Raw genomic sequence first — 57,671 nt, forward strand, 5'->3', positions numbered from 1 at the left:
GAAATAGTCCATGTGCGGCTTTGCAGGATTCGTAAACAGGGATGTGGGTAGAACCCCGGAGGCCACCCTGGAGTGTATGGGGGCTGCCATAGCTCACCGGGGGCCGGACGATTCAGGTATCTGGCTCAAGGCAGACCTTGGCTTGGGTCTGGTGCATCGCAGGTTGGCCATACAGGATCTGTCACCGGCGGGTGCGCAGCCGATGGCGTCAGCGAGCGGGCGCTTTGTTATTGCCTTCAATGGGGAAATCTATAACTTTCGGCAGCTGCGAGCAGAGCTTGAAAAGGAGGAATGCACCTTTCGGGGCCACTCAGACACGGAAGTGATGCTCCACGCAATTGAGCGTTGGGGGTTGGAAGAGAGCCTACCGAAGTTTTCGGGAATGTTTGCTTTTGCCCTGGTGGATCTGAAAAGCCGGGATCTGATTCTGGCCCGAGACCGAATGGGCGAAAAGCCACTGTATTATGGATGGCAAGGCAACACTCTGTTGTTTGGTTCGGAGCTCAAGGCGCTTCGGGTGCATCCTGCATGGCAAGGCGGTGTAGAGCCCGGGGCGCTGGCGCTGTTGCTCCGGCACAACGTGATACCAGCACCGATAAGTATTCACAAAGGAATTTTAAAACTACCGCCTGCCTCACTGGTTCGTTTTCCTCTTGATGGATCCTCACCGGCTACGTTACCGGAACCGCAACGCTACTGGTGCCTTGAGGATTGCTTTACAGAGAGCCGGGCGCCGGAAAGCTTTGAGGCTGCCAGTGAGCAGTTGGAGGCTTTACTCGGGAACGTGATCGAAGACCAGATGGTATCGGACGTTCCTTTAGGTGCTTTTCTCTCCGGCGGTATCGACTCTTCCACCGTGGTTGCACTTATGCAAGCCCGTGCAAGCCAGAACGTGAGAACGTTCAGTATTGGCTTTGATGAGCCGGGCTTCAATGAGGCAGAGCATGCTGCAGAGGTTGCCCGTCATCTGGGAACCGAACACACGGAGTTGTACGTAACTCCCGAGGATGCGCTTAACCTCGTGCCGCGGTTGCCAGATCTATACGACGAGCCTTTCGCGGATTCCTCGCAGTTGCCTACTTTTCTTGTCAGCCAGACGACACGGAAGCATGTCACGGTTGCATTGTCAGGTGATGGCGGAGATGAGTTGTTCTGTGGCTACACTCGGTATCCCTCGGTTTATAACCGTTGGCGGAGCCGAAGCAAGCCGGCTGGTGTCGCCCGGCGCTTGTTATCCCGCTTACCAGAGGCGGCGACGGCTCAGGCGATCCGGGCTCTGGTGCCTTCCCAGCGAGGTCGGTCGACGCTGGCAATTCGTCATCGCCTCAAAGCGGAGCGTGCGCTGGCCTCGGCCGTGGATCTGTCAGATTTCTATCGGCAGTCTGTCTCTTTCTGGAATGAGCCCGAGTGTTTTCGGAGGGACGTTCAGGAACCCACATATGGTCTGACCCAGGCAATCCCGCGCGGTGTTCCCCCCGACGGCTTGAAAGCGTTGATGTGGCGAGATCTGAATTGGTATCTGCCCGATGACATTCTGGTGAAGGTCGACCGGGCAGCGATGGCGTGTAGCCTTGAAACCAGAATACCGATGTTAGACCCGAAGGTGGTTTCCTTCGCGCTGTCGTTACCGTTGAGCTATAACCTTAATGGCGGCGTTGGCAAGCAGGTACTGCGTAGCGTTTTGTATCGCCACGTGCCAAAGGCCTTGGTGGACAGGCCCAAGCAGGGGTTTGCGGTGCCCGTGGGGCAATGGTTACGGGGCCCACTGCGCCCCTGGGCAGAGGCGCTGCTGCAACCGTCTGTGTTTGACAAGCAGGACTATCTGGACCGCTCAGTTGTGAATGCCTATTGGCAGGAGCACCTCAAAGGGCGGGAGGATTACTCTGCAGAGCTATGGGGCATTCTGATGTTTCTGGCATGGCTGGAGCGCACGGGTGGCTGAAATCAAACCCTATGATGATCAACGCCATCGGGAGCAGGTGCTGAACCTGTTTGCTGATGTGGAGTTCAAACGTGATATCTGGAGTTATCAGTTCCAGGAGAATCCTGGTGCGCGCGATCGTGGCTTTGCCCCGGTGGTGGCCGAGGAGAACGGTTCGATTGTCGGCTTCAACGGGGTGGTACCGGTAAGTATTCTATGGAATGGCCGGCCAACACAGGCCATGTGGAGCTGCGACTTCAAGGTGTCTGAGCGCCAGCGAGGAAAGGGCGTAGGTCGGCTGATCAAAGCGGAATTGGCACAACGATCTCCCATTCTTATGTCGTTTGGCATCAGCCCGGTCGCCGCCATCGTATTGCAGCGGATGGGTTGGCGCGCCAGCGACCAGGTGCATTTCCTTCGTAAAATCCGTCAGCCTCGTAGCGCTCGTGACTGGGCTTTGATGCTTCTGCAATTCTGCACTCGAGTGGTTAATCGCTCAGTGCAGAGCCGACACATGCGGGCGTCTCTCCTGCAGCAACTGCCACCCAGAGAACAGATTGATGAGTTGTGGGCGGCAGTTGCGCAAAGCTACGACAAGGTTGTTGTGAGAGACTGGGCTTACCTTGACTGGCGCTATCAGCGGCATCCGTTTGCACAGTACTCATTTCTGGAAGTACGGGACGAGAATGATTCCCTGAAAGCTCTGGGGGTTGTCCGTGCGGATGACCGACAGGTTCGGCTGGTCGATTACATCGGGCCAGCAGCATCAGCAGCGCTGAAATCGGCGGTTGTAGCGGCAATGCTGAGGGAATGGCCGAATGCAGCCTCTTATTCTGCCATGACGTCCGATTTGGAGCTGAAGCAGGTCATGAAAGCGCACGGGTTCTATCAAGGCCGTGAACAACCCCGATTCTTTGTGTGGGAATCACCACAGCGAGTTTCGTCAAGCGGAGATTGCACCAGCGGCTGGTTCATTATGGGGGGGGATTCTGATGGCGAACTGCTGCAGTCTGCCCGGGAAGCGTGGAATGAAGAACGTATCAACAAGGACGATAACGGATGTCGGCTAAAGACCCTTTGATCACTATTATCACTCCTACCTATAACCGTGCAGACTTTATTCTGCAGGCGGTTGAGAGTGTGATGGGGCAGACGTACGGAAACTTTGAATTTCTGATCGTCGATGACGGTTCAACAGATAATACGGTGGAACTGCTTGAACCTTACCTGAAGGATGAACGCGTTCGTCTGTTCCAGCAGGAAAACCAGGGGCAGAGTGTGGCTCGGAATCGCGGAATTGCCGAGGCGCGTGGCCAGTTCATCTGCTTTCTCGACTCCGATAATGCCTGGGTCAGAACGAAGCTGGAAATCAGTCTGAAGGCCTTTGAGGAGCATCCCGAGGTGGATATCGTCTATGGTGATTTCATAACCATAGACGGGGAAGGGCATGAACATGGTGTGAATCGTATGGCCCGTTATTCCGGCCGTATCACGCCGCAGTTGCTCCGGGATAATTTCGTGAGCATGAACACAACTATGACCCGCAAGCGCTGCTTTGACGAAATGGGGGGCTTTGACAGCGCCGATCGGTTGGCGGAGGACTACGGGCTCTGGTTGCGTTTTTCTACCCGCTATCAGTTTCTATATGTTCCAGTGGTGCTTGGGTATTACCGGGTTATGGAAAACCAGATTTCCTCTGACAAAGAGAGCCGGTTTCGAGCGAACGAACAGCTGGTCCAGAGTTTTCTGAAAGCCTTTCCTTCAGCAGTTACCCGGGGTGAGGCCCGCCGGGGGTTAAGTTATTTTTTTATTCGGAAAGGGCGATATGAGTACTCGTCTGGTCAGCGTCGCCAGGCCATTCGTTCTTTGCTTCGGTCATTGTCGAAGGACCCGTTCTGGATGGGCCCCTGGCGGTTCGCTGTAAAAATGGTGCTAACTTTCAGCCGAGGGAGGCGAATGTGACTTATACCGTTCGTCGCTTGTCTGAGAAAGAGTTTTTCGGGCTGCAGGAAAGCTGGGACCATCTGCTGGAGCAGAGTAATGCCGACCCGCTGTTCATGAGCTGGGCCTGGCAGGCGTCTTGGTGGGAAACCTGGGGCGATAGACTGAATCTCGATCTGTTGCTGCTGGGCGTATACGCCCCGGGTGATACGCTGGTTGGCCTGGCTCCGCTTTACCTGAGTGCCGTCAGTACGCCGCTGGGCTGGAAAGTTCGAAGGCTGCATGTGGTAGGTAATGCCTGGAAGTTGGGGCCTACGGTGCGTACGGAATACGTGGGTGTCATTGTGGATCGGCGTGAGCAACAGGCCATCCTGCAGGTGCTCGGGGGTTATCTCGCTGAGGTCCGGTGGGATGAGATGATCATTGCGGATGCCTCCGCGAGATCAATGCGTATGATCGAATCTGGCCTGAGCCACACGCTGGCTCTCTCCCGGGTAGTTCGGAGCGAGTCGGAAGGTGTGGTGATTCCAACTCAGGGGCAGTTTACGGACTGGTTATCAAGGCTTGGAAAGAATACTCGTCTGAAAGCCTATAATCGGCGAGAGTTGTTTGAAGGTACTTTGAATGGTTCCTTCGAGGAATGGCAAACCCCGGAGACGTTTCTGGCATTACTCAATCGTTTTCATTGCGAGCGCTGGGGAAAGCCCTGCTTTGACGACAATGCCGTTCGCTTCCATGAGGCACTTCTGAACCGGCTCTCTGGAAGCCAATCCGCGAGAATGTCGGTACTGAGAGCCGATAATCAGATTGTGTCTGTACTTTATGATGTCCGCGCCGGCAATCGGGTATACAACGTGCAAGCGGGGTTCATGCAGGATTTCCACAACAAATTGTCCTTGGGCACGCTCCATCTGGGTTATGCCATTGAGCGATCCTTTCAGGATTCGAGCATTGTCAGTTATGACTTGCTGGCCGGGTCCGGGAAAAATACGTTCTACAAACAGCACTTCAGAGGGGAGCAGGTGTTGTTTACCACCGTTGAGTATGTTCGTTCTCCCATTCTTAAAATGGCTTATGGGGCAAGGGGTTGTATGTCGCCCCGTTTAGTGTCCTCAATTAATCGTTTCTTTCGTCTCTGAGCGGGTGTTGTCATGAATAGGGAAAGGATGCCGTCTATCAGCCTGATGAGTCGCTTGTGGCCGTTCCTGCTTGTCTTATGTGTGCTGGCATTCGTTACTTTCCCTACTTTGGAGGGAATCGTGACGCGATGGTTAAAGTGGGACGAATCATACTCCCATGGTCTTTTGTTAGCCGGCGTGGCGCTGTATCTGATCTGGCGAAAGGCGAAGACCAATCCGGTGGCCCCGGGCTTCGCCCCGGTTTGGGTTCTTCCTTTGATAGCCTGTCTGCTTGCCTATTGGGTCGGCGGGTTGATTCGTCTTCAGGCGCTTCAGCAATTGGCGTTGGTGCCTCTTTTGTTTGCTGCCTGCGCGACGCTGATGGGGTGGCGCCAGGCTCGCTGGTTCATTGTGCCGCTGGGTTTGCTGTTTCTGACCATTCCTGTGTGGGATTTCCTGGCCTGGACGCTACAGGTAATTACCGTTGCCGTTAATAAGGTCCTGTTAGGTTTTTTCGATATTGATTTTGAGGTGGAGGGCGTTTTCGTTTACCTCATCGGTGTCGGAACCTTTGAAGTTGCTCATGGATGCTCTGGACTCCGGTATCTGCTGGTGGGACAGGCGCTGGTTCTGATTTATGGCGAGTTATACCTGTCGAGGTTGCGATCCCGCATCACGTTATTCTGTTTTGGGGTGGCATTCGCTCTACTTGCCAACTGGATCCGGGTGTTCGTCATCATCTACATGGGGTATGAAACGAACATGCAGTCCGGCCTGATCGAGGATCATGAAAACTTTGGCTGGTGGGTGTTTGCGGGGACGCTTGTTCCCCTCTATTTTCTGGCGCGTCAGCTTGAAAAACGAGACGACCAGGTTGTTGCCAGTCAGGATAGTGACGAGGAGCAATACCGCGCCAAACCCGCAGGGAAAACTGCCGTTGCTGTTGCGGTTGTCGCAATGTTGGGGCTAGTTACTTGGATCGCTCTGCCGGACAAACGCGGCAACATTGCTTCTGAACCTGAAGGTTACGTCATTGATTTGAGTGAAAGGTATGCCCCGGTGTTCGGTTCGGGACTTGATGGCTGGCGCCCCGACATTCTTAATCCGGACCGGGTGTATGTTCAGACGATGTTTGACCGCCTGCAGGCGCGTGCAGGGCAAGGTGTGGGCGTGACATTTTATCTCGGCACATTCACATACGAGTATCAAAGAAACCGCGCCGAACTTATCCAGTACAGTAATAGACTTTACGATCGTGATTTCTGGATTCCGGAAGGCTTCTTTGATGTTGAAAATAGCCTGAACATCCCTGTGCAGGGGGTTACCCTGAAACATCGTGTTTCCGGGCAACGTGTGCACCTGGGGTATAGCTACTTTGTTCAGGGGCAGTGGGAAACCGATCAGTGGCGCGCGAAGCTTGCTCAGGTGGGCGGATTCTTCAGTGGCCGGGATGATGCCTCGTTACTCATCTCCGCAGTGGCGTGTGATGGCTGTGAGGTGGCTGCAACGCTCGCTGAGTTTATCGAGTCCACCTTTCCGGTAATTCTTGAGCAGATTGATCAAGAGGTGGTGCAACCAGGCCGTTGAGTTGGTGCTCCAATCGAGACAGGAATTGTTCGTGATTGGTTAAATACCATTCGATTGCGAGCCCAGACATGTTCTCTAGGGAGTCAGGTTGCTGGTCTATGGCAGTTTGGATGCTCCTTTCAAGAGCTTGCTCTGAGACAAAGTAACGGGTACCGAGGCGGAACGTCAGTTTTCTTTCCACTTCTGCCAGAAAGCCTCTATCTTCCTCAACCAGCTCGTTCATCGGCGCTGCATCGGTTGTAATCGTGATGCAACCATTGCCCATTGATTCGGCAAGTGTCTGGCCATAACCCTCTACTTCTGACGGCAATATCGCAAAACCAGCCTGTGCCCACAGAGCAATCAGTTCATTACTGGTGAGAGTTGGCTTTATCTCAATATTGGACGCAGAGCAGGAAGTTGGTTCCAGGTGCTGGGAAACGAGGATTAGTTTTGGCCACTCGGGGTGCCTCTGCCAGCATGAGAGAACGCTTTGTGTGCCTTTGAACTGGCTGTTGCCGGCTACATGCAAAGCCAGACGGTAGTCTTTCTTTTTTGAGCCGTTCTGGGTGTTGATCTCACCGCCGGTAAACCCCAGGTATTGGGTGTCTGGATGTAAGGCGGAAAAAATCGATACCGCATGATGTGTTTTACAGAGTATGCGGTTGATAAAGTTGAGGTAGGGAAGCCTGGATTCAATGAACCATTCCTGGTTCGGGATTAGCCAGTGGTGCCGGCCAACCGCCAATTGGGTTACTCGAACATTCTCCAGGTGAATAACAAGATCCGCTCGTTTGCCCGGCTTGAGTATCCTGAGCAAAGCAACTTGGCTGCGATAAACGAGTTTCGTGATCGCACCGGGACAATATCTTTTCAGTACTTTGAATCGATAAATTGAAAGGTGGGATCGCCATAAGGGGGTAGGGGGGAGTTGAACCTGTCGGCATTGATGTCCTAGCCCCCGTAAAACTGCCTCCAGAATCTGGGCATCTTTCTGCAGCCCTCTGCCGCTATTTGAATAAACAATCAGTACATCCATGAACCTGACCTAGAATGAAAAAGCCCTGCAAATGCAGGGCTTCTAAAGCGTAACACAGAAGTCCATGTCAGGCTTTTTTACGGCCTTTCATGCGCACTGCAATACCTGCGAGGCCAAGGCCCAATAGCGCCAGGGTGCCGGGCTCAGGTACTTTGGTGGCGCGAACAGCGATGACCATGTCGTCGTGGTTGTCGTCGCCAGTCCAGCCGTCATCAAAGCTGATCAGGAAGTAATCCTGCTCATTGGGGACTTGGAAAAGGTTGAAGTTGACTGATGATTTGGGTTCGCCCGAAATATTTAATTGGCTACCGTTGGTTCCGTCGTTAAGCACTTCAACATTGTTTCCGTTTTTGAAACTGAATGTCAGCAGTTTGTCCAGGCCACCGTAGAAAACGGTACTGAAGGTGTCGTCTGGACTGTTAGTTTGGTCAAAAACCAAGGTGTTACCCCAGTAAAACTGGTTGTTGTCGCTCGCTTCCTTACCCAGGTAGGTGAAGGTCAGCTTGAACGGATCGGAGCTGGTGGATTTCAGGTTGTGGCCGAACAATACGGTATCACCCACGTTGTACAGAGGTGCATCCGCAGTCCAGGTACCACCTACGCGAGTGGCGTAATCGTTGTCTCCCGGAACACTTTGCTCAGCTACAGCGCCAGGTGCGTTTGCATTGGCAACAGCATCGATATAGGCAGCCTGAGCTACTCCAGCAAAACCGACGGCTGCAGCCATTGCCAAGCCTTGAGTCAATTTTTTCATTTGAGTCACTCCTCCAGTGAGTGGTCTTTGCGTTACGTCATCCTTTAATAAGCAGGCTTTGTGCCAGATTTTAAGTCATTGAATATTAATGAACTTTTCTGGTTGCTGCTGTTTGGTTGTAAAATAACTCGACAACTAAAATGCTCACTTAGTTAACCTGATGCTCTACCGGATCAGACGGTTCACTACTCAATCCATTGGTATCAATTACCTGAATCGTAAAGTACCAGGTGCCGGGCGCCAGGCCGGTAACCGTGGTTGAGGTTGTGCCTGCCGGCACCTCCAGAGTTTGAGTCAGGTTTGCAGCATCCTGTCCGTAGTTGATCCGGTAACGGTCAATTTCGCTCAGCGAAATGCTGCTGCCGTCTACCCTGGTGCCGGGAGGCGTCCACGACAGTGTCACACTGCCGCTGGCATCGCCGGTACCACCGGGCTGGCTGGTGACCGGTGATTCTGGCTCCGATACGGTTTCGAGCGTGTACGGGTGCAGACCCGATTGATAAGCCTCAAGAACCGTCACGCCGCTATCGTTAAGCACCCGGCTCGCTGATGGTTGCATCAGGGGGAGTCCGTAGCGAAGTTTGTAAAGATCGTCGATACTGTCGTTCAAGGTGCTTTCGGCGAACTCGCTGTCCAATGCCAGATGCTGGACGGTGTTGGTCGTGGATATGGCATCTCCAGTGGCGGCGTCGGTAATCGCCAGTTGTGCAGTGGCGCCCCAGCCGAACTCAAAGTACTCCATGGTGATGGCAACGGGGGTCCCCGCTTCGAGACTCGCGGTGGCGTTGTAGCTGGTGGGGGATTGGTTTTTCCACTGATCAATGACGGTAGAGCCGTTTAGGAAAAGCCGAACACCATCATCCGTAGTGGTGGTGAAGGTGTAGTCCCGGGTTCCTTCATTGTGAGGTGGTGTAAACCATCCCTGCCAACGCACGCTGAACCGGTCTCTTGGAAGCTCCGCTGACGGGCTTCCACTATTCCAGTTGAAGTTGACGGTCGCATCCCGCTGACTGTAAACGAAGCTGTCAAACTCGGTGCCTGTGAAGTACTGGCCGACGAATCCGGTTGCATACACTTCCTGGGGGGCAGGGAAGTCGCTGGCATCGGTAGGATTGGTGCCGGCCTGGTACTCTTGCAGGATGGTGTAGCCATCACCGTCAAGATCTACATTGGCATCGCCCGGGTTGGTGGGGTCCGTGCCATAGGCGTATTCGTATCCATCCGGAATGCCGTCGTTGTCGGTATCTTCGGTTCCGGGATTGGTCCTGGCCCAGAACTCATCCATGGCGGTAAGCAGGTCATTGTCGGTATCGGATTTGGCGTCGGCCGCATTGGATGGATCCAGCCCGTACACAATCTCCCAGTTGTCGTACAGATCATCACTGTCCGCATCAAGTGGTGGGTACTGGCTGTTGAATGAGAGGCCCTGTTCAGCGTCAAAGTAGCCGATTCGGTAGCCCAGATGGTAGGCATCTTCGGTTGTCATCTCGGGGGCCGAGTCAGGGGCTTTCTGGGCGTAGCTATGTAGCGCGCTGCCGCTGATCACTTGCTGAGAGATGCCGGGGCCGGACCAGGCGACGGTAAAGTGGTCGTCCCATCCACCTTCCTTGTGTCTGAATTCAAAGTAATATTTTTTGCCGGCCTCCAGATATTGTACGCCGGAGGTTTGTGAGGCGTAGCGGGTGAAATTATCGAGGGGCGTGGACATGGTGGAGGCGATCTGAACCGCACCGTCCGGGTTCTGGGAATCAGATAACCACAGTTGTGTCTGATCGTCGCCGCTGATGTAAAAGGTGTATTCGCCCGTTGCGGGGGGCTCGATAAAGCCCCGGATCAGTGTGCCGTAATTATTGGCTCGGCTGGTGGCTTGGCGCAGCTGGGTGAGTTCAGTGATTTCATCGGGCGAATCCGGATATTTCTCTGCATCCAGCATGCCCTGAACGTAGTTCCCGGAGATACCGTCAAAATACCAGACATCGACCTTTCCCGGTTCGCTCGCCTCTGGTATCGCGGCTGTCGGTGGCAAATCCTCAATATCCCTGAACTGCCAGTTCTGACAGCCGCTGAGCAGAACCACCACGGTGCCTACGCTCAACACTTTGATAGCAGCCATAACCCACCTTCCTTGCTATTGGAAACAATATGTAAAGTATTGTTGCAGTGTGTCAGGGCTGCCACCGGCGGCTAGGAACGTTTCGTTATGTCCTCTCTTTGGTTATAGCGTGAGTAATGATTAGCCGTTGTTGCCTGCGCTGAACTTGTCCATGATCTGCTGGGCGGCATCCGTGCGGCCGGTGGCTCGATAAGCTTCGGCCAGATGCATGGCAATTTCCTGGGAATCCGGTGCCAGGGAATGGGCTCTTTCCAGTACCGCCAGGCTTTGCTCGTGTTCACCAGCCTCGAACAGGATCCAGCCGTAGGTATCTGCAATCGCAGCATTTTCGGGCACCAGTTCGTAGGCGCGTTTGGCCAGTGATGCCGCTTCGCTGTTGCCGGCCTCGTAATACAGCCAGGCGAGATTATTCAGCGCCAGGGCGTTGTCCGGGGTCAGTTGCAGAACCTGCTGGTAGTGCTCAATGGCCGCATCCGTCTGGCCTGCTTGCTGGGTTTGAAGCGCCAGTGTAAGCAGAATTGACGAATTGTTCGGGAATTGTTTGTTGGCTTCCTGCAGTGCTTCTATCGAATTCTGAGATCGGCCGGCGTTAGAGAGTGCGCGAGCATGGGCGATGGCCAGTTCCGCCGTTTGTCGCTTGGCCAGCGCCAGTTGATAAAGCTCAGCAGCTTGCTGATGTTCGCCCTGGTTCTCGTAATAGCTGGCTTCTACCTGGTAGGGCGCGGGGGAGTCCGGGTGATGCTGCTTGGCATCCTGCAGCGCGCTGCGCGCGGCGGTTGCGTTGCCATTGCTGAATTCGATGGCAGCCACTTTTAGGGCGATGGCCTCGTTCTCAGGGAAGAGCGCTCGTCCGCGGCTCAGGATCTCCAGAGCGCGCTCGCTGTTGTCGCGCTGTGCCATTTGAGTGGCAATGCCTTCATATACCGCAGCGACCAGCGGTTCAGCCGGTGAGGGCTGGTCTTCCCGCTCTCTTTCCATCAACCGGGCGGTCAGTTCATCGGCTCGCAACGTATCGTTGTTGATCAGCGCGGATTCCAGAAGGATCAGCCGCGGTCCGTTTGCCTCAGGATGTTTCTTACTGATTTCCTGCATCAGCCCGGTCAGTTGATCGCGCTTCATCACACCGGCAAGGGCCTGAATGGCGGGCAGGTTGTTCGGGTTGGTTTCGACCGCCTGGCGGTACCAGGTAATCGCCTGCTCCGTGTTCTGCTGTTCGCGGGCAAGGTTGCCCAGAGCTACCAGAGGGGCTGCTTCTTCCGGGTGTTGCTTATGCGCCCGCTCAAAGTAGCTGGCCGCCTGTTGGGTGTTGTTCAGGCTGCTGGCCAGGTTTCCGCGGGCGATCAAAGCCGCCATGCTGTCCGGATTGGCTTTAAGCCAGGTGTCCAGGGTGTCTGTTGCCGCCTGCGAATTGCCAGACAAAGCCTGGGCCTGGGATGTCAGGATTGTCGCCTGCAGGGCCTCCGTGGCATCCGACGGAATCTGTCTGGCCTGTTTGATGGCATTGGCGAAATCTCGGGTTTGAGTGAGGTAAGCCGCATAGCGCAAACGCAGGTTGTGGTTGTCTGGTGCCAGTTCCAGCGACTTTTCCAGGAGCTGGCGGCCACTCTGGTCATCGCCAGAAGCCAGGCTTGCAATGCCTACCAGTGCCAGTGTTTGTGGATCGGCGTCGCTGCCCTCCAGGTCTTCCAGCAGTGATTTTGCGCCAGCCGGGTCGCGCATGGATATGCGGGTGGCGGCCAGGAGTTTGCGTACTTCATCGGCGTTTTCCATATCGGCCAGCGGTGCAAGCAGTTTCTCCGCCTCCTCGGGGCGGCCTTGCCGATAACGTATTACGCCCAGCATCAATGCGCTTTGTTGATGGTTGGGAACCTGGTTAAGGACTTCCTGCAGATACCTGGCGGCGGTATTCAGGTCGCCATCATTATAGGCTGAGGCCGCGGCTTCCAGGTTGCTTTTGATCGTACCCGGGCCGGACTTGGCAAGGATTTCCTCGTAGACAAATGCCTCCGCCGATTTGCCCTGCTCACGCAAAACGGTGATCAAGGCCGAAATGGTCTGGTATTTCCGGAAGGTCATAACGTCGAACTGGCCGATGGTCTCCAGTGCGCGTATGTACGCCTGTTCTGCTTCGGCCCATTGTTGTTGGGCATGGGCGAATTGCGCTCTCCAGAGCCAGACGTCCTCGTGTTCAGCGTCAATTTCTATGGCTTTCTCAAGGCGTTCCTTTGCAGTGTCGAAGTCGCCCTTGGCCGTGGCAACCCGGGACAGGCCGACCATGGCAACAACGTTATTGCTGTGTTTGTCGAACGCGCTCTGGTAGGCCTCTTCGGCTTTGTCAAAGTCGCCGCTGGTCAACCAGGCGCGACCTTTCAGGTTGTCTGCCTGCAACTGTTGATCCGGAGAGGGCGATGAAATCTGGTCCAGAGATTCCAGGGCTTCCTGGTGTTTACCCTGGAGAATACGGGCTTCAGCCCGGATCAACGCAGCCTGGTTGCGTTCCGATTGGCCCAGCTCCTCGATGTTGGTGTTTTCAAGGAGTTTGTCCAGTTGCCGTTCAGCGTTCGCCGCATCACCGGCAGTAAGCAGGTTGTGGATGATGACAAAGTAGGGGGCGGTGCGATTCGGCTGGAGATCGATGGCGCTTCTGGCCTCGATGGTGCTTGCTTTCAGCTCACCCTGGCGCTGGAAAAACCGTGCCTGGTCTACATGGCTGATGTACTGAATGTCTTCCTGAGACATGTCCGGTTCGCTGTTGCACCCCGTCACGGCCAAAGCGATGGCAGCGGATAGCAGTGATGCACGCGCAATAGTTCTTATCTTCATGCCCTGGTCCTTCCTTCGTCGGGTCTTGTTCTGTTCCAGCATTGGGTGTCTCAGGCCTCGTTCGGGGCGGTGTTGGTCTCAATCCGGTACTTGTCGGTCAGGTTGTATAGCGTCGGGCGGGTAACGCCCAGAAGGCGCGATGCCTGAGCCATGTTGAAATTACTGGTGGTGAGGGCCTGAATAATCGCCTTTCGTTCTGCCGCTTCACGTACCTGGCGCAGGTTGAGCTGAAAGTCGGTGTCGCAGCCTTCGAGCGGCAGAACCAGGTCCTCGGCGGTGATGCGCTTGCCATCGGCCATGATGATCGCCCGCTTCACCTTGTTGATCATTTCACGCACATTGCCTGGCCAGCTGTAGGCATTGATGGCCTGAACCGCATCGTCCGAGAACGTGAGGTTAGGGCGGTCCATTTGTTTCCCCAGGGTTTTCAGGAGGGATTGTGCGATCACCAGTGGGTCGCCATCCCGTTCACGCAGGGCAGGCACATCCAGTGTGATTTCACTGATCCGGTAATACAGGTCTTCCCGGAAATCGCCCTGGGCAATCAGGTCCTGAACATTCCGGTGGGTGGCGCACACCACCCGGACATCAACGGGAATCGGTTTTACCGAACCTACCCGGTCGACCACTCGTTCCTGCAGGAAGCGAAGCAGTTTGGCCTGCAGTGCCATCGGCATATCGCCAATCTCGTCGAGAAACAGGGTGCCGCCGTTGGCGCTCTCAATCTTGCCTTTCTTGGACTGGGTCGCGCCGGTAAAGGAGCCTTTCTCGAACCCGAACAGTTCGCTCTCCAGCAGGTTTTCCGGAATGGCGGCGCAGTTGATGGCCGCAAAGGGTTTGTCGGCGCGATGGCTCAGGTCGTGCAGGGCCCGGGCCAGGAGTTCCTTGCCGGTACCGGTTTCGCCGGTAATCAGGGTGGTGACATCGGTAGGCGCAACCTTTTCAACCGTGCGGCAAATCACCAGCATTTCGGGGCTGGCGGCAACAATGCCTTTGATGTTGGTGCCATTGCCTTGCGAGGACAGTTCGCGGTTTTCTTTTTCCAGTTCCGCGAGGCGGAATGCCCGATTTACCACAAAGGTGAGGATGTCGGCATCCAGCGGCTTCTGGTAGAAGTCGCAGGCTCCCATGCCTATGGCCTTGACGGCGTTTTCCTTGTCTTCCCGCCCAGTCACCACGATCACTTTGGTCATGGGCGCCAGGCGAAGGATATCTTCCAGCAGGGCGAAACCCTCAGTGGCGCCGCCGGGGTCGGGTGGCAAGCCAAGATCCAGCGTCACCACTTCAGGCTCGAGACGCCGAAGTGCCGTTAGCGCTGCCTCCCGGTCAGCGGCCACCGAGACTTCAATGTCTTCACTGAAGCACCATCGCATCTGGCTCTGGAGGCCAGGATCATCCTCGACTATCAATAACTGCTTCACAACAACAACCAGTCCTTTGTTCCGTGTTCATATCGGATAGACGCCCATGAGGCGAACGCGATTCCATGACTCTGATTCTTAACTGAACATTGACACTTTGCAATGCTCGCTTAATAAAATAGTCTTCTCCGTCGGTTAATTGACGGCTTGCCTGCCTTCCTGCAAGCCGGAATCTGTCGGTTCCGGCTTGTTCCCGGCTGATTCGCCGGTTGCTGCATTGGCCAGCGGAATACGTACCGAAAAGCAGGAGCCCAGGCCGGGCTCGCTGGTTACGTCAATCGAACCGCCCAGTTCCTGTATGTATTCCCGGGCCTGATAGGCTCCAATCCCCATACCGGTAAGCCCTTTGGTGCTTTCGAAGGGTTTGAAAAGCCGGGTGCGGATAAACTCTTCCGTCATGCCGCTGCCGGTATCCTGGATAAACAGCACCACGCTGCCTTTGGCCGTTTTCAGGTTCAGTGTGATTTCCCCGGTTGGAGCCGTGGCGTCCTGGGCGTTGCTAATCAGGTGGCCCAGCACGCTGCGCAGCTGTTCTTTGTCGGCGCATACCTGGATGGCGGGTGGAGCACCCAGTAGCATCGGTGCCGGGCTGCGGCGGCTGTTGTCTTCAATCAGCTCGCGGACCAGTTGGGTCAGGTCTATGGGAGCACGTTGCTCGTCCGCCCCGGAGGATGGTTTGCGGATATGATCCACGAGGTTCGACATTTTACGGACCGCATGATCGGTGGTGGCAATCATGTCGTCGATAAAGGCTGGGTTGTTGCGATGTTTGGGCGCATTCTTGACCAGTAGAGACAATTGGGCGATCAGTGTTTTCAGATCATGCACCATGAACGCGCTGGCCTTGCTGACGGCTTCAAACTGCATGGCCCGTGAGAGCCGGTTCTGGGCATCGTTCTGGGCGATGAGGTTGCAGGTCTGGCGGGCTACCACCTTGATCAGGTCGAAGTTCTCCCAGTTAAGCTCCACCCTGGCGTAGGGAGCGCCGACCATGGCAATGCCGTAGAGTTCGTTATCGAGATACAGAGGGATGACCAGCCAGGCTTCCGGGGTCTTGGTGATGGAGTCCGGTATTTCCAGCAGGTTGTAGCTCACCGGGTCTTCCCGGTATTCACTCAGATCAATGATCCACTCACGATCTTTAAAGAACTTCACCATATCCGAGTCTTCGTCAATGATGGTGTACTTCGGAGTCGCGATATTGACGCTTGCTTTCAGGTGGAAATCTTTCTGCTCGCCCTTTATCCAGAGCGCGCCGGCATTGCTTTCCACCAGTCCGGCCAGAATGCGCACTACTCGTTCGGGCAGGGGTGGTTCGTTGCTCAGGTTGGCAAGTTCCTTGGTGAGCTTGAGCCATTCATCGCGATAATCGTACTTGTAGTCGAAGAAGTTCTGGCTGATGAAGACCATCAGGCGGCCGCGAATACGCCGCGACAGCAGAAGTGTGACCAGAAACGCCAGGGAAACGGTGATGAACAGAACCTGCAGGGCTTCGCCCCACTCACCACCCAGGGCGCGTACGTAGTAACCGCCGATGGCCAGCAGTAACAGGTATCCGCCCGCGAAGATGAGTGTGCCAGCGTGAAATACGGCCGAACGGGACAACTGGAAGTCCACAGGTTGTTTGCGTGTGTTCACCACATTGATGGCAAAAAGGGGCATGAGTGCGGCGTTCACAAAACCGCGCGCATTCCAGAACGAATCCGCGACTTGCCCGAACAGCAGCGCATCGGCATACATGAAGAAATCAAAGGCGAAGATGGTGGCAACGCCAATGCACAGGTATTTCATGCTGGAGCGGCCGAAGACAGTAGAGTTTCGCCAGATTTGTTCGACCAGCGACAGGCCCAGGAGTGACAGGGCGATCTGGCCGATCACCTTGGTTTTACCGCTGACAAGATCGATGTGGAGGGCGAACTCAAGTGTACCAAGGGCCAGCAAGGTGATGATCAGTATCGCCGTCGCGGCACCCAATACCTTCTTTATTTGACTGGTGAACCGGCCTTGGCGAAAGCCGTCGCGAAGCATGGCGAACAGCAGGAGTAACCAGGCTGTGTCTCTGAGCAGTTCCAGGAGGTAGCGGGTGAAGAATCCGGGCGATCCCCAGAGGCTTTGGGTAACCAGGACGGAGGCCCACAGGGCGGTAACAATGGCGGCAAGGAACAGAGCACGATCAATGTCGCGGCGAAGATAACGGGTTGCCACAAGAACGGCCAGAACCGCAAAGACAGCGGCTGCCGCACCGTGACTGATCACGCTGAGATCCCTGAACATTAGCTCTTTCCTTGAACACCGGGAATCCCGGGCCTGCCGGTGCCCGGGTACTGTATTTAATATGTACAGGGTAGCGCCGAAAAGGGCCGTTCGTCTATTTGAATGCTCAAATTACCGATGAGTTTCACACCGGTTTTTTGTTATCGCGATAATACCGGAAAATCTCTTTCAATGGCCGTTTGGGCTCAAAACCGAATTCCCGGGCGAAGGCGCGACCATCAATCACCACCGGATATTTGAAGAATGCCATAAGGTAGGGAGGGAAGCTGCGCAGGTTCAGAACCCGGGCAATGGCCTTCGGCACGCTCGGTGGAATGGAGGGAATGGGTATGGTTTTGCAACCGCAGAGCTTCAGGGCGTGCTGGTAGGCGACCCAGTCTTGCGGCGCGACATTGAACACGCCTTTTACGGGCTTTGCCCAGGCGGCGACAATGGCGTCTGCCATATCGTCGATATGGATGAACTGCATCATCGGCGAAAAGCCAGCCAATACGGGTGCCCGCTCACTGCTGAGCAGGGTGCTCATGGTATTGCGAACACCGGGGCCCACGATGTTGCAGGGCCGAAGAATAGTTATGTTGAGTTCCGGGTAGCGCCAAAGATAGATGTTGGCGAGGTTCTCAAGCTCCACTGAATCCACCAGGTCCGCGCTCAGGCCCGCGCTTTTGAGGGGGGCGGACTCGTCAATCAGCGCCGGGTTATAGGCCACGGCACCATAGACGTGGTAGGTGGAGAGCACAATCACCCGGCGTATGCCGTATTTGTGGGACAGGTCCAGTAGCTTCTGGGTGCCCAGTACATTGGCGTTATAGCGGCGCATGCGGGTCAGTTGGCTGGAGAGGATGCGGCCGAGATGTATCACGCCATCAAACTCATAGCGTCGGAACAGGTCTTCGAAGACCCGCTTGTTGAAGTCAATGCAGTAGCTGGGGATGTCGTCGCCCAGGTAAACCTGTTCCCGGAAATCGACGGCCACCAGGTCGCAGCTTTCTCGCAGGCGGCGGATCACTTGCTGGGCCAGCGCACCGGCAGCACCGGTGATCAGAATGCGGGGTCTTTGGTACTTGCTCATCAGAACAGCCTTTTCCTTTCGCTCAGTCCCTTGTCAATCAGTCGGCTGATCTCGGCTTTCACAGCCTCTACCCGTTCGGTGACCTGCTCTTCAGGGATTTCGGTATCATCAAAATACATGGGTTCCCCGAAATTCAGGTGTACCTTGGCGGGGAGCACCACGGGCAGGGCGACAGGAACGTAGGGTACGCCCAGGGCATTGGCCAGTGGCTTGATGTTGGCAATGGCCGGGATGGTCTCTTCGCAGCCCACTACGCCCACAGGCACAATGGGCCCCTTGTACTTCATGGCCAGATGCATAAAACCGTTGCCGAAACGTTTCAGTTGATACCTGTCCCGGTAGAGCTTGCCGGAGCCTCTTACGCCCTCCGGAAACACAATCACTGCTTCATTGTTGGCGAGCATCTTCGCGCAGTTGACCGGGTCTCCGAGCACGGCGCCGATTTCGTTCAGGAGATTGCCAAGCCACGGCACCGTCGGAAAGAAGCGCTCGATCATGGCGCGGGGAATTCGAGGATTTTTTTCCCGTGAGGCGAGGGCATAACCAATGAGCAGGCCGTCGATGGGTAACTGGCCGGAGTGGTTGGCAATAATCAGCACCGGGCCCTCTGCCGGCACATTGTCAACGCCGGAGGCGCTGACCCGAAAGTATTTCTCGTAGATTTGTCGGGCAACGGAAAAACCGTACTTCACCGCTTCGTTGTTATAACCCCATGGATCGTAGCCCAGTGTGCCGATGGGTTTGCGAATGCGGTTTACCTGTTCGTCCAGTTCCGCTGGTATCAGTTTCGATCTCAGATACGATGCCAGGCCCATGCCCGCTCCCTGTGTCAAAGAAGTTGCCGCTCAGGCGCGGCCGATGAATACGCCCAGTGTGTGGCTCTGGCCTTCATTTAATACCCGATAATCCGATGCTGCATTGGCTGTTTCGACGCACAGCATTTTCTGCCAGGCAGAGTCTGGAAAATCAGAAAGACGCTGCGCTTTTCCCGGGCCCGGGTTCCAGACCACGGTTGAATCGCTACCCACAGACGTAAGCTTTCGCTTGCCGGAAGGTGTTACTACGGTCAGTGCTTCGCCGGTTTCGTATATCCGGTCCACTTCACCTTCGAAATACACTGGCCCTTCCTGTGAGACGTAGTCCCAGTCTTTCAGCGTGTCGATGTACTGGCTGTTTCCCAGGCCCAGCACGCGGGTTCGCTGAATGTCGTCAGTGGGCAGGTAAGTGTGAAGGGCCTGGCTGAACGCCAGCGGCGCTTTCGAAAGATTGGTGGTTGTCAGTGCGATCTGGCAACCGCGAATGGAAAAACTGAAGGTGATCAGGGCCAGGGCGTGGCCGTCCCAGTGTTCCTGGAAATCGTCGTTGGCGCTGAGGGACAGGCTGACTTCTACCTCGTGGGCGCTTTCCCGAACATCTTCCAGCCGCCATAAAGCGGTGCGGGCAAAGCCATGGGCTGAGGATGACGCTATGCGCTTGCGGATTTCCGGCGGGTTCCGGAGTGGGTCTCCAAACCAGGGCCAGCACACGGGAATGCCACCGCGAATTGCTCGGCCAGGTTGAAAACGGGCGAGTTCACTGAGCCAGAGCCAGTTGCGTTCATCCTTTGGCGCGAAATGGGTGAGGTGTGCCCCCTGTAGAAACAACGTGGCCTGGAACAATGGGTGATGAACTTCAAGTGCCTCCAGTTGCCCGATGGTACTCCAGCGGGTAAATGACCAGTTGCCCGGGCCTCCGGTTGCTGGCGGCTTGCTACTGCTGTCCGACATATTCAGAAACGGCTTCCTTTAGGTAAAACTCCGTAGCTTCAGAGTAATTTAAAACCGTGCGCGCGGCGAGTTTCTGAATACAATACGTCAAAATTGTGAGGGTCTGAACATGGAATCAGAAAATCCGGTAGCGTCGGTCTTGCCGATGCCGGAGCCGCTTCTCGAGCAGTCCGCGGGCCAGTTGGACAAGGTGGCTGGAGACATTATCGGGGCAGCTGGCCGCTGTGATTCTTTGTTGGTCTCCGATGGCTGGTTGGATGAACTCGCCGATAGCCTGAGCGAGAAAGCCTGGATTGAGCTGGATCTGCTCGGTCATTTGCCCGTTGGCCTGATCGCTGCGCTTCGTAACGAGGTAGAGATACTGGACCGTACCGAAGCCATGGGGCGAGCAGGGATTGGGCGCGGTGCCGATCTGACCCGTGATCGCAGCGTCCGCCGGGATAAAATCGCCTGGCTTGATGGCTATACCGCCGCCCAGTCGGAGCTGTTCCGGTTCTTTGATGCCCTGCGGGTTGGTCTGAACCAGCGCCTGTTTCTTGGGCTGAAGCGCTATGAAGCGCATTATGCCACCTACCAGCCTGGCGATTTCTACAAGCGCCACCTGGACAGTTTCCGGGGCAGGGCATCCCGAGTGGTCAGCCTGGTGCTGTATCTGAATGAAGGATGGCAGCTGCAAGACGGGGGAGAGTTGCGGGTGTTCAGCCCCGACAACGAAGATCAGATGGTTGGTCTGGTGCGGCCGGAAGCAGGGCGTGCGGCACTGTTTCTGAGTGAGGATGTGCCCCACGAGGTATTACCCGCCAATCGCACCCGGTACAGCATTGCCTGTTGGTTCCGGCAGGACGAAGTCCCTTTGCCGTTGTAGTCCTTATACCCTTCTGTTAATATGCGCGCCGCTTTCGAGGGAAATGCCCCGAAACGCCGTTATGGTGGCCCCATTGGTGCCTCCGCAACATGAAACCGTGAACCCGGTCAGGCCCGGAAGGGAGCAGCCGAAGCGGTGGATGTGTGTGCCGGGGGATCGCTGGTGGGGTCACCCCCATATCCTGCCTCTTGTTTTGCCTGTTTCCTCTCCCGTTTATTGCGCAAGCGCATGCTTCTTCTCATTGCCTGTCCATGCTAGAGTTGTTCCCATTTTTCAGAGCAGTTGATGGATCATGAGCTATCAGGTTTTAGCCCGGAAATGGCGCCCCCGTACCTTTGAAGACATGGTGGGGCAGGAACATGTGTTACAGGCGCTTATTCACGCCCTGGAACACCAGCGCCTGCACCATGCCTATCTGTTTACCGGCACCCGGGGCGTGGGCAAAACCACCATTGGCCGCCTGCTGGCCCGCTGTCTGAACTGTGAGACCGGCATAACGCCGAATCCCTGCGGTGAATGCGACAGCTGCAAGGAGATCCTGGAGAACCGTTTTGTTGATCTGATCGAAATCGATGCTGCCTCCCGCACCGGTGTAGATGACATGCGGGAACTGACCGACAACGTGCAGTACGCTCCCACGCGCGGCCGCTACAAGGTGTACCTCATCGATGAGGTGCACATGCTCACCAACCAGTCCTTCAACGCCTTTCTGAAAACCCTGGAAGAGCCTCCTGAACACGTCAAGTTCCTGTTGGCCACCACCGATCCCCAGAAGCTGCCGGTGACGGTGCTTTCCCGGTGTCTGCAGTTCAATCTCAAGCGGATGACGCCGGAGCACATTGTTGGCCACCTGAAGCACGTTCTGACCGAAGAACAGATCCCGTTTGAAGACCCGGCTCTGTGGCTGTTGGCGAGGGCGGCCGATGGCAGTATGAGGGATGCCCTCAGCCTGACCGACCAGGCGATTGCATTCGGCAACGAGAACCTGGCTGCCAGTGATGTCAGCAATATGCTGGGCACCATCGATCAGCGCGATATCCAGCGCATTGTTAACGCATTGGTTGAGCGTGATGGCCCCGGCCTGCTGTCTGAAATTAACCGGATCTCGGATTTTGCCCCGGATTATGGAGTCATCCTGTCCGATATGCTGTCCCTGTTTCATCGCGTCACCATGGAGCAGGTGGTGCCGGGCAGTGCCGACAACGCCATGGGCGATGCTGCCCAGGTGCAGGAACTGGCCCGTCGTCTGAGTGCCGAAGATGCTCAGTTGTTTTACCAGACCGCGTTGATTGGCCGGAAAGATCTGTCGGTGACACCGGATGCCCGTATGGGCTTTGAAATGACCTTGCTGCGCATGCTGGCGTTTCGACCGGGTACCGATCGCCGGGAACCGCCGGCGCTGGCCTCTGGCAACAGCAACAATGGCCCGGCGGATTCAGAACCTGAGCCTGGCCCGGTTTCGCAAACCGCGCCCACCCAGGCTGTCGCCGCGGCACCGCAACCCGAGCCCGCGCCTCAGCCGGCTCCCAGTCCGGAGCCGGTAGCTGAACTTGAACCGCAGCCACCCATGGTGGATGACCCGCCACCCTGTGAGCCAGAAGACTACGGCGTTCAGGCTGAATCACCCGAGTGGCAAGAGCCGGTGCCGCAATCGGATTCCAGTATTGAGCCTGACGCAAGCGCGATACCCGAGCCAGAGTCAGCGCCGGAACCAGTTTCGGCCCCTGATCCGGTGCAGTCAGAGCAAAATACCGACCTGGCTCTGGTGAACGAGCCTGAGCTTGCACCTGCCGAGCCCGAGCAACCGGTCACCGCCGACGGGTTTGTCTGGGAACGTGATTTCCGCTCGCTGGGTATTACCGGCATGCCTGGAAACCTGGCCAGCTATTCGTCCATGAGAATGGAAGGGCAGGCGGTTGTACTGACCCTGGATGAGGGGCATGCGCGGCTGCTCAATGCTCGCCACGAAGAAAAAATACTGGCGGCCTTGAGATCACACTTCGGCGACGCCACACAGTTGAAGATAGAGCAGGGTGTGCCGGGGTTGCATACGCCCGCCGCCTTTGAGGAGCGCCAGCGAGCTGCGCGCCAGAAAGCCGCGGAAGAGTCCATCCGGCAGGATCCTCTGGTCAAGAGTATTGTGGAACGATTTGAAGGGCGGGTCGTCGAAGAAAGTATCCGCCCCGCAGAAACAGCCAGGAGATAAGCAGATGATGAATAATATGGGCGACCTGATGAAAAAGGCCCAGCAGATGCAGGAGCAGATGCAGAAGGCTCAGGAAGAGATCGCCAAAGCTGAAGTCACGGGTGAATCCGGCGCAGGGTTGGTGAAAGTCACCATGAACGGCCGGCACGATGTCCGCAAGGTGGATATCGATCCGTCCCTGCTGTCAGAAGACAAGGAAATTCTGGAAGACCTGCTGGCTGCTGCCGTGAACGATGCGGTTCGCCGGGTAGAAGCAAACCAGAAAGACAAAATGTCCGGCATGATGTCTGGCATGGGGATGCCGCCCGGTTTCAAGATGCCGTTCTGAGCCGGCCTGCCATCGATTTTTTGAGGAGTAGTCATGGCCTTCAGCCCTCTGGTTGATGAATTGGTGGAATCCCTGAGATGCCTGCCCGGTGTTGGCCAGAAAACGGCCCAGCGCATGGCCTTTCATCTGCTGGAGCGGGGGCGCTCTGGTGGAACCCGGCTGGCAGCGGCGTTGGATCATGCGATGGACGGCGTGCGCCGTTGCGACAGCTGCCAGAATTTTTCGGATACTGAAATCTGCCAGATCTGCGAAAAACCCGAGCGCCGCAATGGCACACTGTGTGTCGTTGAAAGCCCTTCAGACCTGCTTGCCATTGAGCAGGCCGGTGATTACAAAGGCAGTTACTTCGTGTTGATGGGGCACCTGTCGCCCATCGATGGCGTGGGCCCGGAGGAGATCGGGATCGAGCGTCTGCTTGATAGAGTGCGCCGTGAAGGCGTAACCGAATTGATCCTGGCCACCAACCCCACGGTGGAAGGTGAGGCTACCGCCCACTACATTGCTGACCGCCTTGATGGCCAGAATATCCTGATCACACGCCTGGCCCATGGCATTCCCGTTGGCGGTGAGCTGGGCTATGTCGACGGCTTTACACTCACCCATGCATTCCGGGGTCGCAAACCCCTGTCTGAATAAGTCCTCAGGTTCTGTCTATGACCCACACCGACCCGGCCGTAACCATTCCAGCGGCCCCGGATACCGTTCGCTGGCTGGAGACACCCGAGCAACTGGATCAGTGGCTCGGCTGTCTTGAACCCGGCATTCCGGTTGCACTTGATACCGAGTTTGAACGGGTTTCCACCTTCTACCCGATTCCAGGCCTGGTGCAGTTAGGCGCTGACGGACATTTCTGGCTGGTGGATCCGGAGGTAGCCGAGGCCGCTGGGTCGTTCCGGGCCATGCTGGCCGATGAAAGCCGACCAAAACTGCTGTATGCCATGAGCGAGGATCTGGAGTTATTTCGCCATTGGCTGAATGTGGAGCCAGCGGGTGTGCTGGATTTGCAGATCGGTGCCGCACTGGCCGGTGCCGGATTTTCCGTTGGTTATGCCCGCCTGGTTGAGACCCTGTTCGGAGAGGCGCTCGATAAATCAGCCACCCGTTCGGACTGGGTGTCACGGCCACTGACGCCGGCCCAGGAACGCTACGCTCTGGACGACATCCGTTTTCTTGAGCCACTTTACGGATGGGTGTTGGCCAACCTCAGGCAGCGTAACCTGGAACATGCCCTGGCGGATGAGTCCCGGCGATTTGCCAACGAGGCCGCTACCCAGGAAGACCCGGAGCAGCATTATCTGAAACTCCGGGGCGGCTGGACCCTGAACCGGGAACAGCAAGCGGTTCTCCGGGCACTGGTCGCCTGGCGCGAGCAGGAGTGTCGACGCCAGGACCGGCCACGCAACAGGGTCCTGAACGATGGCTTGCTGATTGCCATTGCTGAGCGTTTGCCGTCATCTGCTGCGGTGATCAGGGATGTTCAGGGCGTACCCGGGGGGGTAGTTAAACGTTATGGCGAGCAGTTGGTTGAACTTGTGCAGGCCGCCCGTGCTACCGATAATTCCGGGCTCGAGCTCATCCCCAGACCGCTGAGCCGGGATCAGCAAGCGCTTTACAAGAAGGTTAAGCGTTACTTTAGCAATGCAGCCGAACGCTTTGATATTCCAATGGAAATATTGGCGCCACGTAAACGTATTGAGAAACTGATCCAGGATGGCACCCTGGCGGGCCAGACGTTTTTTGAGGGATGGCGCGAGGATATTATTGCGCCGGTAAAGCAAGATATTGAGGAACTGCTCAACCAATGACTGAACGCGAATTTGTATCGGTGTTTCGCAGTAGCAAGAAAGGCGACACCTATCTCTTTGTCCGCCGAGGGCAAAAGTGGGACGATTTACCGGAGGCGCTGAGAGGTATCTTTGGTTCGCCCATCCACTCGATGGATCTGCTGCTGACGCCAGACAAGAAGCTCGCGCGCACAACCGGAAAGGAGGTGTTGGCGGCAATTGAGGAAAAGGACTTTTTCCTGCAGATGCCGGAAGAGCAGGACACCTACATAGTCGACTTCAAGCGCAAGATTGAGCAACACCGGAAATGATTGCGCAGATTCCTTTCTGGCAGCGCAAACGACTGGCGGATATGACGCAGCCGGAATGGGAGTCCCTGTGTGATGGCTGCGGTAAGTGCTGCTTACAAAAGCTGGAGGATGAGGATACGGGGGAGGTGTATCACACCGATCTTGTATGCCGTTACATGGACCTGGATACCTGTGGCTGTACGGTCTATGAGCAACGATTGAAAAAGGTACCGGGGTGTACGGTACTGACCGCCGATACGGTTCTCAGCTACCACTGGTTACCATACACCTGTGCGTACCGGACCCTCGCCGAGGGAAGGCCTCTGCCGGACTGGCACCCGCTTCGCAGCGGAGATCCTGATACCGTTCATCAAGCCCGTGTTTCGGTGCGGGGAAACGTGGTGTCGGAAGATTCTGTGCCGGAAGAGGATTGGGAAGAACACATTATTCACTGGATTCTGTAATGATGGATACAGATGCTTCACTCGCTTATGGAGTTTTCTGGGCGGCCTATGCAGTCGCTTTCGTTGTGTTTTTCTACATGATGAAATCACTGTTCCGGGTATTGCCCTTTTACGGTCTGCGGACACTGCTTTTGTCTGCGCTTGTGGTGCTGGTGCTGACCCCCGTGGAATCGCCAGACGTGGCCGGCTGGTGGATACCGGCCTGGCTGTTTGCGGGCTATGAGCTGATTCTTGGCGACACCGATGCCGCCGGTCGCGCGCTGTTCAATTTCAGCATCGCCGCGATTGTTATGCTACTGGTATGGATACTTGATCTGGTTCGGTACCGACTGGTTCGCAAATAGACGATTTCTGAGAACTACAAAAGATAAGGGCGCAGTTCAATGAACGGGTTCAAACGCATTTGGGTGGCTGCAGCTTTGCTGCTGATTTCTTGGCAAGTATGTGCGCAGGACCCGGCACTGTCTCTGCCCGGCAATGCAGATGTGCGCATTGTGGTGGATATTTCCGGCTCCATGAAGGAAACCGATCCACAGAATCTCCGCCGCCCAGCGGTTCGTCTGCTGGCCCGGACATTGCCGGAAGGTGCCAGTGCCGGTCTCTGGACTTTCGGGCAGTACGTTAACATGCTGGTGCCCTACGGTGTGGTTGACCAGTCTTGGCGCGACACTGCTATTGAGCGTTCCGAGCAGATCAATTCGGTAGCTCTGCATACGAACCTCGGTTTGGCGATGGAGAAAGCCGCCAACGACTGGTTGTCTGGCGGTACCCTCGAGAACACCCATCTTATTGTCCTCAGCGATGGCAAGGTCGACGTGCCAGGCGGTGACGACGCAAGTCAGGCTGAGGAAAAACGCATAGTCGATTCCTTGTTGCCAGCGCTGAAAGACAAGGGCGCCACGATTCATACGGTTGGTCTGTCTGAGAAAGCGGACATCCGGTTTCTTCGTAACCTGGCCCGGGAAACCGGTGGCAGTTTCCAGCTGGCGCAATCTGCCGAGGCGTTGAATCTGGCGTTTGCCAATGCGCTGAATACCGCAGTGCCGCAGGAACAGGTTCCCATTGAGGGCGATGGCTTTGCCGTTGATGATGGCATCAGCGAGTTTACGGCACTGATCTTCTCAGGACAGGATGCTTCTGGCGAAGAGCCGTTGGCACTTGCACAGCCTGGTGGTGAGCCGTTCACCCGGGAGAGCGCTCCGGATAATGTCCGTTGGGCATCTGAGCCGGGCTATGATCTGATCACCGTTACTGAGCCGGTCTCGGGCCGCTGGCGTATCGTTGGCGATCTTGGCCAGGGGAGCCGCGTGACGGTGGTCAGTGATCTGCGCATGGCCGTGAATCCGATTCCCGCTGAGTTTACCGAAGAGCAGCCTCTGGCCATTGAAGTGGCTTTTTTTGAGGAAGCCGAAAAGATTACCGGGTCAGACTTTCTCTCGGTCATGGACGTTAGCCTGTCGATAACCGCGAGTGATGGTCGGCAAGGTACCAAGGTTTTGTCTCCCGATACCCCGCCGGAAGACGGCGTATATCGGGACACCGTACCCAGATTGCCTGCACCTGGCCGTTATCAGGTTGATGTGGTGGCGGATGGCGGAACTTTCTCCCGCAAATTCAGCGCCATGACGACGTTTACCGTGCCAGGGGAAGAGCCACCTCTGGAGGTGGTGACCGAACCCATGGTGCCAGACCTGTCTGAACAGGCGGAGCCGCTGCCGGATTTTGATGGCGGAGCCAACTCTTCAGAACCGGAGCCGCCAGTGGAAGCTGAGCCTCTGGTCGAAGCCCCGGTTCAGGAATCTGAGCCGGAACCAGAGCCAGAGCCAAAGCCAGCATCGGTCGTTGAGCCGGAGCCCGAAGCGCCGGTCGAACAGCCGATCGCTGACACGGAGCCGGAGAAGGGTACCCTTCTGGGTATCCCGGTTTGGGCCTGGGGTGCTGGCGCAGCCTTGCTGGTTGCTATCGTGGGCCTTGGTTTGTTTGCATGGCGTCAGAAAAAAGCGAGGGCAGAACAGGAGCAGGCGGCAGCGGCTGAGCGTGAAACCCTGGAAGACCTGGCTGAAGAGTCTGAGGAGCCACCAGTGGTTGAGCCGGAGCCTCCGGCAGCGGCGGCGTCAGAGTCGGTGGAAGCGGAGGCTGAACCTGAACCTGAACCTGCCCCGGAAAAAGAGCCAGAGCTGGCGTCTGCCGAAGAGCCGGAACCGGAACCTGAAGACATTCCGGAACTCTCGCAAGCTGACAGCGAACCGGACGAGATTCCGGATGAGGCCGTACCCGAAGTAACGGAAGAGCTGCCATCGGCTGAACTGGAACCGGAAGAGGATGACATCCCCTTGGCAGACGATACGGTTGGCGCCGAGGCGGAGCCAGATCCTTCTGAAGCTGATGAGATCAGCGAGTCGGAGTTCGACATTGATGAGGACGAGTTTGGTCTGGAAGACTTCGACCTCTCCGAATTCGACGATTTGCCCGATTATGATGAAGAGTCTCCGGAGGACGAAAAATCCAAACCGGCGGACAAGAAAGAGAATCCGAAAAAGTAACCAACAGGAATCAGACACATGAAGTTTACCGGCACCGATAAATACGTAGCCACCGATGACCTGCAAATGGCAGTCAATGCAGCGATCGCGCTGCAGCGTCCGTTGTTGATCAAGGGTGAACCCGGCACCGGTAAAACCCTGCTGGCGGAGGAAATGGCCGCGGCGCTGGGAATGACTCTGATTCCCTGGCACATCAAGTCGACCACCAAGGCCCAGCAAGGCCTGTACGAATATGATGCGGTGTCCCGCCTTCGGGATTCCCAACTCGGGGACGAGAAGGTCAAAGACATTCGCAACTACATTGTGAAGGGCAAGCTCTGGGAAGCCTTTGAGGCGGACGAGCAGGTGGTGCTGCTGATCGACGAAATTGACAAGGCGGATATCGAGTTCCCGAACGACCTGTTGCTGGAACTGGATCGAATGGAGTTTTTCGTTTACGAAACCCAGGAGTTTGTGAAAGCGAAGAAACGCCCGATTGTGGTCATCACCAGTAACAACGAGAAAGAGCTGCCAGATGCCTTCCTGCGCCGCTGCTTCTTCCACTACATCAGCTTCCCGGATCACGACACCATGAAGAACATCGTGGATGTTCACTTCCCGGGAATTCAGCAGCAGGTGGTGCGGGATGCGCTGGAAGTGTTTTTTGACGTTCGCAAGGTGCCGGGGCTCAAGAAGAAGCCGTCGACATCCGAGCTGATCGACTGGCTCAAGTTGCTGATGGCGGATGAGCTCTCTGCTAAAGCCCTGCAGGAGAAAGACTCCAGCTCGGCTCTGCCACCGCTCTATGGTGCCCTGGTGAAGAATGAGCAGGACGTTCATTTGCTGCAGAAGCTGGCTTTCATGGCGCGTCGCCGAAACTGATCACCGACAAGAGCCTTGCTTTATGTTGATTGATTTTTTCCTCGAAGTACGGCGGGCCAAGGTGCCGGCCAGTCTGCGGGAATTCCTGGACCTGCTGGAGGCCATTCAGCAGCGCCTGGCATTCGCAGACATGGAGGAGTTCTATTACCTGGCCAGGGTGTGCCTGGTTAAGGATGAGCGGCACTTTGACAAGTTTGATCGCGCCTTCCAGGCCTATTTTGAAGGCATCGAGAATCTCGATGATCTGCTCGAGGCGCTGATTCCGGACGATTGGCTGCGCGCCGAATTCGAGAAACACCTGACCGATGAAGAGAAAGCCAAGATCGAGTCTCTCGGCGGGCTGGAAGAGTTGATCGAAACCTTCAAAAAGCGCATGGAAGAGCAGAAGGAGCGTCACGCCGGCGGTAACAAATGGATTGGTACCGGCGGAACCTCACCGTTTGGTGCCAACGGTTACAACCCGGAAGGTTTCCGCATCGGCCAGAACAAGGGTCGCCACGGCCGGGCGGTTAAAGTCTGGGAAAAGCGTGAGTTCCGTGATCTGGACGACAGCATCACCCTCGGCATCCGCAACATCAAGGTCGCCTTGCGCCGGCTGCGTAAATTTGCCCGACAGGGCGCGGCAGACCAGCTCGACATGGATGACACCATCCGCTCAACGGCCCGCAATGCAGGATACCTGGACCTGAAAATGGTTCCGGAGCGGCACAACGCCGTGAAGGTTCTGATCTTTTTTGATGTGGGCGGTTCAATGGATCCTCACGTTCGCGTGTGTGAAGAGCTGTTCTCCGCGGCACGTCTTGAGTTCAAGCACATGGAGTATTTCTACTTCCACAATTTCATTTATGAAAGCGTGTGGAAGAATAACATCCGGCGCATGAACGAGACGCTCAGCACCTGGGACATCCTGCATAAATATACGCCGGACTATAAGGTGATTTTTGTCGGGGATGCCACCATGGCGCCTTATGAGATCACGCATCCCGGTGGCTCGATCGAACACTGGAATGAGGAAGCAGGCGCCACCTGGTTCCAGCGTGTGACCGAGCATTTCCGAAAGGTGGTGTGGCTCAACCCGTTACCGGAAAGCTACTGGGGATCGGGTGGTTCACTGGGCATTACCCAGCAATTGGTCAATAATCATATGTACCCTTTGACCATTGAGGGGCTCGAATCGGCCATGAGGCAGTTGAGTAAATAAAAAAAAGCCGATGCGGTTGAGGGCATCGGCAAAGCTCGGCATATTCAAGCGGGGGTTGCCCGAAAGGCGCTCCCGCCATCTCTGGTAGAGCAATTCCGGGGCCATGCCCCTGTATCTGCTTTTAGTATCAATAAGTTGCCTCGTCATAGGGCTGTCCAGTCCTCTGTGATCCGCCTCCCTTTTCTTTGTTTCTGTCAAATTAGTCGACGCTTTTCGTTGCCAATACCCGGCCAAATGCTCATTTGGTGAAATGGATACCGTTCTTGGTTGTTAGCGGGTGTTACTCTTTATTTCGAAATGTTACCTGAGCCGCGCACCAGCGCGGCCCGGCAAGGCAGGAAAGTGATGTTCGGCAGACAAAAACCACAAAAGTGCCGGATTGCCCCAGGGATCAGGGGGTTTTGTATATCCGGAATGATCATTGCCGCGATGGCGGCAACCTCCCACGCATCGTCGCTCGATGAGCAGATCGAGCGTCTGAACGCTGACATTACCCGGCATACCGCAAGTGTGCATGCCCTCGAGCAGAAACTGCTGCACCCGGTGAATACCCGGGTGGCGGTCTTTCTGTCGTTGGCGAACAGGCAAGCCCTTGAGCTGGATTCGGTAGAACTGTTCGTCAATGAGCAGCCGGTTACCGCTCATCTGTACACAGAAAACGAACGGAGCTCACTGGGCCAGGGCGGTGTACATCAACTGTTTATCGGCAACCTCGCGGACGGAAGACATACTCTCAAGGCAGTGATCAACGCCCGGGCGGCCAACAATCGTTTCGTGCGCCGGGAGATTGTCCACGATTTCCGGAAACAGCCCGGCACTTTGCGCCTGCAGATGACGCTGAACGCCAAGGCACCGGACTATGAACCGGAAGTCTCATTTGTTGAGTGGAAATAACCGGCCATGAATGGGCGCATGTCTCTGTTCCTCCGAAACAGTATTGGTGTCATGGCAGCGATGCTGGCAGGTGTGGCAACGCCGGTAGCAAATGCCATGGATAACTCGTTGGCATCTGGTGTGGTTCGCTTTGCGCTGGATACCGGTGAGGCTTCCTCGGTTGTCGGGTTGGCAATGAAGCTTGAAGGCGAATCGGCCGATTACCTTCAGGCCCGGCTTATGCTGGCCTCGGGGCAGCATGACGAGGCCAGGGCTGGGTTTGAGGGTGTATTTAACGGTGCGTCTCACCGTGGCGAAGCGGCATTGGCTCTGGCTGAAATGGCACAGGAAGATGGCGATCTCACCGGTGCGGAAAACTGGTACCAACAGGCGCGCCGAACCGGCTATGGCGAAGTGGCTCAAAAAGCGCTTCTTGGTCTGGCGGAGCTGGCCAGAATACAAGGGAAGACCGACGCGGCCGGTCAATACCTTGCGCGTATGGAAGATGGCTACTGGGCGGCCGTGGGCTATATGAACCTGGCGGCGGATTTCGCCCGCGATGATCTCGATTCGTCACGGGCCCTGGTTTCGCTCCGGGTTGCCATGGCCATGGCTGCCAAGGATACCGACACCAGCCGGAGCCGGGCACTGCTAGATCAGCTCAATCTCCGGGCCGGCTATCTTGCATTGGGTAGCGAAGATTACGACAAAGCGATTGATTTCCTGGAGAAGGTCTCTCTGGAAAGCTATCACACACCTCAGGCTCTCTACCTTCATGGACTGGCGCTGTCGCGCAAAGGTAACCACCGTGCCGCCATGCAGAGCTGGCACCGTGCCAAGAAATTTCCGCTGGCGTTTCCCGGTGTTTCAGATGCGTGGATTGGTATGGGCCGTGGTTACGATCTTTCCGGGTACCCGGGCCAGGCGGGAGAATCCTGGTTGGCAGCCAACGCGGCCTATGAGGGAGAACGGGTTACCCTTGGCAAGTTGTCCGAAAGGATCACGGCTGAAGGAGCCTACAAAGCTCTGGTTCAGGATGCCCGTAGTGACGACATTCAATGGTTTTTGGCCGATAACCGAACGTTAACCCAGCCACGAATGGCGTATCTTCTGCGCTTCATGGAAGAACCCGGGGCCCAGGTGGCGGTGCGGAGGGTGGCGCGCCTTGATGAGATGGAAGCAACATTGGATGCGAGCAAGTATAACCTGGAGGTTTTCATCCAGGCCCTTGAAGGCTATATGGCCTCGGTCGGTTCAGGGGGGGCGGCGTCACAAACCCTGGTACTTGAGCAACAGCAGAGTGATCTGGAATCCAGATTGAATGGGTTGGTGGAGCAGGCGGCTACGCCTGCCCAGGTCGCAGAGTTGCGTCAGCTAAAACAGTCCCTGGCAGGTGCGGGCCGCCGAATGGGCGCGTTGAATCAGCAGATCCTCCAAAGGCCTGAGCGCCTGGAGACGGTTCTGGACGAAGCTCGTGCATTGAGCGACGCCACCAAGGATTTACGTTACAAGACCCTCAGTCTCCGGGAGCAGGCTGCGCGAGAACTGGATGCACTGGCACTGGCGTTTGTTAAAACGCAGACCCAGCGCATGACTCACGCGCTGGACAAAACCGAGCAGCAAATCGCCCATCTCTACGAGTATCTGGCTCTGGAAAATCTCGGGGAGGGTGCACAGTGAATCTGCCTTTTGCTCCGAAGTCCTTTGCGGCATCCCTTGTCATGATTGTGGCGTTGGCCCAAGCGCCGGTTTCTGCGCAGGAATCGTTCCGCGTGGAGTTGGGGCGGGATGGTGAAACCCTGGGGGATATGCGCCCGGTGTTTCTGAAATTTGAGAGCCGGCCGCTGCCGGCGATTTCGCCTCTTGAAGTGGCTCGCCGTTATCAGAAGCTGTTTGAGTCCTCGGATGAGCCTGAAGTGCGGATAGACGCCCTGAACCGGCTCAACAACATCCGTGATAGGTCGGGAGAGGACGTCGGGTTCTCCGAAGAGCGGGAAGCGGCCATCTATGAGGAAGTGCTCGAGAGCTACGAAAGCATTCTGGCTAAAGGGTCCTTTTCCGGGCGTCTCGACGAGTTGCTGTACCAGATGGCCAAGGCCCACGCGCTGACCGGGCAACCGGAGCAGTCCATCGCAAGACTGAAACAGCTTGTTGGACTTTACCCGAACTCGGAACTGGTACCTGAGGCCCGTTTCCGCATTGCGGAAGCGGCTTTCTCGGCCGGGCGCTACGCGGAGGCAGAGGCCGGTTACCGACAGTTGCTGGAGCATGACAGCCACCAGGAACTCGCCGCCAAAGCTCGCTACATGCTCGGCTGGAGTCAGTTCAAACAGGGTAATCCCGCTTGGGCCCGTGCGTCAGCCAGCTTCACGGCGGTACTGGACCAGCAGTTACCAGACCACTCCGCCCTGGCCAACCCGTCGGCGCACTCCATGGATATGCTGGCGGACACCTTCCGGGTGCTGGCCTTGATGGCGTCCCGCCAGAGTGATGCCCGGACCCTTGCCGACTGGCTGGATGGTCGTGAGTCATCAGCATGGCAGCATCTGTTATACGACCGGCTTGCGGATCTGCATGCGGTGGAACGCCGTTATGAACGGGCGGTGTCAGTCAACAACGCTTTTGTGTCCGAGTTTCCGGGCCACACAGCGAGCCCGGATTTCCTGGCCCAGAGTGTTTCCTACTGGCAACTGGCCGGTAATACCTCAAAAGCTCTGGCGGCGCGGGATGATTACGTCCAGCGTTTGGGGGTAGAGGCCCGATTCCAGACGATGACTCCTGAGCAGAAGTGGCTTTGGGCGCAATACACCCGCTTCCTCGCTGATCACTACTACGCCACCGGTACAGACCTCAGTAGCCGGAACCAAACGGCTGCCGCCAGTGAAGCCTGGGCCAAAGCCGCCCATTATTACGAGCGGCTTGCACCTCGCTCGGATCAAGCCGGGGAACTGCTCCATCTCGCAGGCGATGCCCGGTTACTGGCTGGCGATCGGGCTGAAGCCGTCAGGAATTTCCGGGCCGCAGCCTACGACCATCGCCACGGGGATTCCCGGGATTCGGCCTGGGCCGCGATCCGAATTGTTCGTGAGGATCTTGAGCTGGCCTCAGGAGAGAGCAGAACTGCGACGCTGCTCGTCCTGAGCAACGAAGAGCAGCAATATGCAGAGGCGTTTGGCCCGGATGAACGTCTGTCGGGGCTCCGTGCCGACCTTGCCAACCGTTGGTACGACCTGGGCGAATTCGAGCGTGCCCTGCAATACGCCAGTTCTACACTGACCTGGGAGCGGGCGGGGGTTACCGAGCGTTACGCCGCGTGGTTGGTGACCGCGCGTATTCGACAGAAAAACAACGAATTTGGGCTAGCTGAACGTGCGTGGCGCCAGGCTTTGCTATTGGCTGACGAAGCCAGCCCGGATGCAGAAAGCCAAAGGCGCAGTCTTCTGGAACAACTCGCGTCCGCTATCTATCAGCAGGGTGAAAAGGCTGCTCGTGCCGGCGACGCAACTTTGGCCGTGGCGCATTTCCAGAGGGTTGAGGGCGTTATGCCGGGCTCTGAAATTGCGATCAAGGCTCGCTATGATGCCGCGAATACCCTGCTTCGGGCATCCGACTGGCTGGCTGCCATCAATGAACTCCAACGCTTCCGGATGGATTATCCGAGTCATGAGCTTACGCCTGAAACCAGTGAGAAGCTGGTTCTTGCCTATCAGGAATCTGGCCAGGGATTAAAAGCCGCGGAGGAGCTGCTGAGTCGCTCAGAAACGCTTGCGGACCCGTGGCCCACCAGGCTGCGTGCTGCGGCCATTTTCCACGCAGAGGGTGACAGCGCTTCCAGAAACCAGCTTTACAAAAACTGGCTGGCGGTTGCACCCACGCCCGATTCCGCCGAGGAGCATGTTCAACAGCAGACCATGCGCCAGCGCCTGATCGAATCGGGAGACTCGGTGATTGCCGTACGTGAACAACTGCTGGCTCGGGAACGAGCCAGCCATTGGCATTCCGAGGATACCCTGAAATGGGCTGCCGATGCTGCACTGTTCTTTGGTGCCCAGACGGCAGAGCGTTTTGCCGGCATTGCACTGGTTCACCCGCTGGAGCAGTCACTTGCACGAAAGCAGGCGGCCATGCAGCAGGCTCAGGAGTATCTCCTGGAGGCAGAGTCCTTTGCCGGCGTTGGAGTACGTTCGGAGGTTTTATATCGCCGTGCTGAACTCTATCGAACACTGGCGTCTGACCTCATGTCCTCTGAAGTACCTGCGGAACTGAACGAAATGGAAGCCATGCAGTATCAGATGCTCCTGGAAGAGGAAGCGTTTCCACTTGAGGAAGAGGCCATGGCGCTGCACGCCCGCAACCACGAACGTATCCCCGCGGAGGGGTTCGATGAGTGGATTCAGCGCAGCCTGGAGGCCCTGGCCGCAATGCATCCCGGGCGCTACGACCGACAGCTTCGCTGGATGAGTTGGACGACGGACACCAATCAGGGAGGCTCATGATGAGGTTGAGAGGGATACCCCAGGTTTTCCGGTTTTTACTTCTTCTGGTTCTTGCGGGGTTGGCTGGCTGCGCTTCCAAAGCGCCGGCACCTGAAAAAGTGGCGCCGGTGTATCAGCCGGAACAGTCAAAAGAGTGGGAGCGGCAGGGCCGGCAGGCCTACGAAGCTGGTGACCGGAAGATGGCGCTGGAGGCCTGGCACCAGGCGGTTGCGGCGGATCCTGCCAACGTGAGGGTCCGCAACAATCTGGCACTGCTTCTTAAAGGGCAGGAGCGCTTCGAGGAAGCCGCCGAGATGTTGGAAGCGGGGTTGAAGGTGACGCCGAAGGTGGCGGAACTGCATTACAACCTGGCGGTGATATCGGAACTCTACCTGCTGGACCTCGACAAGGCGCTGGAACATTACCAGCAATATCAGTCCCTGGTGGGGGCGGAAGGCTCGCAGGTTGCCGGCTGGATCGCAGATCTTGAACGGAGGCTGGAATGATGCTGTCCAGGTTAACGCGCTGCGGTTTCCCCCTGTCTGTTCTGTTGCTTTGGCCGGCCATCGGCTATTCCGCAGAAGGCAACAGTGAGGCGGAGCAGAGCCAACAGAACGTTCTGCAGGTACGGGGGCTCTCTGCTGGCACCGGCGAAGACGATCCGAGAATTCTGTACATATTGCCCTGGCAAACGCCGAGCCTGCCCCGGCGCCCGAGAACCGAACTCAATCAACAGGCACCGGAACTTTTGCATCCGGTACCTCAACCGGTTCTGGAGAACCACCGCCAGTTCCGCGAAAATCTGAACCCCCTTGTGCTGACACCAACGCTTTCTGCAGGGCAGGGCGCCGCACCAGTTGAGTCGCAACCGTAACGTCGCAGTAGATGGAGAACTACACCATGCTTGATACCGTTATCCGCTTTTTCCAGGAGGGTGGTCCCTTCATGTACCCGATTGCCATTGTGCTTGCACTGGGGCTGGCGATCACTCTGGAACGTTTCCTGTATCTCGGAGCGGTTCGCCGTCGAAACCGGGTGGCATTTGAGCGCGGCATTCTGCCCGCCCTGCAAAAACGTGATTACCAGCGCGCCATGAAGGCGGCGTCCAGCTCAGACAGCGCAATTGCCTCAGTGCTTGGCGCTGGCATTGCCCGGTTGATCAATAACTGCCGGCGTGAAGACATCGAATACGCGATGGAAGAGGGGCTGATGGAAGTGCTGCCCCGATTGGAAAAGCGCACGCAGTATCTCGCCACCCTGGCCAACATTGCGACGCTGCTGGGCTTGCTTGGCACCATCATTGGCTTGATTGCGGCATTCACCGCGGTTGCTGCCGCAGACCCCGCGCAGAAGGCATCGCTGTTATCGGAAAGTATTTCCGTGGCCATGAATACCACTGCTTTTGGCCTGATGTCGGCCATTCCGCTGCTCCTGTTCCATGCGGTACTGCAGACCCGCACCAACGAGATTGTCGACAGTTTTGAAATGGCGGGGGTCAAGCTCCTTAACATGGTGTCTGAGTCCGCAAACCGGCCGGCGGCGGCCGCCTGATGGTGCCGGCAATCCAGGATCTGATCAGGAGTAGCCGAAAATGAGACGTCGACATCGCAGACTGACGGCCTCGGCAGACCTCGACATTACCGCCTTTCTCAATCTGATGATTGTGCTGGTGCCGGTGTTGCTTCTGGGCATGGTGTTCAGCCAGATCCGGATGATCGAGCTTAACTTTCCGGGCATGGAAGCGGGGCAGGCGCCGGATGCCGAATCGTTCCGGCTGGTGGTGACGGTGCTCCCGGAGGGTATTGAGGTGGCGGACAGCGACCGCGGCCTCATTGATGTGTTGCCTGTTACCGGGCAGGGCCAGGCCTATTCACGGCTGAGTGAACTGTTGCAGCAGATTAAATCCCGGATGCCCGACAAGACGGACGTGATCCTGGAAGTCGGACCAGACGTTGACTACCAGACTCTGGTGTCGGTTATGGATACGGTGCGCTCTTACCAGGCGGTGGTGGCAGCGAGCGTTGTGGAAGCAGAGCTCTTTCCGGATGTGTCTTTGATGGATGCTGGTGAGGATCGCAATCTGGCCGCGCGACCGATGGAAGGCAAAGGAGAAGGCGCGTGAAGTTGTCGAGACGAGCCCGACTGCGCCAGCGACACTATGGCCGGATGCACAAGGCGGGTGGCCTGAACCTGGTGTCACTGATGGATATCTTTACCATCCTGGTGTTCTTCCTGATGGTGAATTCCTCGGATGTTAAGGTCATGCAGAACACTGCGGATGTTCCCCTGCCCAGTTCGACCGCCCAACAGGAAGCCGTGGAAAATCTGACGGTACAGGTGGTCGGCCAGTCCATTCTGGTCCAGGGCCGGGAAGTGGCGCGCCTGGACGGCATAGAAGCCACGGATACTCGCATTGCCGGCTTGTCCGAAGAGTTGGCGTACCGAAGGAACCGTTGGGCTGAGGTACCGGAAAACGGTCTTGAAGTTACGATTATGGCAGCGAAAGATACCGATTACCGGTTGCTGAGAAAGATCATGCAGACCTGTGTCGATGAGCAGTTCCGGCAGGTACGACTGGCGGTGGAGTCGGAGGTTCGTAATGGTTGATCACAGGGAGCTGTCGCAACCTTCCCGGCTGCCCTGGTCCAGGGACAGAGCAGAGTCAGGCCGCTTCGGCCTGATAACCGGGCTGATGCTGGCGCTGTTTCTGATTCCTGCCCTCATTATTCCGGGCCTGCAGGTACCGGAACCTGAGCGTGAACAGGCGGAGCAATTGCCGCCTCGGCTGGCGAAGCTGGTACAGCCACCCAAGCCGGTTGAGCCACCCGAGCCGGTTGTGGAGCCAGAACCTGAGCAACCCAAGCCAGAGCCAGAGCCGGAACCGACGCAGGTTGAGGAGCCGCCACAGACCCGTCCTGAGCCGACTGTCGCAAAAACGGAGCCGAAGCCTGCGCCGCAGACGACCGAGCAGGCTCGTGAAACCGCCTCACGTTCCGGCCTGTTTGCCATGAAAGACCGGCTCAGTGCTCTGACGTCTGTGGACACTCCGGCACCTGAGGTGCAGCGTGTCGCGAATGTCAATAACAGTCAGGCGGTTGGCCTGGCACCGGAAACGCCGAATGATTCGGTACTGCAAGGCAGCGGCGGTGTTGAAACCCGCGAAGGGCCAGTTCGGGAAGTCGAACTGGCAAAGCATGAAACCAGTGACGTAGCCGCTCCCCGGGAAACCGCGCCTCAGGTGGCAAGCCAGCCGGAACCCGCCCGGCCGTCAGTGGGCGAGCGTGCCATGAGCAATATCCGGCAGGTATTTGATGCCCAGAAGAGCGTGCTCTATTCCCTGTACCAGCGGGAGTTACGGCAGGATCCAACCCTTGAGGGTAAGGTTACCCTGGAACTGGTGATTGAGCCGGATGGCAGTGTCTCAGCCTGTGACGTGGTGGGCTCGGAGCTGGACCACCCGATGCTGGAGAAGCGCATTGCTTTGCGCGTACAGATGTTCAATTTCGGGGCAGCCAATGTGGAAACCCGGAAGGTACGATTCCCCATCGATTTCCTTCCGGGGTAATGCCGGCCGAAACTCAGTTTTCGATGGTGATTTTCGGCAAGCGGGGTTTTTGCAACGACATCTTTTCGGTGGGGGCAATCACCTTGGCCTCGCCGGTAACCACTTGATCACCGTTCTGATTGCGCACATCGCAGCCAAAAGAGACACGGTTTTTAGGTTCCTTGCGAAGCACCGACAAGGTGACGGTCAGTGTGTCGTCCAGCTTGACCGGTCGTTTGAACGACAGGCTCTGTTCCAGGTAGATGGTGCCGGGGCCGGGCATGACTGTGGCCAGGGCGGCAGAAATCAGTGAGCCACTCCACATACCATGAGCGATGCGCTCCCGGAACATGGATTCTGCGGCAAACTCGGAATCCAGGTGTACCGGGTTTACGTCTCCGGATACCGCAGCAAACAGCACCAGCTCATCTTCGGTGAGGGTGCGTGTGAAGGTGGCTGAATCGCCCTCGTTCAGTTCGTCGTAGGTAATGTTTTCCAGCGTATCCAGGGTGTCGCTCATCACAGGCTCCGGTGATTCAGTGTTCAAGTACGGTTGTACCGTTTGCTGATCTGAAAACTACCTCATCGTTAACAAAACTGCTATTCTCTCCCCACTTTTTTGAGGCTGATACTTTCGTCGGGTTGATTTTCCCGAGCGATCGGTCTTGGCAAAACATTACAATCAGGGGGCTTCTGAACCCATCCGGTAGTACCCCACCGCGCCAATCAGACAGGAGATGGTGATGGATTTTGAGCAGTTCTATCAAGACAAATACCCAGCTGGCATCCCCCGGGAAATCGATCTCAATAAATACAAGAACATGGTGGATGTTTTTGAGCAGGCGGTACAGAAGTTTGCAGACAAGCCTGCGTTTACAGCAGTTGGTGTTACCCTGACCTATCGGGATCTTGATACTCAAAGCCGTAACTTCGCGGCCTGGCTGCAGAACAAAACTGACCTGAAACCGGGCGACCGCATTGCGGTGCAGATGCCGAACGTGACCCAGTATCCGGTGGTTGTGTTCGGGGCCATGCGCGCTGGCCTGATTGTGGTGAACACCAACCCCCTGTACACCACTCGTGAGATGGAGCACCAGTTTAACGATTCTGGCGCAAAGGCACTGGTTGTTCTGGCTAATATGGCGGACAACGCGGAGAAGGTTTTGCCCCATACCGGCATTGAGCACGTGATCGTGACCGAGATTGCCGATATGCATTCTCCCATCAAGCGTACCCTGATGAATGCCGCGGTGAAGCACCTCAAGAAGATGGTTCCGGCGTTCAACATTCCGGGTGCTCATAAGCTGCCGGCGGTACTCAGCGCCGGTGCCCGTGAAAAGTTTACCCCGGTCGATATCAAGCTGGATGACCTGGCCGTGCTGCAGTACACCGGCGGTACCACTGGTGTTGCGAAGGGTGCCATGCTGACTCACGCCAACCTGGTGGCCAACCTGACGCAAGTCCGGCCGATGCTGGAAGATCAGGTGGAAGAGGGCAAGGAAGTGGTGATTGCGCCGCTGCCCCTGTACCACATTTACTCCTTCACCCTGAACTGCGGCATTATGCTGGAAGCAGGTGCCCATAACGTTCTGATTCCGAACCCGCGTGATATCCCTGGCTTCGTTAAAGAGCTGCAGAAGCAGAAGTTCTCTGCCTTTATTGGCCTGAATACCTTGTTTGTGGCCCTGTGCAACAACGAGGACTTCCAGGATCTGGACTTCTCTGGCCTCAAGCTGACTGCCTCTGGTGGTATGGCCCTGACCAGCGATACCGCTAAAATGTGGCAGCGTGTGACGGGTTGCGAAATCAGCGAAGGCTACGGCATGACCGAGACCTCTCCGGTGGTTACCTTCAACCCCCGCAGTGCCATCCAGATCGGCACCATTGGTCTGCCGATTCCGTCCACTGTGGTTAAAACCATTGATGACGACGGCAACGAAACACCGGTCGGCGAGCCGGGCGAACTGTGCGTGAAAGGCCCGCAGGTGATGCGCGGTTACTGGCAGCGTCCCGATGATACCCAGAAGTCGTTCACCGATGACGGTTTCCTGAAAACCGGTGATGTGGCGCTGATTCAGGAAGACGGTTACATCCGGATTGTGGATCGCAAGAAAGACATGATCATCGTATCCGGTTTCAACGTGTTCCCGAATGAAATCGAAGATGTCGTGACCACGCACCCGAAAGTGGTGGAGTGTGCGGCCGTGGGTATTCCCGATGCCAAGAGCGGTGAAGCGGTGAAGGTTTATGTAGTGCCCACCAAAGAAGGTGTAACCGCTAACGAAATCAAGGAGTTCTGTCGGGAGCGTCTGACCGCCTACAAGGTACCCAAGCACTTTGAGTTCCGTGATGAACTGCCAAAGAGCAACGTGGGCAAGATCCTGCGCCGTGAGCTGCGGGACGAGGCCAACGCCAAGTAACAGGCGAGGCCCGCATAACAACCAAAGACCCTGCTTCGGCGGGGTCTTTGTGTTTCTTGGCTCCGGTTTTCGTTAGACTGTTTCGCCCTGACGTTCCACCTACCCATTGATGAGCCTGCAGCTGTTAATGACTGACAACACTCGTTCCGAAACTCCCGTTGATTCCCGGGCCGCTGTCAAAGCGATGATGAGCCAGCTGGACGCCTGTAACCAGCAGGAGGCCGCCCGCATCATTCGTCGTGTAAGCCGTTGCAAGGGTAACCCTGGTAACAAGGACCTGGAAAAGATGGCGCAATGGCTGGATCAGGGGCTCGACAAGGTGCGTAAGCGTCAGGCATTGCACAAGCCGGCGACCTTTCCCGCCGGGTTGCCGGTCAGCGATCGCGTCGAGGATATCAGTGATGCCATCAACAACCATCAGGTGGTGATCATTGCTGGTGAGACCGGGTCCGGTAAAACCACTCAGATTCCGAAGATTTGCCTGAACCTCGGGCGGGGCATCCGCGGGCTTATTGGCCATACCCAGCCCCGGCGTATCGCCGCGCGCAGTGTTTCCAGCCGGATTGCCGAAGAACTGGGTGAGACGGTAGGCCAGCAGGTCGGGTACCAGGTGCGGTTTACCGACAACACCTCGGAATCGTCCCGGGTCAAGGTAATGACCGACGGCATCCTGCTGGCAGAAGTGCAGCACGACCGTTTTCTGGATCGCTATGACACGCTGATTATCGATGAGGCCCACGAGCGCAGCCTGAATATTGATTTTCTGCTCGGCTATCTCAAGCAACTGTTGCCGAAGCGCCCGGATCTGAAAGTCATCATCACCTCGGCCACGATCGAGGTGGAGCGCTTCAGCGAGTTTTTCAACGAAGCGCCGGTGATTGAAGTCAGCGGTCGTACCTTTCCGGTAGATATTCGATATCGCCCCCTGGTTGGGGACGAGGACGACAGGGATCAGGGCTGGACCGATGGTGTTCTCTCGGCATTGGACGAGATTGAACAGCATGAACGCCAGGAAAAGCAGCCTCCGGGCGATGTACTGGTTTTTCTGCCAGGCGAGCGCGAGATCCGGGCCCTGAGCAAGGTGCTGCGCCACGCCGACCTGCGTCATACCGAAGTGTTGCCGTTGTATTCCCGCCTGAGCAACCAGGAACAGAACCGGGTGTTTCAGGGTCACAAGGGACGGCGGATTGTGTTGTCCACCAACGTGGCTGAGACCTCGCTGACCGTGCCCGGTATTCGCTACGTGATTGATACTGGCGTTGCGCGCATCAGCCGGTACAGTGTGCGCTCGAAAATACAGCGGCTGCCAATTGAACCGATTTCCCAGGCCAGTGCCAACCAGCGGGCAGGCCGGTGTGGCCGTGTGGCGCCGGGTATCTGTTTCCGTCTGTACGACGAAACGGACTTTTTGAACCGCCCGGAATACACCGATCCCGAAATCCTGAGAACCAACCTGGCCTCCGTTATCCTGCAAATGGCGACATCCGGACTGGGTGAGATCCGGCATTTTCCGTTTCTTGAGGCGCCGGATCGTCGTCAGGTCAACGATGGTTACAAGCTGCTGGAAGAGCTTAGCGCCGTCGATGACAAACGGCGTGTCACCAGGCTTGGGCGCACCATGGCCCGATTGCCGCTGGATCCCCGGTTAGCCCGGATGCTGGTGACCTCAGCAGAGCAGGGCAGTCTGGCGGAAGTGTTGATTGTGATTGCCGGCCTAAGCGTTCAGGACCCCAGGGAACGCCCACAGGACAAGCAGCAGGCGGCCGACCAGGCTCACGCACCGTTCAACGACAAGGAATCGGATTTCGCCACCCTGCTGAATATCTGGAACTGGTTCGAAGAGCAGCGCCAGGAATTGTCCCAGAACCAGCTCAAAAAACTGTGCCAGAAAACCTTCCTGAGCTGGATGCGAATGCGTGAGTGGCGGGACATACACCGCCAGCTCACTCTGATCTGCCGGGAGCAGAAGCTGACATTGAATAGCCAGCCGGCCAACTACGACGCAGTGCATAAAGCCATTCTGGCCGGCTTGCTTGGCCAGGTGGCGGTGAAAGTGGAAAAGCGGGAGTATCTGGCCACCCGAAACCGCAAGGTAATGATTTTCCCGGGTTCCAAAGTCGGCAAGACGGCACCCAAGTGGATTGTGGCGGCCGAGATCGTCGAAACCAGCAAGGTGTTTGCCCGAATGGTGGCGGCCATTCAGCCCGAATGGGTGGAGCCGCTGGCCGGCCACGTGGTAAAGCACCACTTTTTTGAGCCCCACTGGGAGCAGAAGCGTGCGCAGGTGATGGGGTATGAGAAGGTCACACTGTATGGCCTGGATGTGGTGCCCAAGCGCCGCATTCCTTACGCTAAGGTAGACCCCGCCGAGTGCCGGAATCTGTTTATTCGCCGTGCCCTGGTTGAGGGGGATTATCAGTCGAGGGCGCCGTTTATTGCCCGTAACCGCGAAATGCTGGATACGGTCGAGAATCTGGAGAAGAAGACCCGGCGGCGGGATCTTTTGGTGGATGATGAAGTTTTGGTGGCTTTCTACGACCAGAGACTGCCATCGGATATCGTTAGTGGCCGACATTTTGAATCCTGGTGGAAAGGATTATCTGCCGAAGAATTGAAGAAGCTGGAGCTGACAGAGACCGACGTTCTACAAAGGCCTCTGGATGAGACCTCGGCCCAGCAGTACCCCGACTACCTGGAATGGGAAGGGGTGAAATACCCTCTGAGTTATGAATTTGAACCCACCAGTGAGCGCGACGGTGTCACCCTCAACGTGCCCTTGATGGCTTTGCGACAGATCCCCGCCCGGCGTCTGGAGTGGCTGGTGCCGGGGCTGCTTCGGGAAAAATGCATTGCCCTGGTCAAGGGGCTGCCGAAAGCGTTGCGCCGGAATTTTGTGCCGGTACCGGACTTTGTCGACGCGGCTCTGGCCAACCTGCAGCCAGGCAACGAGCCTCTGGCGATCAAACTGGGTGAACAGCTGCGACGAATGACCGGGGTCCAGATTGATCCGGATGCCTGGCCGGAGGAGGAGCTGCCCCGCCACCTGAGGATGAACCTGAGGGTGACCGGCGATAAAGGCAAGGTCATCGCCGAAAGCCGAGACACCGATGAGCTCCAGGCCAGACTGGAGGGCCGGGCCGAAGAAGCGCTGGCCTCGGCGACGAGAGATGAACCCGGGAAAAAACAGGCGGGTGAATACACCGACTGGCAATTCGGCACCTTCCCGGAGCAGGTTCAAACAGAAAAAGGCGGTATGCAGGTCACGGTTTACCCGGCTCTGGAAGATCTGGGTAATAAGGTGCGGGCTTCTCGTTGTCTGGACAAGCTCACCGCAGAGGATACCCATCGTCGCGGCGTTGCGCGGCTGATTGTGAACCGGTTCGGCAATACCCTGGCGGATCTTGAACGAAAGCTGCCTCGGTTCAAGCAGTCTGCGTTGATGTTTGCACCGATCGGCCAGGCAAAGGGACTGCTGGATGATCTGGTGTTGTCGACGGTTATGCAGCATTTTCTGGCGGACCAACTGCCCAGAACCGAACAGGCGTTCGCAGAGCTGTTCGACCGCCACCGGGGGGACTTCATTCCTGCTCTGGAAGCTGCTGACGAGCGTCTGTTTCAGGCTATGAACGGCTACCAGAAAGTCGCGAAACAGCTCAAGGGCAAGATCAATCTGGCGCTGGCGGCAAGCATGGCCGACCTCAAATTCCAGTTGCAACATCTGGTGTACCCGGGATTCCTGGTCAATACCCCGGCTCAGTGGCTGGAACGGTTCGGCACCTACTTTGAAGCGGCGGACATCCGGTTGGAAAAAATGGCGCGGGAAATGGGGCGTGAGCGGGAATTTCTTCACACAATTGAGCCATTATGGGCGCGGTATGCCGCGAAACTGGAGCAACAGAAGCGCCAGGGCGTGCGAGACCTGGAGCTGGAAAACTACCGCTGGATGATGGAGGAGTTCCGGGTGTCGTTTTTTGCCCAACAACTGGGCACGGTAATGACGGTTTCGGCGAAGCGGCTGGATAAACAATGGGAAAAGACCCGTATATAACGTTTTCGGATGCACTATAACGGGGCCACTGGACGATAGTCCCACGGGCAATTCTGCCGGACTGTGTTAGTATTTCTGACATCGTGATGTCAGAAACCGTTTTTATAATTGTGACGTGGGGTTATTGTGATTAAAGCCGTCATCAGCGGAACCGGCCTGTATACGCCGCCCGCCATTATCGAGAATGATGAACTGGTTGAAGCCTTCAATCAGTACGTGGAGCTGTTCAACAACGAGCATGCCGACGAAATTGCCCGTGGTGAGGTCGCTGCCCTGCAACCCTCGTCTTCTGCCTTTATTGAAAAAGCCTCCGGTATCAAGCGCCGGCATGTTATTGATCGGGATGGTATTCTTGATCCCCACCGGATGACCCCCTACATTCCGGAGCGCAGCAACGATGAACCGTCGGTACAGTGCGATATGGCGGTGGCCGCGAGCAAGGAAGCCCTGGCCCAGGCGGGTAAAACGGCGGCCGATGTCGATGCCGTCATTGTTGCCTGTTCCAACCTGCAAAGGCCGTATCCGGCCATCGCCATTGAAGTGCAGGAAGCCCTGGGTATTGAAGGCTTTGCCTATGACATGAACGTGGCGTGCAGTTCTGCCACTTTCGGCCTGCAGGCGGCAGTCAACTCGGTCGAAAATGGTGCAGCACGTTCGGTGCTGGTGGTCAGCCCGGAAATCTGCTCCGGCCACTTGAATTTCAGGGATCGGGACAGCCACTTTATCTTCGGTGATGCCTGCACGGCGATACTGGTTGAGCGTGAGGAAGACACTAAAGCCGGTCAGGGTTTTGAAATTCTGGGTACTCGCCTGAAAACCAAGTTTTCCAACAACATTCGGAATAACTTCGGCTTCCTCAATCGTGCCGATGAATCCGGCATTGGCAAGGCGGACAAACTGTTTATCCAGCAAGGGCGGAAGGTGTTCAAGGAAGTTTCGCCCCTGGTGGCCGAGACCATTCAGGCCCACCTGGCATCCCTTTCCCTCAGCCCGGATAATCTCACCCGGATGTGGCTGCATCAGGCCAACCTGAACATGAACCAGTTAATTGCGCGCAAGGTTCTGGGTCGCGATGCCAGTGTGGAAGAGGCTCCGGTGATTCTGGACGAATACGCTAACACCAGTTCCGCTGGTTCCATCATCGCGTTCCACAAATACAAGGACGATCTGAAAGCCGGCGATCTGGGCGTGATCTGCTCATTCGGCGCCGGCTATTCCATTGGCAGCGTCGTGGTTCGCCACCGCTGAGCCTGTTTATCTCGCTGCCAGCGCCCGCAAGGTGTCTGGCAGCGGGGTGGATTTGCGTGTCGCCCGGTCCGTCCAGACGATTTTCGCATAGCCTTCCGCGTAGATATCTCCGGTATCCTTGTCTTTCAACAGGTGGTAAGTGTCCAGGCTGGTATTTCCGGCTTTGTCCGCGTAAGTTTCCACCACCACATTGGCGGGGTGAGTCAGCTCCTTCAGGAATGTGGCGCTGGTCTTTATAATGACCGGCCCGGTGGCATCTTCGGCACCACCGAGTTCCAGTGAGGCAAGCCAGACAATCCGGGCTTCTTCAAAGAAACGAAAGTAAACTGTGTTATTGGCGTGGCCGTATGCATCCATATCACCCCATCGCAGTGCCATGGTGAGGGAGCTGACGGGATTTCCCGGTACTGACATCGGATTTCCTCCGGAAGGTTGAAAAATAATAATAAAGCGCCGGTATTGTTGACGAAACTGAACAGGTTAAACAACCCAAGAGAGCGACATGAAAGAGCGTAAGTCCCGGCGCTGGTCATCCTGGATGGTCATCGCAGTTTTCCCGGCCCTGGCGGTCTTTAATCCGGCCACGGCCCAGAATCTCCAGGAGCCCCCGGGTGAACAGACTATGCCGGTTGAAACCGGCGATCCCTATGAAAACTGGAACCGAAAGGTCTTCGCCTTTAATGATGCTATTGACCGGTGGTTTCTCCGGCCGGTAGCCAAGGGCTATCGCACTGTCACTCCAGATCTGGTGGACCGGGGGATTACCAATTTTTTCAATAATCTGACCGAAATCCGTAACTTCACCAACAGCCTTCTGCAGCTGAAGGGTGAGTCTGCGGTTGTGGCGGTTGGCCGTTTTACTTACAACACGGTTTTCGGTCTTGGTGGTTTCTTTGATGTTGCCAACGCCTTCGAGCTGCCCGAGCGGCCGGAGGATTTCGGCCAGACCCTGGCAACCTGGGGCGTGGATTCCGGTCCTTACCTGATGCTGCCGTTGCTAGGGCCGTCCACGCCCCGGTATTTCACGGGTATGGCGGCGGACGGATTCATGCTGCCTTCGGCGTGGGACTCGGTCGAGAACCCCGAATGGTATTACCTGCGAATGCTCCAGATTGTGGACAAGCGGGCAGATCTGATCCCGGCGGAGAATTTCATTTCCGGGGATCGGTACACGTTTATGCGCAATGCCTTCCTGCAGCGTCGTGAATTCCTGATTAACGATGGTAAGATCACCGAAGATCCTTTCGCGAGTGATGATGACGATCTGATGCTCGACGATTTCTGAGTGTACAAGCCGGGAGGCGACAGGTGATCAAGGACCCGAGAATAACCCGTTTCCGACAAATGCTGGCGCAGGCCACGAATTATGAACAGTGGAAAGCGGCCGCACTGGAGCTGGATTTTCTTGAGGGCAATGCTGAATGGAAAGAGGATTTTGCCTCCGATCTTTACCATTACGAGCTGATCTATGATCGCCTGTCCAATCTCAAGCAGTATCGCCAACAGAATGATTTCGAGCGCCTGAAGCGCGCGCTCAGGGAAGGGTTGCATCACGACCTTGGCAACATGGGGAATCCGGCGCTGTACACCCGCTCCCGCGTCGGTACCAAACACCTGATTGAAGAATACATCACTCAGGTCTGTGAGTCGCTGGATTACCTGTGTGACCACCCGGTTCCTGGCTTCCCGGTGTATGACAAACTGCAGTTTTTCCGCGACACCCTGACGAGCTACGGGCGGCCCACCTTACTGTTGAGTGGTGGCGCCAGCCTGGGCATGTTCCATTTCGGGGTTATCAAGGCGCTCTGGGAGAAAGGCCTTTTGCCGCAGGTGATTGCCGGCTCCAGCATTGGCGCCATTATCGCCGGCATTCTGGGGGTTCATACCGATGCTGAAATTCCTGAAATGCTGGTGCCTGAAAGCCATAACCTGAAAGCATGGAAATGGCGGGGGTTGTTAAGCGCCATGCGTGGAACCGGTCTGATGGACCAGGACACATTGCGCCGATGCCTACGGGAGAATATTGGCGACTATACCTTTGAGGAAGCCTACCAGCGCACCGGGCGCAGTATTAATATCAGTGTGTCTCCGGTGCAGGCGCATCAGAAAGCCCGCTTGCTGTGCGGTTACACCTCACCGTACCTGTTGGTGTGGAGTGCCGCCCTGGCCAGTGCCGCTGTACCGGGTATTTTCCCGCCGGTGACGCTGATGAAGAAAGATCTCAATGGCAATTCGCTGCCCTACATGCCGCGGCTCAAGTTTGTGGACGGCTCTGTTGTGAGCGATCTGCCCATTGAACGACTGATGCACCTTTATGATGTGAATTTCACCATTGTCAGCCAGACCAACCCTCACGTGGTGCCGTTTCTGACTGATCGTGGCCAGGATGAAAAACTATCTCTGACCAATCTGCCGTCCCACTTGCTGAAATCCGAGATACAGTTCCACGGGCAAGGCGTGTTCGATTACCTGCGAAAGCGTGTTCGGCCAGAGATCCTGCGGCAGCTATCCGGCCAGATGTATACCATTATGGCCCAGCGATACTCCGGCGATGTGACCATCGCACCAAACTATTCCCTGCGGCATTTTCGGCGTATGCTTGCCAACCCGAGCCCTGAGTATGTTCGTGAGATGATTCTGGAAGGTGAGCGGGCGACCTGGCCCAAGATATCCATGATCCGCTCCCACGCACGGATCTCGAAAACCCTGGAGCGTTGCGTTCGCCGCCTGAAACAGCAAAACCGGCGCGCAGCGGAACTCAAACTGGTAAGCGGTGATACCCCGGCCAGGCCCTGAGGAACCATGTACTACGATTTCTTCGGCTTTCGTGAGCCGCCATTTTCAATCGCTCCCGACCCCCGATATCTCTACCTCAGCGATCGCCACAAGGAAGCACTGGCGCACCTGATGTACGGTGTGCAGGGGCAGGGCGGTTTCATTGTGATCACTGGCGAGGTGGGCACCGGTAAAACCACGGTTTGTCGCTGCTTCATAGAAAACGCGCCGGCACATGTGGATATTGCGTTGGTCCTGAATCCACGCCTGTCCGCCAGGGAACTGTTGTCGTCCGTTTGTGATGAACTGGAAATAGCGCACCAACCTGATGCCAGTATCAAAACCCTTGTCGACAGCATCAACCAGGATTTGTTGAAAGCCCACGCTGCGGGCCGGCACAAGGTTTTGATTATTGACGAGGCCCAGAACCTCTCCGCTGAGGTGCTCGAACAGCTGCGCCTGCTGACCAACCTGGAAACCTCGGAAAAGAAACTGCTGCAGATTGTTCTGCTTGGCCAGCCGGAATTGCAGGAGATCCTGGCTCTGCCGGAACTTCGCCAGCTTAATCAAAGGGTCACGGCACGCTACCACCTGGATGCAATAGACCGGCAGGAATTGCCTGCCTATCTGCAGTACCGGCTTAATGTTGCCGGTATGCGGGGTGATATTTTTACCCCCGGGGCGGTCCGTAGACTGTATCGGGAAAGTCAGGGCGTACCCCGGCTTATCAATCTGATCAGCGACCGGGCACTGCTCGGCGCCTATGCGGAGGGAGATCATCTGATCTCCGTCACCCACATTCGCAAAGCGGCAAAAGAGGTCAATGGCGGGCTGGCGATGGCCCCGGCCGGCGGGACGTTCCGAAGCCGGGGCAGTCATGTATGGTTGGTTGTCGCCTCGGTCATACTGGCCATCATTGGCACCTTGTGGCTGCTTGAACTTCCTGGTTCACCCACCCCGGCACTCGCCGAGCCCAAGGCCGAACGGTCCGTTGCAGGTGTGATTGAACGGGAGGCAGAGCCTGAGCCGCAAACGGTATCAGATTCTGACCAGCCGGAAATCGTGGCACCGGAGCCAACATCGCAGGGGTTCGTGTTCAACCAGCACACCCAGTCGTTGGCTGAGGCCTTCGGCGCTTTGTTTGATTTGTGGGGCAAGAATTATGAACCGTCGGCCAACCCGATCGCCTGTGATTACGCCGCAACGGTAGGGCTGGCCTGCCTTGAACGCCAGGGCAGTCGGAGAAGCCTGGAGTTTATCAATCGGCCGGCCATCCTTCAGTTAAGGGATGAACGCGGTCGTACCCGCCAGGTAGTTGTGGAACAGCTGGATGGTGAGCTGGCCATGATTGCGACGCCGGTGGGCAGCCAACAAGTGCCGTTTCGCGAGATTGAGGAATACTGGTACGGTGATTTCAGGGTACTTTGGCGAATTCCTGAATTCATGACCGGCGATGGTTTCTACGGCGATGACTCTGGCCAGCAGTTATGGATCGGTGCCCGGATGATGGAGCTGGCAGAGCGTCTGAGCAGTGGTGGGCAGGAGGCGGCCCGGGTGAAGCGTATGGAGATGACGGACCAGGTGCGCTGGTATCAGGAAAAACGTGGGCTCACTGTGGATGGTATTGCAGGCGCCATGACCATTATCCAGATGAACAACGATCTGGCCGAGAATATTCCACGTCTGGTTTCGTCGGTGATGGCCAGGAGCGGGTAGCGTATGTCGTATATTCTCGATGCGCTCCGAAAATCCGAAGCGGAGCGCCGACAGGGCAAAGCGCCTGATCTCGGACAACCGGTACAGATGGTATACCGCCCTAAACGTAAGCCGGTATCGGCCGTGGTGTGGATTGCACTGGCCTTGTTAGTGAACGCGGGTGTGCTTGCCTGGTTGTTCTGGCCGGAGCGAGACGCAAAGATCGTGACGGTGAAGGAGGCTCCTGCTGTAGCCCAGGAACAGTCCGAACCGGTACCCGATGTGCCGGCGGCTCAGCCTGAGCCTGAGCCGCTTGCAGAGACTGAAATAGCGGATCCGGTCCGGGTTTCCGGAGGGCAGGACCTGTCTCAGGCAAAAGGTACAGGCGTGGTCACTGAGGCAGGTGATGATGCCATGTCAGATGAGTCCGGCGTCAACCAGCAGTCCTGGGACGAACCTGTCGTCATTGTGCCAAGTCGGTCCGAAAGTGAGCCGTTGCCACAATCTGCCTTGACGGAACGGGTGCCGCAGGGCAGGGTGCCTCACCTTGTGGAACTACCCCTTTCTTTTCAGAAGAGTGTCCCTGATTTGACTTTTAACAGTCACATATTTGCATCTGACCCCTCCGCCAGTCGTGTCATGATCAATGGCCATTACCTGAAGCCGGGAGACGGCTTTGGGTCGCTGTTGGTAGAACGTATTACCGAAGACGGCGTGGTGCTCAGCAAGAACGGCCAGTTTTTCCGTGTAGGTACCGTACGTGACTGGGTGAGCCCGAGATAATGGCGCTGACAGAGGACGTTAAACAGCAAATTCAGCAAGCCTATCGGGATGTGTTGGCGGGCAAGGATATCCGTGCCCGTTATGGCCAGCGCTTGATGATTGCGGAGATTGCCCGGTACATGGGGGAGATCACCGACAACGATGGCCAGCGCACTTCCCCGCCAGCTACCTGCGTGGTGGAGGCTGGTACCGGTACAGGTAAAACGCTGGCCTACCTCATCGCCGCCATTCCGGTGGCGAAAGCCCTTGGCAAGACTCTGGTGATTTCCACCGCCACGGTGGCGCTTCAGGATCAAATCGTTCTGAAAGATCTGCCAGACCTGCGTAAACACAGCAAGCTGGATTTCAGCTGGACTCTTGCCAAAGGTCGTGGTCGTTACCTGTGTATGTCGCGACTGGAAGCGAGGCTGCACGATGAGGGCCATGGTGACAGCGATACCATGCCGTTGTTCCTGTTGGATCAGCCGGTAGACGACGAAGCCCGTAGCCGGGCCACCTTTGAAAACATGCTTGCCAGTTATGGTTCCCGGGACTGGGACGGCGACCGGGATCACTGGCCGGAACAGATTCCCGATGAAATCTGGCGTCAGGTGACGACTGATCATCGCCAGTGCACCAACCGGCACTGCGCCTACTTTGACAGTTGTGCGTTCTTTGATGCCCGCAAGGATCTGGACGATGCCGATGTGGTGGTGGCCAATCACGACCTGGTGCTGGCGGATCTGGCCCTGGGCGGTGGCGCCATTCTTCCGGAGCCGGAGAACGCGCTGTTCATCTTCGATGAAGCCCATCACCTGCCAGACAAGGCCCTGAACCATTTCGCCGCGTCGGTGCCGTTGAACTCCACCCGGCAATGGCTGAAACAGCTTTCCCAGGCGCTGGTCAAGATGCAGCCCTGGCTTCCAGCGGGCTCCCAGGCCGCCAAAGCGGTTGAAAAGATCAGTACCGCGGGCCGGGACCTGGACCTGGCTCTCACTCGCGTGTACGAAGAGGTTGAGCAGAATACCGGCTGGGAATTCAACGAAGAGCGCCGCAGTGCCCAGTGGCGGTATCCGGATGGTGCCTTGCCCGAGAAGCTGGCCGAGTTGGCTGGGGAAACACGAATTGCCACGGCAGGGTTGTGTCGGCACCTCGGAACATTGGTCGATGAACTCCAGAGCGCATTCGATGAGCGCAAGGATCCCGAGCTGGACCGGGACACAGCAGATTCCTGGTATCCGGTAGTAGGTTCCTTTCATGCAAGGGCGGAAGATCAGCTGCGGTTGTGGATTGCCTGGAGCGAAGGTGTCGCCATCGTCAGTGATGAAGAGGAGCCGGTGGTCGAAGCTCCTGCCCGTAAAGGCCCACCGGCGGCAAGGTGGGCAGTGCGCCAGCGCTGGGACCATGCAGAAGACATTACCTTGTTCAGCTCGCCGGTACTGGCCGATAACCTGCTTTATTCTCGACTGTGGTCGAGAGCTTATGGGGCGGTGCTGACCAGTGCCACTCTGACGGCGCTCGGGCGCTTTGATCGCCTGCGTTCACGGGCCGGATTGCCTGAGGCCAGCCGTTATCTGGTAGTGCCAAGTTCTTTCCGGTACGCCGAAATGGCGACGGTGGAAGTGCCGGCCATGGTCGCCATGCCTACCGACGATGGTTTCGCCGATGCCCTGGTTAAGCGTTTACCGGAGCTCTGGGCCGGAGAAAAGGCGACACTGGTCCTGTTCACGTCGCGCCGTCAGATGCAGCAGGTCCGTGATGCGCTGGCGCCTGAATACCCGGAACTGATCCTGACCCAGGACGATATGGCCAAGAATGAGGTGCTCAGGGTGCATTGCAGCCGGGTTGACGAAGGTAAGCCCAGTGTACTGTTTGGTGTGGCCAGTTTCGCGGAGGGCATTGATCTGCCGGGGCGCTATCTGCACCACGTAGTCATCACCCGATTACCCTTTTCGGTACCGGATGACCCCATTGAAGCCAGCCTGGCAGAGTGGGTGACCCAGCGCGGGGGTAATCCATTCATGGAAATCACGGTGCCGGATGCTTCGGTCAAGCTGGTGCAGGCCGTTGGCCGCCTGCTGCGAACGGAACAGGACACGGGGCGGGTCACCATTCTGGACCGCAGGATTGTGGCGCGACGCTACGGCCAGTTGCTATTGGATGCACTCCCGCCGTTTCGCCGCATCATTGAACACTAGATTTCTCGCAAGCCTGTAAATAAACCCATAAATAGCCATAAAAAAAGAGCCAGCCCGCAAGGGGTGGCTCTCATGGAAGGGGTTCTTAACGAACCCGGGCGTCGAAACAACGCGGAACAAGAAGTCTGAAGGCCTGAATTTCAGATTTCGAGGTAAGGCGTTAACCCCACCATGGTTAAATGATAGGGCTTAAAGGGGCGTAAACGGATCGTCCAAAGGGCGTAGTGGGCAGGCTTAATCGGTGTCAAATGTGATGGTCATCACGTTTTTGCGACATCCTCCAGCAATCCCACCTCCCGTGCTTTCGCCAGCGCCTCGGTACGCCGGCTCACGCCGAGCTTGCCGTACAGGTTCCTGATGTGCGCTTTCACGGTAGCCGGGGCAACGGACATGCGCTCAGCAATTTCTTTATTGGCCAGTCCCTGATGGATCAGCACAAGCACTTCCTGCTCACGCTGGCTCAACGGTTCCGCCAGAACATTTGCAGCCTCGCCCCCCAGACGGGCAGTCTCTATGGGGCGGTTGGTTTCCCGGGTACCATTGGAAGACGGTTCGTCAGGTTGCCCGGCGGCAAGATCCCTGAGTATCGCGAGCAGCTCCCGGTTCCACCGGCCCGGGGTGCGTAGTCTGGGAAAATCCAGGAGCATGTCCCGCAGGGCAGTGCTCTCTTCCGCAAACAGGCGCAGAAAGCCTGCGTTTTCGGCCCGGTCCAATGCCTTCTCCAGCATGGCATCAGACTCGTCGGCACGGCCCTCGTGGGCGAGCGCCTCGGCGTACACCAGAAGAATCTCCACCAGATGCCGGTTGTGGGCGTTGCGTTCCGCCGTAGGTATCAGAGCGGACAGGGTGTCCTGGGCTTGCTGATATTCACCCAGTGCATTCTGCACCCGCGCCAGGGCAATCTGGTTCTGCTCCCGGTTAAGCGGGTTGGTGGCTGGTTGGTCCAGAGCGGGTTGCAAACAGGCGCGGGCCTTGTCGGGGTGGCCGGAGGCCAGGTAGCAGCGTGCCAGCAAGGCGGACGCGGCCGGGGGCTCGAAGACGATGTGTTCCCTCCGGCGCCTGCCGGTAGTCACGGCATCTTCCAATGCCTCAACTGCGGTTTCCAGGTCACCCCGGGTAAAGGCCAGGTGCCCGCGTACATACTGGATCACCACATGCTGGCCAGGTTCGGTGCCCTTTTTTACATGATCGAGCAAGGGGGCCAGGTACCCCTCGGCCGTGCTGATCTGGTTTCGCTCGCGATAGATTTCCGTCAGCGCACTGTTCTGCCAGCAGGAAATCAGTCGCGGCTGGCTGGGGTCCGAATAATGTTCGTCCACCCACTGCCGCACTCGGCCGGTGGTTTCCAGCGCCAGATCGGTATCACCGCGGTGGTATTGAATCCAGGCGAGCAGGCCGCCGGACGACAGAACGGTACTGGCTTTGCGCTCTACCTGGCCATAATGAACGGCTGATTCCAGAGCTTCCTCGGCGTCATTCAGTTCGCCCTTGCCGAAATAATCCAGGCCCAACCCGTAATAGGTGACGGACTTCAGGGGAATGCTGATCTGATCAATGTCCTTCAGCACCTGCCGGGTAAGATCCGAGGCGTTTTTCTCATCGTTGCGCGTGCGGGCCAGGTAGGATCTCACCAGGGAAATCTCGCTGTGCAACGCCAATGCGCCTTCAGCGTCTGGGTGCGAATCGGCAACGCGGCGGTCCAGCAGGTCCTCAACTTCCAGCAGAAGCGGGTCCAGGCTTTCCACCCGGTTTGCGAAAAACAGCCCCCAGATCCTGAGCATCTGCAGTTGTGGGCTGTCCTGAATCTTGTGGGCAGGGATCGAATCCAGCCATTCCAGTACCGGAAGGTGATAGCCGCCATGAATCAGATTGTTGCCGTGTTCCGCCAGAACCACCGCCAGATGGTCCGTATCGTTGCGCCGGACAATCTGGGCAATCCCTTCCTGCACATGGCCATGGCGCAGTAGCCAGTCAATGGCACGGGACTGAAGTTCCGAGGCCCGGGACGGGTCGGCACTCTGGATTCGCTGTAACAGGGCCTCCCGAAACAGGTCGTGGTAACGGAACCACTCGTTGCTGTTGTCCAGCGGGATGAGAAAAAGATTCTGGGACAATAGGCTGGACAGCCTTTCCTGACTGTCCTGGCGTTGCCTGACGGCATTGCACAAAGGGGCGCACAAGCGCGGACAACAGGCTGTTTCCAGCAGGAAGTCCGTCAGCTCTTCGGGAAGCTGCTCTAGCACTTCGGTAAGGACATAATCGGAAATCAGTCGGCTGTCCGGTGAGCCCATGGCCTGGCCGGGCACGACGGCTTCTTTCTTGCCCGCCAACGCTGAAAGCTGCATGGCGGCGACCCAGCCTTCGGTTTTACGGCATATCGACCGAATGTCGTCCTCGGACAGCTCCATGGCCATAGTGCTGCGGAAGAATTCCTGACATTCCTCTTCGGAAAACGCGAGCAGACCGGGGTGGATGTCCTGAACCTGACGACGGACGCGCCAGCGGGCCAGTGGCAGCGGTGGCTCAGTTCGTGACGCCAGGGTCACCAGGATACCGGGTGGCAGATAGTCCAGAAACCACGCGAGCTGGCGATGGAGGGTGTCGTTACTGATAACGTGGTAGTCATCCACCACCAGAGACCAGGCATTGCCATCGGCCGCGAGAACATTCAAAAGGCCGGTAATGGCGGGTGTGAGTTCGTCGTCGTCCTGCCTGGCCAACAGTTTCTTGCAGTTCTCCAGTCCGATCAGGCCGGCATGCTCGAAGGCGCCAATTACGTACTGCCAGAACTGCCTTGGCTTGTCGTCCTGCTCGTCCAGTGAGAGCCAGGCGGTGGGCAGGCTGTTGCCGGCGCACCACTGGCTGACCAGTGTGGTCTTGCCATAACCCGCCGGAGCAATAACCAGATTCAGTCGTTTGCCGGATTCCGGTTGCAGCAGGGTATCCAGCCGTTGACGTTGAACGGCTCTGGAATCGGGTGTTGGCCGGAGGAATTTGGTTGTCAGCAGCATGGCTTCCCGGGATCTGGGCACGTTTGACTAGCGATTGTGTGCTTTGTCACACACAAGTCAAGGGCTGTGTTGACGCAAGGTGTTGTCGGGCCAGCGAAACCAGAGATTTGGTCTACACTGAATACAGATTGCCTTGTATACCAAAAAAGAATGAAAAATTGATCCTTTATGCGTATTATCCGGTTATGAATCCACCAGCGTTCACGAGTTGAGCCTGAGGCACTGACTCAGGGCCGGAAATCCAGGGAGCGACAAGATTAATGAAATTACAG

At 56.9% G+C, this 57,671-nt stretch carries 47 protein-coding genes and 1 other RNA gene (2 of these 48 running past the window's edge); 36 read left to right on the plus strand and 12 right to left on the minus strand.

Annotation, left to right across the window (positions count from 1 at the left end; all coding sequences use genetic code 11):
• The 6 genes in view from Q674_RS39615 to xrt are tightly spaced (at most 12 nt apart) and all read left to right on the plus strand, a layout consistent with a single transcriptional unit that may run on beyond the window.
• A protein-coding gene (locus Q674_RS39615; protein WP_023010061.1) for an oligosaccharide flippase family protein crosses the window boundary here: on the plus strand, nt 1-7 show its final stretch. Its footprint begins 1,508 nt before the window's first position; 7 of the gene's 1,515 nt are visible here — the last part of the coding sequence; the start codon falls outside the window, past its left edge; it ends in the stop codon at nt 5-7.
• A gap of 3 nt (nt 8-10) precedes the next feature.
• Nucleotides 11-1,942, plus strand: coding sequence for an asparagine synthase (glutamine-hydrolyzing) (gene asnB, locus Q674_RS39620; RefSeq protein ID WP_023010062.1), 1,932 nt, complete (start codon nt 11-13; stop codon nt 1,940-1,942).
• Nucleotides 1,935-3,002, plus strand: a complete 1,068-nt coding sequence (locus tag Q674_RS41170; RefSeq protein WP_023010063.1) for a GNAT family N-acetyltransferase — start codon at nt 1,935-1,937, stop codon at nt 3,000-3,002. The genes asnB and Q674_RS41170 overlap by 8 nt, the downstream gene beginning before the upstream one ends.
• Nucleotides 2,981-3,883 carry a glycosyltransferase gene (locus Q674_RS39625; RefSeq protein ID WP_031210525.1) on the plus strand — a complete coding sequence of 301 codons (903 nt, stop codon included), beginning with the start codon at nt 2,981-2,983 and terminating at the stop codon, nt 3,881-3,883. Before Q674_RS41170 ends, Q674_RS39625 begins: the two co-directional genes overlap by 22 nt.
• Nucleotides 3,880-5,001, plus strand: coding sequence for a GNAT family N-acetyltransferase (locus tag Q674_RS39630; protein ID WP_023010065.1), 1,122 nt, complete (start codon nt 3,880-3,882; stop codon nt 4,999-5,001). Before Q674_RS39625 ends, Q674_RS39630 begins: the two co-directional genes overlap by 4 nt.
• 12 nt (nt 5,002-5,013) lie before the next feature.
• Nucleotides 5,014-6,567, plus strand: coding sequence for an exosortase (xrt, locus tag Q674_RS39635; RefSeq protein ID WP_031210527.1), 1,554 nt, complete (start codon nt 5,014-5,016; stop codon nt 6,565-6,567).
• On the opposite strand, the gene Q674_RS41000 is transcribed toward xrt, so the two are convergent.
• The 9 genes from Q674_RS41000 to Q674_RS39675 form a co-directional block, all read right to left on the minus strand.
• Entirely contained in the window at nt 6,500-7,585 is a 1,086-nt protein-coding gene (locus Q674_RS41000) for a glycosyltransferase (protein WP_081698962.1), read from the minus strand. The genes xrt and Q674_RS41000 overlap by 68 nt on opposite strands.
• 67 nt (nt 7,586-7,652) lie before the next feature.
• Nucleotides 7,653-8,339, minus strand: coding sequence for a PEP-CTERM sorting domain-containing protein (locus tag Q674_RS39640; protein ID WP_023010067.1), 687 nt, complete (start codon nt 8,337-8,339; stop codon nt 7,653-7,655).
• A gap of 148 nt (nt 8,340-8,487) precedes the next feature.
• Nucleotides 8,488-10,452, minus strand: coding sequence for a PA14 domain-containing protein (locus tag Q674_RS39645; RefSeq protein ID WP_023010068.1), 1,965 nt, complete (start codon nt 10,450-10,452; stop codon nt 8,488-8,490).
• 120 nt (nt 10,453-10,572) lie between these two features.
• Nucleotides 10,573-13,275, minus strand: a complete 2,703-nt coding sequence (locus tag Q674_RS39650) for a tetratricopeptide repeat protein (RefSeq protein WP_031210528.1) — start codon at nt 13,273-13,275, stop codon at nt 10,573-10,575.
• A 50-nt stretch (nt 13,276-13,325) separates the two neighbouring features.
• On the minus strand, nt 13,326-14,696 hold the full coding sequence (prsR, locus tag Q674_RS39655; RefSeq protein ID WP_014421323.1) for a PEP-CTERM-box response regulator transcription factor: 1,371 nt from the start codon (nt 14,694-14,696) through the stop codon (nt 13,326-13,328).
• Nucleotides 14,697-14,831: 135 nt separating this feature from the next.
• Nucleotides 14,832-16,970 carry an XrtA/PEP-CTERM system histidine kinase PrsK gene (prsK, locus tag Q674_RS39660; RefSeq protein ID WP_014421324.1) on the minus strand — a complete coding sequence of 713 codons (2,139 nt, stop codon included), beginning with the start codon at nt 16,968-16,970 and terminating at the stop codon, nt 14,832-14,834.
• A 124-nt stretch (nt 16,971-17,094) separates the two neighbouring features.
• Entirely contained in the window at nt 17,095-18,042 is a 948-nt protein-coding gene (locus tag Q674_RS39665) for an SDR family oxidoreductase (RefSeq protein ID WP_023010071.1), read from the minus strand.
• A complete protein-coding gene (locus tag Q674_RS39670; RefSeq protein WP_023010072.1) occupies nt 18,042-18,857 on the minus strand; it encodes a lysophospholipid acyltransferase family protein in 816 nt (271 codons plus the stop codon). Before Q674_RS39670 ends, Q674_RS39665 begins: the two co-directional genes overlap by 1 nt.
• A 30-nt stretch (nt 18,858-18,887) precedes the next feature.
• Complete coding sequence (locus Q674_RS39675) at nt 18,888-19,808, minus strand: D-hexose-6-phosphate mutarotase (protein WP_014421327.1); 921 nt, start codon at nt 19,806-19,808, stop codon at nt 18,888-18,890.
• 109 nt (nt 19,809-19,917) lie between these two features.
• Here Q674_RS39675 and Q674_RS39680 point away from each other — a divergent pair, with 109 nt between their 5' ends.
• The 21 genes from Q674_RS39680 to Q674_RS39775 all read left to right on the plus strand — a co-directional run bounded on the left by Q674_RS39680 (nt 19,918) and on the right by Q674_RS39775 (nt 39,263).
• Nucleotides 19,918-20,673 carry a 2OG-Fe(II) oxygenase gene (locus tag Q674_RS39680; protein ID WP_023010073.1) on the plus strand — a complete coding sequence of 252 codons (756 nt, stop codon included), beginning with the start codon at nt 19,918-19,920 and terminating at the stop codon, nt 20,671-20,673.
• A 71-nt stretch (nt 20,674-20,744) separates the two neighbouring features.
• Nucleotides 20,745-20,841: signal recognition particle sRNA small type (gene ffs, locus Q674_RS41005), an RNA gene on the plus strand.
• A 124-nt stretch (nt 20,842-20,965) separates the two neighbouring features.
• A complete protein-coding gene (dnaX, locus tag Q674_RS39685; RefSeq protein ID WP_031210529.1) occupies nt 20,966-22,879 on the plus strand; it encodes a DNA polymerase III subunit gamma/tau in 1,914 nt (637 codons plus the stop codon).
• Between the two features lie 4 nt (nt 22,880-22,883).
• Complete coding sequence (locus Q674_RS39690) at nt 22,884-23,207, plus strand: YbaB/EbfC family nucleoid-associated protein (RefSeq protein WP_011785097.1); 324 nt, start codon at nt 22,884-22,886, stop codon at nt 23,205-23,207.
• A gap of 33 nt (nt 23,208-23,240) precedes the next feature.
• Nucleotides 23,241-23,843 (plus strand): recombination mediator RecR, encoded by a 603-nt coding sequence (gene recR, locus Q674_RS39695; protein WP_023010075.1) that lies wholly within the window; start codon nt 23,241-23,243, stop codon nt 23,841-23,843.
• A gap of 17 nt (nt 23,844-23,860) precedes the next feature.
• Nucleotides 23,861-25,012, plus strand: coding sequence for a ribonuclease D (locus tag Q674_RS39700; RefSeq protein WP_023010076.1), 1,152 nt, complete (start codon nt 23,861-23,863; stop codon nt 25,010-25,012).
• Nucleotides 25,009-25,302, plus strand: coding sequence for a YcgL domain-containing protein (locus tag Q674_RS39705; RefSeq protein WP_011785094.1), 294 nt, complete (start codon nt 25,009-25,011; stop codon nt 25,300-25,302). The genes Q674_RS39700 and Q674_RS39705 overlap by 4 nt, the downstream gene beginning before the upstream one ends.
• Complete coding sequence (locus tag Q674_RS39710) at nt 25,299-25,745, plus strand: YcgN family cysteine cluster protein (protein WP_011785093.1); 447 nt, start codon at nt 25,299-25,301, stop codon at nt 25,743-25,745. Before Q674_RS39705 ends, Q674_RS39710 begins: the two co-directional genes overlap by 4 nt.
• On the plus strand, nt 25,745-26,089 hold the full coding sequence (locus tag Q674_RS39715; RefSeq protein WP_011785092.1) for a hypothetical protein: 345 nt from the start codon (nt 25,745-25,747) through the stop codon (nt 26,087-26,089). Before Q674_RS39710 ends, Q674_RS39715 begins: the two co-directional genes overlap by 1 nt.
• 39 nt (nt 26,090-26,128) lie before the next feature.
• A complete protein-coding gene (locus Q674_RS39720; protein WP_023010077.1) occupies nt 26,129-28,288 on the plus strand; it encodes a vWA domain-containing protein in 2,160 nt (719 codons plus the stop codon).
• Nucleotides 28,289-28,306: 18 nt separating this feature from the next.
• Nucleotides 28,307-29,149: an AAA family ATPase gene (locus Q674_RS39725; protein ID WP_011785090.1), complete on the plus strand. Its 843-nt coding sequence runs from the start codon at nt 28,307-28,309 to the stop codon at nt 29,147-29,149.
• Nucleotides 29,150-29,171: 22 nt separating this feature from the next.
• Complete coding sequence (locus Q674_RS39730) at nt 29,172-30,350, plus strand: vWA domain-containing protein (protein WP_011785089.1); 1,179 nt, start codon at nt 29,172-29,174, stop codon at nt 30,348-30,350.
• Nucleotides 30,351-30,779: 429 nt separating this feature from the next.
• Nucleotides 30,780-31,244, plus strand: coding sequence for an AraC family transcriptional regulator (locus Q674_RS39735; RefSeq protein ID WP_224848565.1), 465 nt, complete (start codon nt 30,780-30,782; stop codon nt 31,242-31,244).
• Nucleotides 31,245-31,262: 18 nt separating this feature from the next.
• Entirely contained in the window at nt 31,263-32,903 is a 1,641-nt protein-coding gene (locus Q674_RS39740; RefSeq protein WP_023010078.1) for a tetratricopeptide repeat protein, read from the plus strand.
• Complete coding sequence (gene bamD, locus Q674_RS39745; protein ID WP_023010079.1) at nt 32,900-35,719, plus strand: outer membrane protein assembly factor BamD; 2,820 nt, start codon at nt 32,900-32,902, stop codon at nt 35,717-35,719. The genes Q674_RS39740 and bamD overlap by 4 nt, the downstream gene beginning before the upstream one ends.
• A complete protein-coding gene (locus Q674_RS39750; RefSeq protein ID WP_031210531.1) occupies nt 35,716-36,204 on the plus strand; it encodes a tetratricopeptide repeat protein in 489 nt (162 codons plus the stop codon). Before bamD ends, Q674_RS39750 begins: the two co-directional genes overlap by 4 nt.
• Nucleotides 36,201-36,572 carry a hypothetical protein gene (locus tag Q674_RS39755; RefSeq protein WP_023010081.1) on the plus strand — a complete coding sequence of 124 codons (372 nt, stop codon included), beginning with the start codon at nt 36,201-36,203 and terminating at the stop codon, nt 36,570-36,572. Before Q674_RS39750 ends, Q674_RS39755 begins: the two co-directional genes overlap by 4 nt.
• Before the next feature lie 26 nt (nt 36,573-36,598).
• A complete protein-coding gene (locus tag Q674_RS39760; protein WP_014421339.1) occupies nt 36,599-37,249 on the plus strand; it encodes a MotA/TolQ/ExbB proton channel family protein in 651 nt (216 codons plus the stop codon).
• 40 nt (nt 37,250-37,289) lie between these two features.
• Nucleotides 37,290-37,820 (plus strand): ExbD/TolR family protein, encoded by a 531-nt coding sequence (locus Q674_RS39765; RefSeq protein ID WP_023010082.1) that lies wholly within the window; start codon nt 37,290-37,292, stop codon nt 37,818-37,820.
• The gene (locus Q674_RS39770) at nt 37,817-38,305 is read left to right on the plus strand and encodes an ExbD/TolR family protein (RefSeq protein WP_011785081.1); all 489 of its coding nucleotides are present in this window, start codon (nt 37,817-37,819) and stop codon (nt 38,303-38,305) included. The genes Q674_RS39765 and Q674_RS39770 overlap by 4 nt, the downstream gene beginning before the upstream one ends.
• The gene (locus Q674_RS39775; protein ID WP_014421342.1) at nt 38,298-39,263 is read left to right on the plus strand and encodes an AgmX/PglI C-terminal domain-containing protein; all 966 of its coding nucleotides are present in this window, start codon (nt 38,298-38,300) and stop codon (nt 39,261-39,263) included. Before Q674_RS39770 ends, Q674_RS39775 begins: the two co-directional genes overlap by 8 nt.
• Nucleotides 39,264-39,276: 13 nt before the next feature.
• Here the strand turns inward: Q674_RS39775 and Q674_RS39780 are convergent, their stop codons facing one another.
• The gene (locus tag Q674_RS39780) at nt 39,277-39,762 is read right to left on the minus strand and encodes a MaoC/PaaZ C-terminal domain-containing protein (RefSeq protein WP_022991144.1); all 486 of its coding nucleotides are present in this window, start codon (nt 39,760-39,762) and stop codon (nt 39,277-39,279) included.
• Between the two features lie 223 nt (nt 39,763-39,985).
• Between Q674_RS39780 and Q674_RS39785 the strand changes: the two genes are divergently transcribed.
• The 3 genes from Q674_RS39785 to Q674_RS39795 all read left to right on the plus strand — a co-directional run bounded on the left by Q674_RS39785 (nt 39,986) and on the right by Q674_RS39795 (nt 46,958).
• Complete coding sequence (locus tag Q674_RS39785) at nt 39,986-41,662, plus strand: long-chain fatty acid--CoA ligase (RefSeq protein WP_023010083.1); 1,677 nt, start codon at nt 39,986-39,988, stop codon at nt 41,660-41,662.
• Nucleotides 41,663-41,789: 127 nt separating this feature from the next.
• Nucleotides 41,790-45,710 carry an ATP-dependent RNA helicase HrpA gene (hrpA, locus tag Q674_RS39790; RefSeq protein WP_031210533.1) on the plus strand — a complete coding sequence of 1,307 codons (3,921 nt, stop codon included), beginning with the start codon at nt 41,790-41,792 and terminating at the stop codon, nt 45,708-45,710.
• A 126-nt stretch (nt 45,711-45,836) separates the two neighbouring features.
• The gene (locus Q674_RS39795) at nt 45,837-46,958 is read left to right on the plus strand and encodes a beta-ketoacyl-ACP synthase III (protein WP_023010085.1); all 1,122 of its coding nucleotides are present in this window, start codon (nt 45,837-45,839) and stop codon (nt 46,956-46,958) included.
• A gap of 6 nt (nt 46,959-46,964) precedes the next feature.
• Here the strand turns inward: Q674_RS39795 and Q674_RS39800 are convergent, their stop codons facing one another.
• Entirely contained in the window at nt 46,965-47,372 is a 408-nt protein-coding gene (locus Q674_RS39800) for an acyl-CoA thioesterase (RefSeq protein WP_014421347.1), read from the minus strand.
• 88 nt (nt 47,373-47,460) lie between these two features.
• Here Q674_RS39800 and Q674_RS39805 point away from each other — a divergent pair, with 88 nt between their 5' ends.
• The 5 genes from Q674_RS39805 to dinG are packed head-to-tail and all read left to right on the plus strand — an operon-like array spanning nt 47,461 to nt 54,388.
• Complete coding sequence (locus tag Q674_RS39805) at nt 47,461-48,243, plus strand: VacJ family lipoprotein (RefSeq protein WP_022991148.1); 783 nt, start codon at nt 47,461-47,463, stop codon at nt 48,241-48,243.
• A gap of 23 nt (nt 48,244-48,266) precedes the next feature.
• Nucleotides 48,267-49,754 carry a DUF3336 domain-containing protein gene (locus Q674_RS39810; RefSeq protein ID WP_031210534.1) on the plus strand — a complete coding sequence of 496 codons (1,488 nt, stop codon included), beginning with the start codon at nt 48,267-48,269 and terminating at the stop codon, nt 49,752-49,754.
• Nucleotides 49,755-49,760: 6 nt separating this feature from the next.
• A complete protein-coding gene (locus Q674_RS39815) occupies nt 49,761-51,449 on the plus strand; it encodes an ExeA family protein (RefSeq protein WP_023010087.1) in 1,689 nt (562 codons plus the stop codon).
• Nucleotides 51,450-51,452: 3 nt separating this feature from the next.
• Entirely contained in the window at nt 51,453-52,211 is a 759-nt protein-coding gene (locus Q674_RS39820; RefSeq protein WP_023010088.1) for a general secretion pathway protein GspB, read from the plus strand.
• Nucleotides 52,211-54,388, plus strand: a complete 2,178-nt coding sequence (gene dinG / locus Q674_RS39825; protein ID WP_011785070.1) for an ATP-dependent DNA helicase DinG — start codon at nt 52,211-52,213, stop codon at nt 54,386-54,388. The genes Q674_RS39820 and dinG overlap by 1 nt, the downstream gene beginning before the upstream one ends.
• Nucleotides 54,389-54,648: 260 nt before the next feature.
• On the opposite strand, the gene Q674_RS39830 is transcribed toward dinG, so the two are convergent.
• Entirely contained in the window at nt 54,649-57,399 is a 2,751-nt protein-coding gene (locus tag Q674_RS39830) for a LuxR C-terminal-related transcriptional regulator (RefSeq protein WP_023010089.1), read from the minus strand.
• A 260-nt stretch (nt 57,400-57,659) separates the two neighbouring features.
• Between Q674_RS39830 and cysB the strand changes: the two genes are divergently transcribed.
• On the plus strand, nt 57,660-57,671 hold the beginning of the coding sequence (gene cysB / locus Q674_RS39835; protein WP_014421354.1) for an HTH-type transcriptional regulator CysB. Its footprint extends 966 nt past the window's final position; the window shows 12 of its 978 coding nt (coding positions 1-12); the start codon lies at nt 57,660-57,662; its stop codon lies beyond the right edge, outside the window.

The organism is Marinobacter sp. EVN1 (assembly GCF_000475375.1).
Lineage (GTDB): Bacteria > Pseudomonadota > Gammaproteobacteria > Pseudomonadales > Oleiphilaceae > Marinobacter > Marinobacter nauticus.

Bases quoted from the DNA above. Each gene is read 5' to 3' on its own strand.
- asnB (WP_023010062.1), top strand. From the start codon at position 11: ATGTGCGGCTTTGCAGGATTCGTAAACAGGGATGTGGGTAGAACCCCG.
- Q674_RS39625 (WP_031210525.1), top strand. From the start codon at position 2,981: ATGTCGGCTAAAGACCCTTTGATCACTATTATCACTCCTACCTATAAC.
- xrt (WP_031210527.1), top strand. From the start codon at position 5,014: ATGAATAGGGAAAGGATGCCGTCTATCAGCCTGATGAGTCGCTTGTGG.
- Q674_RS41000 (WP_081698962.1), bottom strand. From the start codon at position 7,585: ATGGATGTACTGATTGTTTATTCAAATAGCGGCAGAGGGCTGCAGAAA.
- Q674_RS39640 (WP_023010067.1), bottom strand. From the start codon at position 8,339: ATGAAAAAATTGACTCAAGGCTTGGCAATGGCTGCAGCCGTCGGTTTT.
- Q674_RS39645 (WP_023010068.1), bottom strand. From the start codon at position 10,452: ATGGCTGCTATCAAAGTGTTGAGCGTAGGCACCGTGGTGGTTCTGCTC.
- Q674_RS39650 (WP_031210528.1), bottom strand. From the start codon at position 13,275: ATGAAGATAAGAACTATTGCGCGTGCATCACTGCTATCCGCTGCCATC.
- prsK (WP_014421324.1), bottom strand. From the start codon at position 16,970: ATGTTCAGGGATCTCAGCGTGATCAGTCACGGTGCGGCAGCCGCTGTC.
- Q674_RS39665 (WP_023010071.1), bottom strand. From the start codon at position 18,042: ATGAGCAAGTACCAAAGACCCCGCATTCTGATCACCGGTGCTGCCGGT.
- Q674_RS39670 (WP_023010072.1), bottom strand. From the start codon at position 18,857: ATGGGCCTGGCATCGTATCTGAGATCGAAACTGATACCAGCGGAACTG.
- Q674_RS39675 (WP_014421327.1), bottom strand. From the start codon at position 19,808: ATGTCGGACAGCAGTAGCAAGCCGCCAGCAACCGGAGGCCCGGGCAAC.
- Q674_RS39680 (WP_023010073.1), top strand. From the start codon at position 19,918: ATGGAATCAGAAAATCCGGTAGCGTCGGTCTTGCCGATGCCGGAGCCG.
- dnaX (WP_031210529.1), top strand. From the start codon at position 20,966: ATGAGCTATCAGGTTTTAGCCCGGAAATGGCGCCCCCGTACCTTTGAA.
- Q674_RS39690 (WP_011785097.1), top strand. From the start codon at position 22,884: ATGATGAATAATATGGGCGACCTGATGAAAAAGGCCCAGCAGATGCAG.
- recR (WP_023010075.1), top strand. From the start codon at position 23,241: ATGGCCTTCAGCCCTCTGGTTGATGAATTGGTGGAATCCCTGAGATGC.
- Q674_RS39700 (WP_023010076.1), top strand. From the start codon at position 23,861: ATGACCCACACCGACCCGGCCGTAACCATTCCAGCGGCCCCGGATACC.
- Q674_RS39705 (WP_011785094.1), top strand. From the start codon at position 25,009: ATGACTGAACGCGAATTTGTATCGGTGTTTCGCAGTAGCAAGAAAGGC.
- Q674_RS39710 (WP_011785093.1), top strand. From the start codon at position 25,299: ATGATTGCGCAGATTCCTTTCTGGCAGCGCAAACGACTGGCGGATATG.
- Q674_RS39715 (WP_011785092.1), top strand. From the start codon at position 25,745: ATGATGGATACAGATGCTTCACTCGCTTATGGAGTTTTCTGGGCGGCC.
- Q674_RS39720 (WP_023010077.1), top strand. From the start codon at position 26,129: ATGAACGGGTTCAAACGCATTTGGGTGGCTGCAGCTTTGCTGCTGATT.
- Q674_RS39725 (WP_011785090.1), top strand. From the start codon at position 28,307: ATGAAGTTTACCGGCACCGATAAATACGTAGCCACCGATGACCTGCAA.
- Q674_RS39730 (WP_011785089.1), top strand. From the start codon at position 29,172: ATGTTGATTGATTTTTTCCTCGAAGTACGGCGGGCCAAGGTGCCGGCC.
- Q674_RS39735 (WP_224848565.1), top strand. From the start codon at position 30,780: ATGGCGGCAACCTCCCACGCATCGTCGCTCGATGAGCAGATCGAGCGT.
- Q674_RS39740 (WP_023010078.1), top strand. From the start codon at position 31,263: ATGTCTCTGTTCCTCCGAAACAGTATTGGTGTCATGGCAGCGATGCTG.
- Q674_RS39750 (WP_031210531.1), top strand. From the start codon at position 35,716: ATGATGAGGTTGAGAGGGATACCCCAGGTTTTCCGGTTTTTACTTCTT.
- Q674_RS39755 (WP_023010081.1), top strand. From the start codon at position 36,201: ATGATGCTGTCCAGGTTAACGCGCTGCGGTTTCCCCCTGTCTGTTCTG.
- Q674_RS39760 (WP_014421339.1), top strand. From the start codon at position 36,599: ATGCTTGATACCGTTATCCGCTTTTTCCAGGAGGGTGGTCCCTTCATG.
- Q674_RS39765 (WP_023010082.1), top strand. From the start codon at position 37,290: ATGAGACGTCGACATCGCAGACTGACGGCCTCGGCAGACCTCGACATT.
- Q674_RS39775 (WP_014421342.1), top strand. From the start codon at position 38,298: ATGGTTGATCACAGGGAGCTGTCGCAACCTTCCCGGCTGCCCTGGTCC.
- Q674_RS39780 (WP_022991144.1), bottom strand. From the start codon at position 39,762: ATGAGCGACACCCTGGATACGCTGGAAAACATTACCTACGACGAACTG.
- Q674_RS39785 (WP_023010083.1), top strand. From the start codon at position 39,986: ATGGATTTTGAGCAGTTCTATCAAGACAAATACCCAGCTGGCATCCCC.
- hrpA (WP_031210533.1), top strand. From the start codon at position 41,790: ATGACTGACAACACTCGTTCCGAAACTCCCGTTGATTCCCGGGCCGCT.
- Q674_RS39800 (WP_014421347.1), bottom strand. From the start codon at position 47,372: ATGTCAGTACCGGGAAATCCCGTCAGCTCCCTCACCATGGCACTGCGA.
- Q674_RS39805 (WP_022991148.1), top strand. From the start codon at position 47,461: ATGAAAGAGCGTAAGTCCCGGCGCTGGTCATCCTGGATGGTCATCGCA.
- Q674_RS39815 (WP_023010087.1), top strand. From the start codon at position 49,761: ATGTACTACGATTTCTTCGGCTTTCGTGAGCCGCCATTTTCAATCGCT.
- Q674_RS39820 (WP_023010088.1), top strand. From the start codon at position 51,453: ATGTCGTATATTCTCGATGCGCTCCGAAAATCCGAAGCGGAGCGCCGA.
- dinG (WP_011785070.1), top strand. From the start codon at position 52,211: ATGGCGCTGACAGAGGACGTTAAACAGCAAATTCAGCAAGCCTATCGG.
- Q674_RS39830 (WP_023010089.1), bottom strand. From the start codon at position 57,399: ATGCTGCTGACAACCAAATTCCTCCGGCCAACACCCGATTCCAGAGCC.